At 73.9% G+C, this 57,671-nt stretch carries 41 protein-coding genes and 1 pseudogene (1 of these 42 running past the window's edge); 24 read left to right on the top strand and 18 right to left on the bottom strand.

From position 1 onward, the window contains the following. The 3 genes in view from WME76_RS08625 to WME76_RS08615 are tightly spaced (at most 7 nt apart) and all read left to right on the top strand, a layout consistent with a single transcriptional unit that may run on beyond the window. Positions 1-586, top strand: the 3' end of a protein-coding gene (locus WME76_RS08625; protein WP_437959691.1) for an FHA domain-containing protein. Its footprint begins 2,510 nt before the window's first position; 586 of the gene's 3,096 nt are visible here — the last part of the coding sequence; the start codon falls outside the window, past its left edge; the stop codon is at positions 584-586. 7 nt (positions 587-593) lie between these two features. Next, positions 594-3,410, top strand: coding sequence for a TonB-dependent receptor domain-containing protein (locus WME76_RS08620; RefSeq protein ID WP_437959690.1), 2,817 nt, complete (start codon positions 594-596; stop codon positions 3,408-3,410). Position 3,411: 1 nt separating this feature from the next. Continuing rightward, positions 3,412-4,545 (top strand): hypothetical protein, encoded by a 1,134-nt coding sequence (locus WME76_RS08615; protein ID WP_437959689.1) that lies wholly within the window; start codon positions 3,412-3,414, stop codon positions 4,543-4,545. A 54-nt stretch (positions 4,546-4,599) separates the two neighbouring features. On the opposite strand, the gene WME76_RS08610 is transcribed toward WME76_RS08615, so the two are convergent. The 4 genes from WME76_RS08610 to WME76_RS08595 form a co-directional block, all read right to left on the bottom strand. Further along, positions 4,600-5,469, bottom strand: coding sequence for a PTS sugar transporter subunit IIA (locus WME76_RS08610; protein WP_437959688.1), 870 nt, complete (start codon positions 5,467-5,469; stop codon positions 4,600-4,602). Positions 5,470-5,475: 6 nt separating this feature from the next. Continuing rightward, the gene (locus WME76_RS08605) at positions 5,476-7,671 is read right to left on the bottom strand and encodes a cation:proton antiporter domain-containing protein (RefSeq protein ID WP_437959687.1); all 2,196 of its coding nucleotides are present in this window, start codon (positions 7,669-7,671) and stop codon (positions 5,476-5,478) included. A gap of 285 nt (positions 7,672-7,956) precedes the next feature. Then, positions 7,957-9,552 carry an SDR family NAD(P)-dependent oxidoreductase gene (locus WME76_RS08600; protein WP_437959686.1) on the bottom strand — a complete coding sequence of 532 codons (1,596 nt, stop codon included), beginning with the start codon at positions 9,550-9,552 and terminating at the stop codon, positions 7,957-7,959. Between the two features lie 95 nt (positions 9,553-9,647). Further along, entirely contained in the window at positions 9,648-10,238 is a 591-nt protein-coding gene (locus tag WME76_RS08595) for a hypothetical protein (protein ID WP_437959685.1), read from the bottom strand. Positions 10,239-10,456: 218 nt separating this feature from the next. On the opposite strand from WME76_RS08595, the gene WME76_RS08590 reads away from it, so the two are divergent. Next, positions 10,457-11,659 carry a hypothetical protein gene (locus WME76_RS08590; RefSeq protein WP_437959684.1) on the top strand — a complete coding sequence of 401 codons (1,203 nt, stop codon included), beginning with the start codon at positions 10,457-10,459 and terminating at the stop codon, positions 11,657-11,659. Between the two features lie 50 nt (positions 11,660-11,709). Here the strand turns inward: WME76_RS08590 and WME76_RS08585 are convergent, their stop codons facing one another. Continuing rightward, the gene (locus WME76_RS08585; RefSeq protein ID WP_437959683.1) at positions 11,710-14,790 is read right to left on the bottom strand and encodes a DEAD/DEAH box helicase; all 3,081 of its coding nucleotides are present in this window, start codon (positions 14,788-14,790) and stop codon (positions 11,710-11,712) included. 280 nt (positions 14,791-15,070) lie between these two features. After that, positions 15,071-15,895 (bottom strand): hypothetical protein, encoded by an 825-nt coding sequence (locus WME76_RS08580; RefSeq protein WP_437959682.1) that lies wholly within the window; start codon positions 15,893-15,895, stop codon positions 15,071-15,073. A gap of 521 nt (positions 15,896-16,416) precedes the next feature. Here WME76_RS08580 and WME76_RS08575 point away from each other — a divergent pair. From WME76_RS08575 to WME76_RS08540, 8 genes are all read left to right on the top strand, one after another. Continuing rightward, positions 16,417-17,454 carry a hypothetical protein gene (locus WME76_RS08575; protein ID WP_437959681.1) on the top strand — a complete coding sequence of 346 codons (1,038 nt, stop codon included), beginning with the start codon at positions 16,417-16,419 and terminating at the stop codon, positions 17,452-17,454. A gap of 583 nt (positions 17,455-18,037) precedes the next feature. Continuing rightward, entirely contained in the window at positions 18,038-18,535 is a 498-nt protein-coding gene (locus WME76_RS08570; RefSeq protein WP_433935666.1) for a hypothetical protein, read from the top strand. A gap of 92 nt (positions 18,536-18,627) precedes the next feature. Then, entirely contained in the window at positions 18,628-19,692 is a 1,065-nt protein-coding gene (locus WME76_RS08565) for a hypothetical protein (protein WP_437959680.1), read from the top strand. 62 nt (positions 19,693-19,754) lie between these two features. Further along, positions 19,755-21,059: an RNA polymerase sigma factor gene (locus WME76_RS08560; protein WP_437959679.1), complete on the top strand. Its 1,305-nt coding sequence runs from the start codon at positions 19,755-19,757 to the stop codon at positions 21,057-21,059. A 223-nt stretch (positions 21,060-21,282) separates the two neighbouring features. Next, positions 21,283-22,008: an RNA polymerase sigma factor gene (locus WME76_RS08555; protein ID WP_437959678.1), complete on the top strand. Its 726-nt coding sequence runs from the start codon at positions 21,283-21,285 to the stop codon at positions 22,006-22,008. A gap of 205 nt (positions 22,009-22,213) precedes the next feature. Further along, a complete protein-coding gene (locus WME76_RS08550) occupies positions 22,214-23,281 on the top strand; it encodes a 3-deoxy-7-phosphoheptulonate synthase (RefSeq protein WP_437959677.1) in 1,068 nt (355 codons plus the stop codon). A gap of 111 nt (positions 23,282-23,392) precedes the next feature. Further along, positions 23,393-23,731: an antibiotic biosynthesis monooxygenase family protein gene (locus WME76_RS08545; protein WP_437962091.1), complete on the top strand. Its 339-nt coding sequence runs from the start codon at positions 23,393-23,395 to the stop codon at positions 23,729-23,731. A gap of 103 nt (positions 23,732-23,834) precedes the next feature. Continuing rightward, on the top strand, positions 23,835-25,175 hold the full coding sequence (locus WME76_RS08540) for a hemolysin family protein (RefSeq protein WP_437962090.1): 1,341 nt from the start codon (positions 23,835-23,837) through the stop codon (positions 25,173-25,175). 7 nt (positions 25,176-25,182) lie between these two features. Here WME76_RS08540 and WME76_RS08535 read toward each other — a convergent pair whose 3' ends face one another. Continuing rightward, entirely contained in the window at positions 25,183-26,592 is a 1,410-nt protein-coding gene (locus tag WME76_RS08535) for a POT family MFS transporter (protein WP_437959676.1), read from the bottom strand. Between the two features lie 469 nt (positions 26,593-27,061). Here WME76_RS08535 and WME76_RS08530 point away from each other — a divergent pair, with 469 nt between their 5' ends. The 3 genes from WME76_RS08530 (at position 27,062) to WME76_RS08520 (ending at position 31,157) form a co-directional block, all read left to right on the top strand. Continuing rightward, positions 27,062-28,228 (top strand): site-2 protease family protein, encoded by a 1,167-nt coding sequence (locus WME76_RS08530; RefSeq protein WP_437959675.1) that lies wholly within the window; start codon positions 27,062-27,064, stop codon positions 28,226-28,228. Between the two features lie 137 nt (positions 28,229-28,365). Then, positions 28,366-30,153: an MXAN_6577-like cysteine-rich protein gene (locus tag WME76_RS08525; RefSeq protein WP_437959674.1), complete on the top strand. Its 1,788-nt coding sequence runs from the start codon at positions 28,366-28,368 to the stop codon at positions 30,151-30,153. A 50-nt stretch (positions 30,154-30,203) separates the two neighbouring features. After that, entirely contained in the window at positions 30,204-31,157 is a 954-nt protein-coding gene (locus tag WME76_RS08520) for an alpha/beta fold hydrolase (RefSeq protein WP_437959673.1), read from the top strand. A 56-nt stretch (positions 31,158-31,213) separates the two neighbouring features. On the opposite strand, the gene WME76_RS08515 is transcribed toward WME76_RS08520, so the two are convergent. Next, positions 31,214-31,951 carry a YqjF family protein gene (locus WME76_RS08515; protein WP_437959672.1) on the bottom strand — a complete coding sequence of 246 codons (738 nt, stop codon included), beginning with the start codon at positions 31,949-31,951 and terminating at the stop codon, positions 31,214-31,216. A gap of 195 nt (positions 31,952-32,146) precedes the next feature. Here WME76_RS08515 and dhaK point away from each other — a divergent pair, with 195 nt between their 5' ends. The 3 genes from dhaK to ptsP are packed head-to-tail and all read left to right on the top strand — an operon-like array spanning position 32,147 to position 36,315. Beyond that, positions 32,147-33,148: a dihydroxyacetone kinase subunit DhaK gene (dhaK, locus tag WME76_RS08510; protein ID WP_437959671.1), complete on the top strand. Its 1,002-nt coding sequence runs from the start codon at positions 32,147-32,149 to the stop codon at positions 33,146-33,148. Positions 33,149-33,151: 3 nt separating this feature from the next. Further along, positions 33,152-33,814 carry a dihydroxyacetone kinase subunit DhaL gene (dhaL, locus tag WME76_RS08505; RefSeq protein ID WP_437959670.1) on the top strand — a complete coding sequence of 221 codons (663 nt, stop codon included), beginning with the start codon at positions 33,152-33,154 and terminating at the stop codon, positions 33,812-33,814. After that, positions 33,811-36,315, top strand: coding sequence for a phosphoenolpyruvate--protein phosphotransferase (gene ptsP, locus WME76_RS08500; RefSeq protein WP_437959669.1), 2,505 nt, complete (start codon positions 33,811-33,813; stop codon positions 36,313-36,315). The genes dhaL and ptsP overlap by 4 nt, the downstream gene beginning before the upstream one ends. 472 nt (positions 36,316-36,787) lie before the next feature. Here ptsP and WME76_RS08495 read toward each other — a convergent pair whose 3' ends face one another. The 3 genes from WME76_RS08495 to wecB form a co-directional block, all read right to left on the bottom strand. Then, positions 36,788-38,344 carry a pentapeptide repeat-containing protein gene (locus WME76_RS08495; protein WP_437959668.1) on the bottom strand — a complete coding sequence of 519 codons (1,557 nt, stop codon included), beginning with the start codon at positions 38,342-38,344 and terminating at the stop codon, positions 36,788-36,790. 8 nt (positions 38,345-38,352) lie between these two features. Then, positions 38,353-38,973 carry a prepilin-type N-terminal cleavage/methylation domain-containing protein gene (locus WME76_RS08490; protein ID WP_437959667.1) on the bottom strand — a complete coding sequence of 207 codons (621 nt, stop codon included), beginning with the start codon at positions 38,971-38,973 and terminating at the stop codon, positions 38,353-38,355. 239 nt (positions 38,974-39,212) lie between these two features. Further along, positions 39,213-40,331: a non-hydrolyzing UDP-N-acetylglucosamine 2-epimerase gene (gene wecB / locus WME76_RS08485; RefSeq protein ID WP_437959666.1), complete on the bottom strand. Its 1,119-nt coding sequence runs from the start codon at positions 40,329-40,331 to the stop codon at positions 39,213-39,215. A gap of 106 nt (positions 40,332-40,437) precedes the next feature. On the opposite strand from wecB, the gene WME76_RS08480 reads away from it, so the two are divergent. Further along, positions 40,438-41,598, top strand: a complete 1,161-nt coding sequence (locus WME76_RS08480; RefSeq protein WP_437959665.1) for a glycosyltransferase family 4 protein — start codon at positions 40,438-40,440, stop codon at positions 41,596-41,598. A gap of 63 nt (positions 41,599-41,661) precedes the next feature. Here the strand turns inward: WME76_RS08480 and WME76_RS08475 are convergent, their stop codons facing one another. The 4 genes from WME76_RS08475 to WME76_RS08460 form a co-directional block, all read right to left on the bottom strand. After that, the gene (locus tag WME76_RS08475) at positions 41,662-42,897 is read right to left on the bottom strand and encodes a glycosyltransferase family 4 protein (protein WP_437959664.1); all 1,236 of its coding nucleotides are present in this window, start codon (positions 42,895-42,897) and stop codon (positions 41,662-41,664) included. Positions 42,898-42,968: 71 nt separating this feature from the next. Beyond that, positions 42,969-45,800 carry a cation-translocating P-type ATPase gene (locus WME76_RS08470; RefSeq protein WP_437959663.1) on the bottom strand — a complete coding sequence of 944 codons (2,832 nt, stop codon included), beginning with the start codon at positions 45,798-45,800 and terminating at the stop codon, positions 42,969-42,971. Positions 45,801-46,005: 205 nt separating this feature from the next. Next, a complete protein-coding gene (locus WME76_RS08465; RefSeq protein WP_437959662.1) occupies positions 46,006-46,734 on the bottom strand; it encodes a class I SAM-dependent methyltransferase in 729 nt (242 codons plus the stop codon). Next, a complete protein-coding gene (locus WME76_RS08460) occupies positions 46,734-47,561 on the bottom strand; it encodes a class I SAM-dependent methyltransferase (protein ID WP_437959661.1) in 828 nt (275 codons plus the stop codon). Before WME76_RS08460 ends, WME76_RS08465 begins: the two co-directional genes overlap by 1 nt. 59 nt (positions 47,562-47,620) lie before the next feature. Here WME76_RS08460 and WME76_RS08455 point away from each other — a divergent pair, with 59 nt between their 5' ends. Both WME76_RS08455 and WME76_RS08450 read left to right on the top strand, forming a co-directional pair. Beyond that, positions 47,621-49,219: an oligosaccharide flippase family protein gene (locus WME76_RS08455; RefSeq protein WP_437959660.1), complete on the top strand. Its 1,599-nt coding sequence runs from the start codon at positions 47,621-47,623 to the stop codon at positions 49,217-49,219. 246 nt (positions 49,220-49,465) lie between these two features. Next, complete coding sequence (locus WME76_RS08450; RefSeq protein WP_437959659.1) at positions 49,466-50,398, top strand: DUF4123 domain-containing protein; 933 nt, start codon at positions 49,466-49,468, stop codon at positions 50,396-50,398. Between the two features lie 65 nt (positions 50,399-50,463). Here WME76_RS08450 and WME76_RS08445 read toward each other — a convergent pair whose 3' ends face one another. From WME76_RS08445 to xseA, 3 genes are read right to left on the bottom strand one after another with little or no spacing between them, the layout of a single operon-like run. Further along, on the bottom strand, positions 50,464-52,650 hold the full coding sequence (locus WME76_RS08445) for an amylo-alpha-1,6-glucosidase (RefSeq protein ID WP_437959658.1): 2,187 nt from the start codon (positions 52,648-52,650) through the stop codon (positions 50,464-50,466). Beyond that, the gene (locus WME76_RS08440) at positions 52,647-53,633 is read right to left on the bottom strand and encodes a shikimate dehydrogenase family protein (protein ID WP_437959657.1); all 987 of its coding nucleotides are present in this window, start codon (positions 53,631-53,633) and stop codon (positions 52,647-52,649) included. The genes WME76_RS08445 and WME76_RS08440 overlap by 4 nt, the downstream gene beginning before the upstream one ends. Continuing rightward, positions 53,620-55,380: an exodeoxyribonuclease VII large subunit gene (xseA, locus tag WME76_RS08435; protein WP_437959656.1), complete on the bottom strand. Its 1,761-nt coding sequence runs from the start codon at positions 55,378-55,380 to the stop codon at positions 53,620-53,622. The genes WME76_RS08440 and xseA overlap by 14 nt, the downstream gene beginning before the upstream one ends. A 204-nt stretch (positions 55,381-55,584) precedes the next feature. Between xseA and WME76_RS08430 the strand changes: the two are divergent. The 3 genes and pseudogenes from WME76_RS08430 to WME76_RS08420 form a co-directional block, all read left to right on the top strand. Then, a pseudogene (locus tag WME76_RS08430) lies at positions 55,585-55,800 on the top strand (biotin carboxylase N-terminal domain-containing protein); the annotation flags it as partial. A gap of 1 nt (position 55,801) precedes the next feature. Continuing rightward, positions 55,802-56,068: a hypothetical protein gene (locus WME76_RS08425; RefSeq protein ID WP_437962089.1), complete on the top strand. Its 267-nt coding sequence runs from the start codon at positions 55,802-55,804 to the stop codon at positions 56,066-56,068. A 284-nt stretch (positions 56,069-56,352) separates the two neighbouring features. Continuing rightward, the gene (locus WME76_RS08420) at positions 56,353-57,528 is read left to right on the top strand and encodes an IMP dehydrogenase (RefSeq protein WP_437959655.1); all 1,176 of its coding nucleotides are present in this window, start codon (positions 56,353-56,355) and stop codon (positions 57,526-57,528) included. The last annotated feature ends 143 nt before the right edge of the window (positions 57,529-57,671 follow it).

Below are 57,671 nucleotides of genomic sequence, written 5' to 3'. Positions count from 1 at the left end.
CTCCAAGTACCTGCTGCTCGCCGTCTTCTGCGTCATCCAGTGCACGATCCTGCTCGCGATCGTGTTCTTCGCGCTCGGCTTCCACGGCGGCGTGCAGGCGTTCGCCATGCAGCTCGCCGCGCTGACCGCGACCTCGATCAGCGCCGTCGCGACGGGGCTCCTGCTCTCCACGGTGGTCGCCTCGTCCGAGGCGGCGATGGCGCTCACGCCGATCGCGCTCATCCCGCAGGTCGTCCTCGGCGGGCTCATGGTGCCGATGACGACCGTGCCGCACCTCCGGCCGCTCATGTACATGATCCCCGCGCGCTGGGGGTTCGAGGGGGCGATCGCGCCGGAGCGGGCCGCGATCGCCGAGGACCCGGCCTGGGTCATCGATCTGCACCGCACCGACACGATCCCCGCGGAGTTCATCGAGGCGGGCAAGTTCAAGTGCGCCATCGCGCAGATGGCGGCCGACAACTACGCGGGCGCGTGGGGCTTCACCACGTACGACCAGACCTGGCTCCCCTTCGCGGTGCTCGCCGGGATGACCCTGCTCATCCTCGTCACGCTCTGCGCGTTCCTCAAGCGGCGCGATCCGGTGTGACCCCGCGATGACGCAGGAGCCCGCCCCCATCCGCGCCGGAGGCCCGCTCCCGCGCCGCTCCCGCGCGGCCGCGCTGGCGGCGCTGCTGACGGCCGCCGCGCTGCCGCCCTCCCCGGCGCGCGCGCAGCAGCAGGGCCAGCCAGGCCAGGGGGAGCCGCAGGCGCCCGCGGAGCCGCCGAGCGTGCCCCGCGGCGAGGGCGGCGCGATCGTCACGCCCCCTGCCGCCGCGGCCGCGCCCGCGGGGCGCGCGACGCCGCCGCGGGCGCTCAACTACGCGCCGCCGGAGTACCCGCCCGAGGCCGAGAAGCAGGGGCTCGAGGCGTCGGTGACCCTGCAGCTCGACATCGACCGCGACGGACGCGTGAAGCAGGCGGCCGTCGTCGAGAGCGCCGGGCGCGGGTTCGACGAGTCCGCGGTGGCCGCGGCCCAGAAGCTCGAGTTCGAGCCCGCGCGCCGCGCCGACGGCACCCCCGCCGCGGCGCGCATCCTGTACCGCTACACGTTCACGCTGAAGACCGCCGCCGCGGCGCCGCCGCCGGCCGACGGCGCGATCTCGCCGCTCGCCGACAACCTCCGCGGCACCGTGCTCGCGAGCGGCGGCGACGTGCCGCTCGCGGGCGCCACGGTCTCGGTCGCGCGCGCGCCGCAGGCCGCCGGCGGCGCGCCGCCTTCCGCCGCGGCGCCGGAGGTCACCACCGACGAGCGCGGCGGCTTCGCCTTCCTCGACCTGCCGCCGGGGCGCTACCAGGTCACCGTCGCGGCGCCCGGCTTCGAGCCGCTCTCCGTCGAGGAGGACATCGCCGCCGGCGAGCAGCTCGAGGTGAAGTACCGGCTCCTGCCCCGCGGCGACGGCCTCGAGGTCACCGTCCGCGGCGATCGCCCGCCGCGCGAGGTCACGAAGCGCACGCTCGAGCAGCGCGAGATCAACCGTATCCCCGGCACGAACGGCGACGCGCTGCGCTCGCTCCAGAACCTGCCGGGCGTGGCGCGCCCGCCGACGCTCGCCGGCCTGCTGATCGTGCGCGGCTCCGGCCCGCAGGACACGCAGACCTTCGTCGACGGCACGCAGGTGCCGCTCATCTACCACTTCGGCGGCCTCTCCTCGGTGGTGCCGACCGAGATGCTGGAGAAGATCGACTTCTACCCCGGCAACTTCAGCGCCAAGTACGGCCGCGTGCAGGGCGGCATCGTCGACGTCTCCCTGCGCTCGCCGAACGAGGACGGCAAGCTCCACGGCCTCGCGCAGGTGGACCTCATCGACGCGCGCGTCCTGCTCGAGGGGCCGGTGCCGTTCCTCGAGAACACCCGCTTCATGGTGGGAGGCCGGCGGAGCTACATCGGCGACTCCTTCGGCCCGGTGCTCGAGGCCGCGGGCGCCGGGGTGACCCAGGCGCCCGTCTACTACGACTACCAGGTCCTCCTCGAGACAGAGCCGACGCCGTCGTCGCGCCTCCGCCTCACGTTCTTCGGCTCGGACGACGCCCTCGAGCTGCTCCTCGCCGATCCGCAGCCGAGCGAGCCGGCGCTCTCCGGCGACGTCGGTCTACACACCGCGTTTCAGCGGCTGCAGCTCCGCTACGACCACGAGCTCACCGACAAGGACCGGCTCGACGGCGTGCTCGCGATCGCGCGCGACGACGCCGACTTCGGGATCGGGCCGATCTACTTCCAGATCGATCTCAAGACGCTCTCCGGCCGCCTCGAGTACGCGCGGCGCATGTCGAAGGGCGTGGTCTTCAACGCGGGTGTCGACGTCTTCGCCGGCCTGTACGGGGTGAACTTCCGCGGCCCCGCGCCGAACCGCCCCGGCGAGCCGCCGAACCAGCCGTTCTCGACGCGCGCGCTCCAGGAGTTCTCGCGCGAGGGCGAGTTCTTCTACCCCGCGGCCTACGCCGAGCTCGAGCTCGCCCCGAGCCCCCGGGCGAAGATCGTCCCTGGCGTGCGCCTCGACTACCAGGACCTGAACCAGCAGGCGACCGTGAGCCCGCGCGTCAACGGGCGCGTCGACGTGGTCCAGGGGTTCCCGCGGACGACGGTGAAGGGCGGCGTCGGCGTGTTCCACCAGCCGCCGCAGTTCCAGGAGGTGATCCCGCCGCTCGGCAACCCGGGCCTGAAGGCGACGCGGGCGCTGCACTACGCGGCCGGCGTCGAGCAGGACGTGACCCGGAACATCGAGGCGTCGGCCGAGGGGTTCTACAAGCAGCTCGACGAGCTCGTCGTCGGCGTGAACCAGCCCGGAACAGCGCAGCTCGACTACCAGAACATCGGGTCCGGTCGGGTCATCGGGGGCGAGTTCCTCCTCAAGTACAAGCCCGACGACCGCTTCTTCGGCTGGGCCGCGTACACGCTGTCCCGCAGCACGCGGGTGCCCGGGCCCGGCGAGGCGGAGCGGCTCGTCTCGTTCGACCAGACCCACATCCTGACGGTGCTCGGCAGCTACCGCCTCGGCGACGGCTGGGAGTTCGGCGCCCGCTTCCGCCTCGTCTCCGGCAACCTGGTCACGCCCAACGTCTGCAACGTGAACGAGCTGAGCTGCGATCCGTACCGCACCAACGCGCTCTTCTACGCGCCCACGGGGACGTATACGGCGATCCCGTTCTCCACCCCGTTCAGCGAGCGGCTGCCGGCGTTCCATCAGCTCGACGTGCGGCTCGACAAGACGTGGAAGTTCAGGACCTGGAAGCTGTCGGCCTACCTCGACGTGCAGAACGTCTACAACAACGCGAACAGCGAAGCGATCCAGTACAACTACAATTATACGGCCCGCCAGTACGTCACGGGGCTGCCCATCTTGCCGAGCTTCGGGATGCGAGGAGAGTTCTGAGATGCGATCGACGCGATCGACGGGCGGCGCGGCGCGGCACGCCGGCGCGGGTCGCGGGCGGAGGTGGCGCCGCGCGTTGCTCGGGACGCTCGCGCTGAGCGCGGTCGCCGCGCCGGCGATCTCCGCCGGGTGCGTCGCGGGGTTCGACCCGCCGAGCCTCGTGGACGGGCTCCGCGTCTTCGCGGTGGTCGCCGACAAGCCGTACGCCAATCCCGGCGACGAGGTCACCTTCCGGATCCACGTCCAGGACGGGCTCGGCGGCCCCGAGGACGGGTCGCGGCCGGTGACGGTCACCTGGTTCGGCGGGTGCGAGAACCCGATCGGGGACGACTACTACGGCTGCTACCCCGAGTTCGCGGAGCTCGCCGACGCGTTCGAGGCGTGGCAGCAAGCGGGCGATCCGACGGCCCCGCTGCCGGCCCTCAACGGTGTGCGCCCGAGCGTCGGCGACACGTACACGATCACCGTCGGCAAGGACATCCTCGCGGGCCGCAAGCCGCCGGCCTCGGGCCCGGCCTACGGGAGCGCTTACGTCTTCTTCGTCGCCTGCACCGGGAGGCTCGGCCCGGTGGAGGACCAGGGCACCGGGCGCGCCGGGACCTTCCCCGTCGGCTGCTTCGACAGCGAGGGTCGCCGGCTCGGGCCGGACAGCTTCGTCCCCGGCTACACGCAGGTCTACGTCTTTGCCGACGAGCGCCAGAACCCGAACCCCGTGGTGAACGGGCTCGAGCTCGACGGCGCGGAGATGTCGGAAGACTTCGCGATGATCTCCACCGCGACCCCCTGCCCCATCGACGCGGAGGAGCGGCGCGAGGTCGGGTGCAACGCGAGGGATCCGATCGAGGAGTGCCGCACCGTCACGATCGAGGCGATGATCCCGGAGGACGTGGCCGACCCCGATCCCGACGCGAAGCAGAAGGCGCTGAAGGAGATCGTCTGGGTCAACTACTTCGCCGACCTGGGCGACATCGACGGCGGCATCAAGCTCGTGAGCGACGCGTCGAGGGGGTACCTCGGCGACCACGCCGTGACGTGGATCCCGCCCGCCGAGCCGGGCGTCGCCACGATCACCGCGGTCGTGCGCGACGCGCGCGGCGGGTCGTCGGTGGTGCAGCGCCTCGTCCGCGTCGAGTGACGGCGGCCCCCGGGCGCGCGGCCGCGGGGGCCGACCGCGAGAGGGCCGCCCCCGTCAGCCGCAGCCGGCCTCGATCTGCGCGAGCTGGTCGATGAGCTGCACCGGGTCGCGCGCGGCGCAGAGCGCGTCGGCGGCGTTGTGGCTGGCGAGCCTGGCCACCTGGGCGAGCAGCTCGAGGTGCGCGCGGCCGCCCTCGCCGCAGACGAGCACGACGAGCAGCCGGAGCGGGGCGCCGCCCGGCGTGGGCACGGCGAGCGGCTCCGCCAGCGTCGCGAGCACGGCCGCCTGGCAGGCGCCGGGGACGATCGCGTGCGGGACGGCGACGCCGTTGCCGAGCGCGGTGGGCGACTCGCGCTCGCGCCGCAGGATCTCCTGGGCGAGCGCGCTCGCGGACGGCGCGCCGCCCGGGGCGGCGAGCCGGGACGCCGCGACGTCGATGACGTCCTCGATGTGCGCGCACGAGAGGTGCAGCACGATGCGCTCGGGCGTGAGCAGCGCGCTGAGCCGCCGCGCGGGCGCCACGCCGAACGGCGCGCTCACCGGGAACTCGGCGTCGATGAACGCCTTGACGCGCGCGAGCTGCGGGCCGCTCAGGTTGCGGCGCGCGAGCTCGACGAAGAGCGCGTTCGCCGCGGGGACGCGGTCGAGGTAGCGGGAGACGAGCGGCCCGACCTGGTGGCCGAGCTCGAGGAGCAGCGCCGGGGGGAGCTCCAGCGCGCCCGCGATCGCCGTGAGCCGGTCGGGCGTGGGGATGGCGTCGTGCCCGTGCTCGACGCGGCTCAGGTAGGCGCTGGAGACGCCGATGCGGTGCGCGAGCGCCCGCAGGCTCAGGCCCGCCTCGACCCGGAGGAGCCGCAGCGCGGCCCCGAACTCGGCGAGGGCGCGCGCGCGGGACGCGCTGTCAGCGTCGGAGAGCGCTGGCATGGGATGTCAGGTGCGATCGGGACCGGCCGTGAGGGCAGCCGAGAGCATCGGCTGGGAGGGCGCCGGCGCCGGGGCGGGCACCGCCGCGGGCTCGTAGCAGCGCACGACGAGCAGCGAGGTCGGGCACCCCTGGATGATGTGCTCGGCGCGGATGCCGAACCGGCGCTGCGCGAGGCCCCACTCGGACCCGACGCCGACGAGGACGAGGTCGTAGCCGCGCGACGCCTCCTGCAGGGCCGCGTCCGCGGGCGACTCGTGGTGGACGACCTTGAGCGTCACCTTGGCCTTCCGCAGCGCGCCGCCCTCCTCGCCCTCGAACACCTCGTCGACCGTCTCCTGCGCGCCGAGCGCGTCGTCGGCGCGGCGCTTCGGGTTGACGACGTGGAGGATGGTGACGTCGGCGCCGACCTGCTGCGCCAGGCGGCGGGCCAGGGCGAGCGCCGCCTTGTCGTGCGCCGTGCCGTGGAACGGCACGAGCAGCTTGCGGACCGCCGAGAGCCCGCGATCGATGAGCACGCCGACGTCGGTGCGGGCGCCGCGCATGACCTCGTAGACCGTGCCGCCGAGGACCGTCTGGCTGAGCAGCGGCTTGTGCCACCCGACCAGCACGAGGTCGGCCTGCTTCACGTCGGCGACGTTGCAGATGTCGTGGCTCGGCTTGGGCGAGACGAACGACAGCGGCCGGACCTCGACGTCGAGCTCCTTGGCCCGCGAGAGGAGCGGCGAGAGCGCGGCCGTCCCCTGCCGCTCGGGCCCCTGGTCCAGGTAGAACGAGCCGCGGTCGGTGGGCGGGATGAGGCGGAGCGCGTAGAGGCGCCGCGCCTCGGGTCCGCGGCCGGCGAGCGCGCTCGCGAGCGTCACCATGCCGGGGCCGGTGCGCTCGTAGGAGACGCACATGAGCACGGTGAACACCTCGGCCGCCGTGGGCAGCGGCGTCCGGTCCGGGACGTCGGCGAGCTCCTTGGCGAGCTCCTCCGGCGGGTAGATCCAGCGCAGGAGCGGCGAGGTCATGAAGGTGGTGACCAGCGCCATGAGCACCATCATCGTGAACAGCTTGGGCGAGATGATGCCGAGATCGAGCCCGAGGTTCAGGACGATGAGCTCCATCAGCCCGCGGGTGTTCATGAGGATGCCGAGCGCGCTGGCCTCGCGCCAGCGCAGGCCGGTGATGCGGGCGGCCACGGCGCTGCCGCCGAACTTGCCCGCGCAGGCGACCACGATGATGAGGCCGCACATGATCCAGCCGTCGGCCGAGTTGAGCAGGCCGATGTGGGTGCGCAGGCCGCTGTAAGCGAAGAACAGCGGCAGCAGGAAGACCACCGCGAAGTCCTCGAGCTTCTCGGCCAGGCTCCGCGCGAAGCCGGTGCCCTTCGGCATGATCGCGCCGAGCATGAAGGCGCCGAACAGCGGGTGGATGCCGATCATCTCGGTCATCCAGCTCGACACGATGAGCAGGAGGAGCGTGACGGCGACGAGGTCCTGGGAGAGGCCCTCCTTGCTGGCTCCGCGCTCGCCGAGCCGGGCGAGAAAGGGGCGGACCAGGAACAGCATGCCGCCGATGTAGACGAGGGCGAAGACGGTGGTCCACACGGCGCCCACGAGCCCGGTGGCGCGCGCGATCGAGACGACGAAGGCGAGGACGCACCAGGCGGTCACGTCGTCGACGGCGGCGCACGTGATCGTGAGGGCGCCGACCTTCGTGCCCAGCAGGCGCTTTTCGGTGAGGATGCGCGCGAGCACCGGGAAGGCCGTGATGCTCATGGCCACGCCCATGAAGAGCGTGAACGACATGAACGGCACGGAGCTGGTGGAGAGCCGCGGGTACAGGTAGAGCGCGAGCAGGCCGCCCAGCGCGAACGGCACGACGATGCTCGTATGGCTGATGATGACCGAGGCGTGGCCGCGCCCGCGCAGCAGCTTCGGGTCGAGCTCCAGCCCGATCAGGAACATGAAGACGATGAGCCCGACCTCGCTCACCAGCTTGAGGAGCGGCAGCGACTCCTGGGCGAACAGGACCGCCGACGGCCCCGGGAGGAGCCAGCCGAGCAGCGACGGGCCGAGCAGGATGCCCGCCGTGACCTCGGCGATGACCATCGGCTGCTCCAGCTTGCGGGCGATCAGGCCCACGAGGCGCGCGCACGCGATGATCAGGAACGCCTGGATGAGGAAGCGGGTCAGCGGGTTGTGGATCAGGGTCTCCATCGGGAACGCTCCCTCCTGGTAAGTGTTAAGTGAACGCTTATCAGCGGGCTGTCTCGACTGTCAACAAGCAGGATGCACAGCGTCATAGCCGAGCTTGCCGTGGCGCACCGGGGGCGTCGCGGTCGGTGGAGGTGTGCGCATAGCCGACGGGGGCGCGCGAGCGGCGGAGGCACGTGATCGTCGCGTCATGGGCAACGCCCCCGCGACTCGAGGGACGCTCGGGACGTGCGTGGAGCGCGGGCGGCTCCCACGCGGCGCGCCGAGGGAGCCGCCGGGCGGGGGCGCTTACCAGTCGGTCGGCAGGTAGTCTTTGAGGAACTGGCCGTGCATGTGCTGGCCGGTCAGCAGCCCGGAGAAGATCGGGTCGCAGATGCGGGCCGCGCCGTCGACGATGTCGAGCGGCGGGTGGAAGCCGTGCTCCTCCAGCTTGCGGGCGGCGAGGGCCGCGGGGTCCTCGTCCGTGACCCAGCCGGTGTCGACGCTGTTCATGAAGATGCCGTCCTTCGCGTAGTCGGGCGCGGAGGTGCGCGTCATCATGTTGAGGGCGGCCTTTGCCATGTTGGTGTGAGGGTGCCTGTCCGTCTTGTAACGGCGGTAGAACTGCCCCTCCATCGCCGACACGTTGACGATGTGCTTGTCGAAGGTGCGGTGTCGCGCCATGAGCGGCTTGAGCCGGGAGTTCAGCACGAAGGGGGCGACCGCGTTGACGAGCTGGACCTCGAGCATCTCGACGGTCGGGACCTCGGCGAGCGTCAATCGCCAGCTGTTCATCGTGCGGAGATCGACCTGCTGGAGATCGGCGTCGTAGCGGCCCTTCGGGAAGAGCACGTCGTCGAGCGGCTCGTCGCCGGGGGCGGGGATCTGGGAGAGCAGCGCGGGCTCGCGGAGGCCGGCGGAGGGGTCGTCGCCCGCGATGAGGGGGAGCGCGCCGCGCGCGCGGAGCCCGTCGTACTCCTCCAGCAGCGGCCGCGCGGCCTCCGGGAGCGCATGGACGGGCGCGGCCTCGCCCTCGATGAGGTGGCCGTAGAAGCCGGGCGGGCGGCGCACGGTCTGACAGGCGTTGTTGATGATGACGTCGAGGCGATCGAGCGTGTGGAGGAGGTGGCGCGTGAAGCGCTCGACGCTCGGCGTGTGGCGGAGGTCGAGGCCATAGATGGAGAGGCGCGAGCCCCAGACGTCGAAGTCGCGCTCCGCCGAGAAGCGGCGGGAGGCGTCGTGCGGGAAGCGGGTCGTGACGATCACCCGCGCGCCGGCGCGGAGCAGCAGGATCGCCGCCTGGTAGCCGATCTTGACGCGGGCGCCGGTGACCAGCGCGACGCGGCCGTCGAGCGGCGCCGTCTGGCTGCGCTTCGCATGGTTGAAGTCGCCGCAGGCGCCGCACATCGAGTCATAGAAGAAGTGCACCTTGCGGAACTCGGCCTTGCAGACATAGCACTTGCGCGGCTTCGCGAGCTCCGGCGCGCCGCGTTCGCTCGGCGGCGCGGGCTCCCCGGCGGCGGGCGGCGCGGAAGGCGGTGAGTTCAGCGCGGGGGGCGCGGCGACGGACGTGGGGGGAGGAGCGAGCGAGGGGGCTTCCGGCGTGCGGAACACGGGCTCACGGCGGGCGGCGCGGATGCCGACGGCGTCGAGGAGCGCGGTGTCGGCGGACCGCTGCGCGCGCCTGTCGCTTTTGCGAAACGCCCTGGCGAGCTCCCGCTGCTCCGCGCGCTCGGGGCGCGAGACGCGGCCGGCGGCGAGGAGGAGCCGGCGGCGGTCCTCGGCGCTGATCGAGGCGAGCTGCGCGCGATCGTCGACCAGGGACTCGAGCACCCTCAGGCAAGTGTCGAGTTCGGCGGGGGTGAACGGCCGGCCTGCACCGGCGGCGTCGCTCTCGGAGCTCATCGAAGCGGGGGTGCTTAGCACGCGGGCGCCCGGGCGCGAACCGGCGGCCGCGCGCGGCCGCGGAGCGGGCGAGGTGGGGCCTGGAGGCGGGAGGATCAGCGCTGGTACGGGCAGGGCTTGCCGTTCTCGCCCGTCTCGGCGAGCCCGCCCGCCGCGTCGACGGTGAGCGTGGTCGGGAACGGCTGACCGCCCGGCCCCTGCGACGCCTCGGCGACCGAGAGCGAGACGGTGTCGCCGGAGCGCTTGAAGGCCCCCTTGCGGTGGACGATGCCCGACCAGACGCACGCGACCCGCGGCGGGCAGGGAGAGACGCGATCCTCCGCGGCGAAGCTGCCGTCCTTCGTGAACGAGAGCACGCGCTCGTACTTGCGGGGAGCGCACGCGGCGGATCTCCAGGTGCCGAGCAGCGCGTCGCCGCCGGGCGCCGGGGTCGTGGCCTGCGCCGGCGTCGTCGGCCCGGAAGCGGTCGGCGCCGGCGTCGTCGACCCGGAAGCGGTCGGTGCTTGCGTCGTCGGCGCCTGCGTCGTCGGCGCTTGCGTCGTCGGCGCCGACGCGGTCGGTCGCGCGGCGGGCTCCGCAGGCGGGGCGGGCGGAGTCGGCTCGGGCGCCGGCTCGCGCGGGCCGTTGCCGGTGCACGCAGCGAGCGACGTCAGCAGCGCGACGAGGGGGAGCGTGGAGGTTCGCATCACGGCCGCTCATCCCATGGCCGCTCGGTGCCCGCAACCGCGCGCCGCGGCGCCCGACGCGACACGGAGCGCGACGAAGAGGTCGAGAGCGCGAACGCGGCTCGGCCCGCTGGAGGAAAGCGCGTGAGGCGGCCGACGCGGAGCTGCAATGACGTTGACGCGCGCACGCGAGCCGATGCAATGCAGGGAATCGGTCTGACCACCACCAGGAGGCTGAAGTGCTCTCTTCGACGCGCTGTCGCTCGATCGGTATCCTCACCGCCACGTTGAGCCTCGGTTGCTCCACGACGGTACGGGACTTCAGCTCCGGCGCTGGTGGGAGCGGCGGTGACGACGGCGCGTCGTCCTCGTCGGGCATCGAAGCGAGCTCGTCGAGCACCAGCGGCGGCGATGGCGGCGATGGCGGCGATGGCGGCGGCGGTGGGGACGGAGGAGGAGACACCGCGCCCAGGGCCGCGCTGCCGGTGCCTCCTGGCCCGGATCGCTTCATGTGGCAGGGGTCGCAGACCGCGTTCCTCGACCAGGCAGGGGAGCCGTGCGAAGCGCTCGTCGCGATCGCGGTGGGCGACCGGGCGGTCTGCTACGGCGGGCCCGGCGGCGTCCTCCGGTGCGCGGGCAGGATCTACACGCACGTCTTCGGGCCGCAGTTCACGGACGTGTCCGGCGCGCCCGCCGTCGCCCAGATCCTGATATCGCCCACCTTCAACAGCGACGATGGCAACGCGATCTGCGTGAGGACGCGCGGCGGCGAGGCGCAGTGCATGGGCAACGCCAACAGCTGGGGGCAGTTCGGCGGCGGAAGCTCGGACCCGTCGGCCAGCTTCGTGCCCTGGGGAACGGGGGTGCTCGCCGCCGGGATCGCGACGGGGACGTGGGACCAGCTCTGCGCGCTCACGGTCGGCGGAGAGGCGCTCTGCTCCGGTCACGACCACGGAACGAGCCCGGTCCCGATCGGGCCCGCCAGCAGGTCGGTCGCGGTCGATACGTTCGGCATGACGCTGCTCGACGCTCCGGACCTCTTCCGCATGGAAAACGGCCGCGCCGAGTGCCGCGTCGGGCCGGACGGGTTCAGGTGCCGCGAGAGCACGGGCGGCGCGCCCGGCGAGGTGGTCGACGGCACCTATGCCGACCGCGTCGGGCGCTCCTGCTGGCTGACCGCGGCCGGAAAGGTGGAGTGCGCCGTCACCAACACGTTCGAGCCGGGCGTTCCCCCGCAGCCCCTGGCGCCGATCTTCACGCAGCGACCGGTGCTGGCGCTCGCTGGAAATTTCTACACCGACTCGATCTGCGCGGTGTACGACGACGGCTCGATCTCCTGCTTCGGGAGCAACGACCACGGGCAGCTCGGCGTCGCGGACGCGCAGCTCGCCGCCGAGAAGATCGTGCAGCCGCCGGGCTCGATCGACGTGAGCTGCAGGTGAGCGGCAGGCGGCGGCGCGCGTGAACGCCCCTCGCGGAGGGCGCCCGCGCGCTACTGCAGCAGCGCGAGGAGGTCCTCCCGCGTGAGCGACACCGCCCGGTCCGCCTCGCCCAGCGCGGCGCCGGCGATCGCGCGCTTGCGCTCCTGCAGCGCGAGGATCCCCTCCTCCACCGTGTCCTTCGCGACGAGCCGGTGCACCATCACCGGGCGGTGCTGCCCGATGCGGTGGGCGCGATCGGCCGCCTGATCCTCGACCGCCGGGTTCCACCACGGGTCGAGCAGGAAGACGTGATCCGCCGCGGTCAGGTTCAGGCCGGTGCCGCCCGCCTTGAGCGAGATGAGCATCACCGGCGGGCCGCCCGCCGACTGGAACGCCCCGACCACCCCGGCGCGATCGCGCGTCGAGCCGTCCAGCCGGTTGAACGGGATCCCCGCCGCGGTGAGGTGCGGCTCGACGAGGTCGAGCAGCGACGTCCACTGCGAGAAGACGAGCGCCTTGTGGCCGTCCGCCACGCACTCCTCCAGCGCCTCGAGCAGCCGCATCACCTTCGACGACGGCGTCGTCCGCGACGCCGGGCCCGCGTCTCCGCCGCTCGATCCCGGGATCAGCGCCGGATGGCAGGCCGCCTGGCGCAGGCGGAGCAGCGCCTCCAGCGCCGCCATGACGCTCGCCCCCTCCGCGAGCCGCGCCACCACGTCCTTGCGCGTGGCCGCGCGCACGGCCTCGTAGAGCTCGCGCTCGGCCTCCTCGAGCTCGCAGTAGAGCACCATCTCCGAGCGCGGCGGCAGCTCGGGCGCCACCTCGCGCTTCAGGCGCCGCAGCACGAAGGGGCGGATCTTCTGCCGCAGCTCCGCCGCCACGCCGGCCGCGCCCTCGGCGATCGGACGGCCGTAGCGGTCCTGGAAGGCGCTGCGCCCGCCGAGCAGGCCGCGGTTCGTGAAGTGCAGCAGGCTCCAGAGCTCGTCGAGGCGGTTCTCGACCGGCGTGCCGCTCAGCGCCACGCGCAGCTCGGCGCGGAGCGCGAACGCGGCCCGCGCCGCCTGGCTGTCGGGGTTCTTGATCGCCTGCGCCTCGTCCAGCACCACCACGTCCCACGCCTGCGCCGCGAGCAGCTCGACGTCGTTGCGGAGCACGGCGTACGTCGTCAGCGTGATGTCGGCCGCGGGGTCGAGCGCGCGCCGCGCGCCGTGGTAGATCGCGAACCGGAGGCCGGGGCGGAACCGCCGGATCTCGTCGGCCCAGTTGTGGACGACGCTGCGCGGGCACACGACGAGCGTCCGCCCGCGCACCGCGCAGAGCGTCTGCAGCGTCTTGCCGAGCCCCATGTCGTCGGCGAGCACCGCGCCGAGGCCGGCGTCGCGCAGGAACGTCAGCCAGTCGACGCCGCGGCGCTGGTACGGGCGCAGCGTCGCGGTCAGGTCGGCGGGCAGCGGCGCCTCGGGGAGCGACGCGAAGCCGTCGAGCAGCGGCATCAGCTTGTCGAAGCCGGACGGTCGCGGGTGCTCGATCTCGTCGCAGAGCGCGGCGAGCGCCGGGAGGGCCGCGGGCGGCACCTCCTTGTCGTCGCGCCGCGCCGCGAGCAGGTCGGCGACGCGCGCGCCGTACTTCTCGAGCCACGCCGCGGGCAGCGGCGCCCAGCCGCCGCCGAGGAGCGGCACGAGCGGCAGGCCGTCCTGCCACGCCCGGATCACGGCCGCGGCGTCCGCGCGCTTCCGCGGCGCGCCGCCGCCCTCGCCGCCCTCGCCGTCGTCCCGCCCCGTCGCGAGCTCGAAGTCGACGTCGAACGTGCGGTCGTCGATGACGAAGCGCGGCACGAGCTCGGCCCTGCCGAACAGCTCGCCCCGCGCCTCGGCGAAGGCGCGGGCGTCCCAGGCCTCGAGGCGCGTGGCGAAGCGGACCGCCTCGGCGCCGTCGAAATCGACCCGGCGGCCCGGGATGAGGTGCAGCTCGTCGCGCAGCCGGACGAGCAGCACGCGCTCCGCGGCCTCGTCGCGGACCGGCACCGGGCCGGACAGGTGCACGAGCCGGCCGTTCTCGATGCGCGCCTCGGGCGGGTCGCCGTACACGAGGCTGGGCACGACCGAGAGCGTGTGGTCCTTCTGGCTGAGCTCGAGCAGGATCCGCGGCCGCGACGCGCCGCCCGGGCGGGGCAAGCGCTGGCTCTGGACGGTGACCGGGACGCGCTTCGTGAGCTCCGGCAGGACCTGGGTCACGAGCTTGCCGAGATCTCCCCGCGGGAACACCCGCCGGAGCGGGAGGCGCTCGAGCTTCGGGCCGGTGAGGTCCGTCTCGCGGAGCAGGTGCAGCGTGCCGCCGCATCGGACGACGCCCGACGCGATCACCTCGTCGATGCGCGCGTCCCGCTCCACGACGAGCGCGACGCCGTCGTCGTGATCGCGGACCGTGGCGCGGGGGCCGATCGCCTCGCTGGAGACGCGGACGGGCGCGCCGTCGAGCTCCACGTCGGCGACGCCGGCCAGCGCGGCGAAGAGCTCGGGCTGGCGGTCCGAGGGGAAATACCCGTGCTGCTTGGTGCCCACGAGCCGGTCGACCGCGAGGTCCTCGTGCGTCGGGTAGAGCTCGGGCAGCTTCGGCCCGGGCCGGTCGGCGCCCATCGGGGCCCGCGCGACCCGACCCGCGAGGCTGGCGAGCGAGACCCGGAGCGGCTCCTCGGCGCCGCTCGCGTGCACGATCATGCGCTCGAGCGAGAGCACGAGGCCCTTGCGCCGGAGCCGGTACCGCAGCCGCGCTGGCTCGGTCGGCGCCGACGGCCGGGCCTGCGCGGCCGGCGAGGCTGGCGCGGTCGGCTGGCCCGGGACGGGCGGCTGGCCCGGGGCGACCGGCTGGCCTGGAGCGGGCGGCTGGGCCGACGCGGCCGGCTCGCCTGGAGCGGGCGGCTGGGCCGGCGCGGCCGGCTGGGCCGGCGCGGCCGGCTGCGAGAGCGATATGGCCGCCGCGACGGCGTGGGCGCACGGATCGACCTTGCCGCCGCAGTCGCACGTCCACTCGGCGTCCGCGGGGTAGAGGGTGACGGTGGGCGCGACGGGCTGGCCCGCCGCCTTGACGCGGATCACGACGGACTCGCCGCGGTCCTCCCGGCCGAAGGCGGCGCCCTCGCGGGCGAGCTTCACGCCCTGGGACCAGAGGCCCGGAAGACAGGCTTTTCTGATGGCTTCGAGCAGACCCTGCACTGAGACTCCAGACGCCGACGCCAGGTCCACGGCGCGCTCGCGCGCTCTCCCGGACCGGCGCCGCTTCTTGTCGATGTTCACAGGAAGACGAGAGAACGGGAAGGATATCAGGCGTCTCCTGCCGCCGCCTCGTGTTCCAGATCCCGGGAGCTCGCCCGGCGAGCGCGGGGCGCAGCTCTAGCAGGAATTCACGGGCCGCGCGGCCCGGCGCCGCGGGGCTCTACCGGCGCGTCAGGTGCTCGCGGTAACGGGTGGTGAGCTCCATCCATCGCAGCGTGAGCATCGGCTCGCGCTCGAGCCGGTCCTGCCAGCTCCGATCGACCGCCCTCCACAGGTCACGGTCCGCGATGCCGTGGCGCAGGAGCGCCCGGTCGAACGACGAGGCCACCCCGACCGACGACTCGGCGCACAGGGCCGCGTACTGCTGCAAGCTGAGCGAGGGCAGCGCGGGCGGCTTGCCGTGCAGGTCCGGCTCCGGGGACGGCACGGAGGGCACGGCGCCCGACGGCATCGGCGCGGCGCTGCCCTCGCCGGGCTCGCCGGCGGACCGCCGGAGGGTGACCCCCGACCGCGCGCTGCCGCCGTCGAGCTCCAGCAGCTCGGCGTCGCGCGGGAGCTTGATCGTGGGCAGCGGCATGGCCCGCGGCACCTGGATCGCCTCGTCGGCCTCGCCCTCCGACGGGTAGCCCTTCGCGCTCGCGGGGGGGACGATCGCGGACTGCGGCGCCCAGGTCGCCCGCCGCGGCGGCGCGGCGGGCTCGTCCCCCCACGCGCCGGCGCGCTCGCCGCTCGGCGCCGAGAACGACAGCACCGGACCGGCCTCGGTGATCTCCATCTGCAAGACCAGCTCGCCGTCCCTGCCGCGGACGACGAGGCGATCGCCCGACAGGGTCGCCTCGATCTCGTAGCGACGCCCGGACGAGAGCGAGACGGTCGCGGACGGGACCAGCGCGTCGCCCGGCGCCCCCTGCGAGACGGCTTCTTCCTGAGGACGGGGCGCCGGGTGCTGCAGCGCGGGCTCGTTACCGGATGGATCCCCACTCATCTGGATCCGAGCGTAACGCAGCAAGCGCGCCTCGCGAGCGCTTTTCACGGCCGTCAGAGGCGCTCGCGCGCATGGATACAGACCGGCTCGCCTGTCGGAACAGCACGCCGCGCATGCCCCGCGTCCAGGCGGCGAGCGAGCCGGTTGTGCTCCGTTGCGTTCATTTGTGTTCCGTTGCGCTCGCTTGCGTCCCGGCGCGCTCGGCTGCGCACCGCCGCGTTCCGCTGCATCCCCTGCGCTCCACATCACGCCGCGCAGCGCTCCCGTCGCGCTCGACAACAGAGGCATACGCCATGAGGCGAGTCGCCATTTCGAAAAATGAAACAGGGCGCCCGACGTGGCGCTGCGCGGACAAAAGCAGCCTGCCCTCACGATCGGTTAGAATTCACCAGCTCGGACCGCAATGCGCCTCGCGGCGTGATTCGTCGGCGTTTCCGGCGCGTCTTCGCCTGAAACGATCGGATCTGTAGTAAGCCGAGCGCCAGTCGGGGGCCGCGAGCTCTTCCCGAAGAGGAGATCTCATGAAGAAGACCCGTCTCGCGCTTGCGCTGCTGTTCGCCGCGAGCCTCGGAAGCTGCATCATCGATGGCACCTCGGTTTATCTGACGTGCTCGCAACAGTGCAGCACGGCGCCCGATCCCGATGCGTGCATCGCCGAGTGCGGCACGTGCAGCGGGCAGTGTGTCCACCCGGCTCCGGAGGGCTTCGACGGCCCGGCCCTGCTCTGGGTCGGAAGGACGGTGGATGAGCCGCAGTGCCCTCCATCCGCCCCTGCCACGGTGTACAAGGGGCACCAGTCCCTCGACGACCCCTTCGCGTGCAACCCGTGCCGGTGCAGCGAGCCGGCCTGCGCCCTGCCCGACGGCCTCAGGACGGCCGCGTCGGCGAGGTGCGACGGAGCGGGGCTCCCGCTGCGGGGCGCCCGGGACATCCTGAACGGCGCCTGCGTGCCGAGCGAGGCCCTGGCGAGCGACCACAAGGCGCTCGTGCTCGGCTCGCCGAGGGTCACGCCCTGCGAGCCCAGCGAGGAGCCGCCGCCCGTGCCGCTCATCGTCCCCCCGTTCCCGCGGTGGTATCGCTCCGGCAAGGCGTGCGCCGGCGTGACCCGGGAAGACACCTGCGCCACGCTGGCGAAGACGTGCGTGCCGGCCGAGGAGATGCGGGACTTCTCCCAGTGCATCATGCACCTCGGCGAGGGAGAGGTGACCTGCCCGCCGGAGTACCCGGCGCAGGTCGTGCTCTACGACGACATGAGGGACGAGCGCCGCTGCACGCCGTGCGAGTGCGGCCCCCCGACAGGCAGCGAGTGCTCTCTGACGCTCCTTTCTTACCGGGACGGGGCATGCAGCGTTCTGCTCACCGCCGGCACGGCGTCGGGCAAAGACCCGGGCTGCCTCGCCCCGACGCCCGGGGTCCGGCCCAAGAGCATGAGGGCGGTCTGGCACGTCAACGAGCCCGGGAGGTGCGAGCCGCGCGGCGGAGAGCCGACAGGAGACGTGATCTTCACGGGGCCCAGCACCTTCTGCTGCACGACACGTCCGGGCAGGAACAACGACTGAAGGCCGCCTCGCCACGCGCGCCCAGGAAGAGCCGCCCGAGGGCGCGGAATAAGGTGTTTCCTGAATCGACGTCAGGCATTACCAGAACAGCAGCGACAGAGAGCGGTCTTGCACCTAGGGCCCCATCGCACGACCGGCAGGATGACAAAAATCTCTCGGAGGAGAGAAATCAAAAAACCAAAATACAATGCGCCACGTGCCCTCTTACGCGCACACAAAAGGCTTTACCTGCGCGCCAAAGTCAGTATCTACAAGATCACGACGTGGGAGCGATGAGGCCGAGCCCACCTCCGCCGCGCGGCCGAGGTGCAGTGTCCCACGGGCGCGGGAGACGTTGAGGAGGGGGGCACATGGGGGGGTGTAGCGGCCGGAGGGCAGGCGGCGGGGTGCTTCGGATCGAGGCGTTCACTCCGCCCGGTGCGGTACAGATCCCGCCCTGACCGGGACGCCGATGGTACGCGTCGGTTGCGCCGCCATGCTCGTTGTCTCCATGGCAACGGCCTCGGCGCACGCGGATACGCCTCGGTCTGAATCACCACGGGAGACGCAGCAAGCGCGACGGGAGGCGCAGGAGGAAGATCACATGTTGCGCGGCGAGATCTCCGCTTCCCCGCTGCTCGCGGTGGGGCTCCTTCCCGCGCTCGCCGGAGGCGCGTCGTTCGCGACCACGTTCCGCTGGCCGAGCCTGTCGATCTCCGTCGAGGCGCGCATGCTCACCTCGCTGGCGGACACCTTCGCGGATGGCGTCCTCGTGCATGCGAGCCTCGCGATGCCGGCGCTCGACATCTGCGGTCACCGCGGGGTCCTGTCGGTGTGCGCGGTGTTCGACGCGGGCGAGCTGCAGATCACGAGCGACCCGGATGTCAGCATCCAGGCGCGCAAGCCCTGGGTCAGCTCGGTCGGCCTGCGGGCCGCCGGAGACTGGCCCTTCTCCGCGCACCTGTCGTTGCGCGGCTTCGCGGAGCTGCGCACGAACCATAGCCGTCCATCGCTCTGGGTGAACAACCGGGAGATATGGCAGGTCCCGCCGCTCTCCGCGGTGGTCGGCGTGGGGCTCGCGCTGCCCGTGGACGCCCTGTAGCGGAGCCACCTGGCCGCGCCTCGGGGAGATGCGGCCCTTTCGCACTCGAACCCTGGCCTGAACGAGCGCGTCATCACGCCGCGATGAGCACCATGTCCGCAACGTCAGCGAGGAACACCGGGACCGGCGGAGCGGCGCCGAGGCGGCCGAGGGCCCTCGCGCGGGCGTGCCTCGCCGCCGCGGCCGCGGCCCTGCTCTCGCCCTGGCGCGCCGCGGCCTCGCCGCCGCGGGCGGCGGTGCAGCTCGAGTACCGGCGCGCGCCGGGGGCCGAGCGCTGCCCCGGCGAGGGGCTCCTTCGCGAGGAGATGATCAGGCAGCTCGGCTACGACCCGGTGGAGCCCGCGGCGGCCCTGCAGGCCAGGACCCTCATCTTCCGCGGCCCCGGCCGGGAGATGCACGCCACCATGGATCTCCATGACGCGGACGGCGCCGTCACGTGGTCGCGCCACCTGGTCGCCTACAACGACGACTGCAGAGAGCTCGTCATGAACATGGCGCTCTCGCTGCGCGTCGCGCTCGACCCGAGCCTGCGCGTGCAGCCCGCGCCGCCGCCGCCCCCGCCGCCGGCGCGCCCCGTCGAGGTCGCGGCCGAGCTGCCCGCGCGCCCCGCGGGGCCGGAGCTCAGGGTCGGGTTCACGGGGGCCGCGGTGTTCGGGCTGCTGCAGGACACGAGCCCTGGGACGGTGCTCCACGCCGCGCTCCGCTATCCCTCCTTCTCGCTCGGCCTGGAGGGCCTCGTCCAGTGGCCCGCCGGGATGAGCGTGGACACGGGAATCGTCTCGACCTGGCTCGCGGCGGCGAGCGCTGTGCCGTGCTCGCAGGTGCGTTATCTCTTCGCCTGCGCGTTCGTGTCGCTCGGGGTCGTGACGACCGCCACCCGGGGCGTCGCGCTCGACGAGACATCGACGCTCTGGCTCGCCACGGGGCCGCGCGCCGGCGTCGAGCTGCCGCTCTCCGACTGGTTCGCCGTCCAGATCTACGGAGACATCGTGCTCCGCCTCTCGGAGCTCCGCGTCGAGAGCCCGACCGCCGTCCTCTGGGTCCCGCCGTCTGCCGGCGGGCTCGTCGGCCTCCGGGTCGACTTCGGCCTCGTCGCGGGGCTCGGGGCGCCCGCGCGGCGCGCTCTCCTGGGTTGGGGCCCATGGGCGCGGCATTGACCAGCTCCGCGGCGGCGACGTCGCCGCGATCGAGGGGGAACGAGGGGAACGAGGGGGAACAGATGGGGGCAGCGTCACGCAAGAGCACGTCCGAGGAACCTTCCCACGCCGTGATGGCGGCCATCACCGATGAGCATTTCTCGTTCATCGCCCGCTACCTCGCGCGCCTCGGGGTCCGGGCGCAGGACATCGACGATGTCGCCCAGGAGGTGCTCGCCGGCGCCTACCGCGCGCTGCCGCGCTTCGATCCGAGCCGGGGCAGCGTGCGTTCGTGGCTCATGGGCATCGCGACCCACCAGGCGTCGAACCATTTCCGGCGGGCCCACCGCCGGCGCGAGCGCCTCCGGCCGCTCGACGACCTCGAGGCGCTGCCCGACGCCACCCCCGACTCCGAGCAGCGCGCCATCGCGAGGGACCGGCGCTGCGTGCTCGACAAGCTGCTCGAGGAGGTGCCGCTCGAGCGCCGCTGCGTGTTCGTCGCCCACGAGATCGAGGAGATCGACATGGCCGAGATCGCCCAGCAGCTCTCGATCCCCCTGAGCACCGCGTGGAGCCGCCACCGGCTCGCCTGGATGGACGTCGAGGCGGCGATGCGGCGGTGGCAGGCGCGCCAGCGCGGCCGCGGTCTCGCGCTCATCCCCTTCGGCGCCGGCGCCCTGGTCCAGGAGGCGCGCGCCGATCGCGACGTCGCGGGCACGCTGCTCGCGAGGCTCTACCGCCGCGCCCGCGGCGCGCTGTCGTCACGGAGGCTCCCCTCCACGGGCGTCGTCCCCACGCGGGCCGGCGCGCTCCACGCCGCCGCCGGCGTGGCCGTCCCGCTGGCAGGCGCCGCCGTGTCCTTCGCGATCGTGCTGGGCGCGATGCGCGCCGCCGCGCCCCGCCCCCCCGCCGGACATCCCGCTGCGACCGCGCCCGTCATGGCCGCCGTCGCGCCGCCGCCGCCCGAGGCCGCGCCGCCGCCCGCTGAGGCGGCGCCGCCGCCCACGGACGCAGCCCCGCTGCCGAGCGCCGCTTCAGCGCCGGACGCTCCGCCGGGCGGCGCGGGCGCCTCGACCGCGCCTGCGGGCGCCGAGGCGCTCTCCGGACGAAGAGCCGCGCCCCGTCCCGCCGGCGTCGCGTCCCCGCCCGCCCGCGAGGTCGCGGCGCCAGCCGCCGCGTCGAGGGACCAGGAGATCGCCGCGGAGCGCGCCCTCATCGACAGCGCGATCGCCGCGTTCTCGAGCGGCCGTTACGCGGAGGCGAGCCGCCACCTCGTCGAGCACGAAAAGCGTTTCCCCGCTGGCCGCCTGAGCGCCGAACGAACCGCAGCGCTCCGCGCGCTCCGCGCCAGAGCCGCGCCCCCCAGTCCGCCCTCCCCGGCATTCTAGAGCCGCTCGCCGCCGCGTCCGGCACAGCGATCCAGATCAAAAGGCCCCTTCGAGCGCCACGAGAAGCGCCGAGTTCTCCTCTCGTTCGCCCTCTCCCTCATCCGCGTTGCCGAGCGGACAGAAGGACCTATTTCAGGGGGTGATGACGTTTCTTTGAGATGAGAGATCGGCTCCTCCTAACTAAGCGAGCATGGGACAACCGCACCGCGCCTCCGCTCCGCTGATGCCGCTGGATAGACAGCGCGCCTTCGTACGGCTCTTCCGGGGCAAGACCTACGACTCCGTCTGGAACTGGCTCAAGCGGCTCGGGGTCCCACGCCGCGACCGGCGCGACATCCTCCAGGACGTCTTCCTCGCGGGATACCAGAGCTTCCCCACCTACGATCCGCTCCGCGCGCGGCCGGAGCGGTGGCTCAACCGGATCACCGTCCACGTGGCGGCCCACTACCGCGACCGGGCGCACCACCGGCGCGAGGAGCTGTCCTCCGGTGGGCCGCCGCGCGTCGCCGATGAGCGCCCGAACGCCGAGGAGCAGATCGACGCGGAGCAGACGCGCTCGCTCATCCTGTCGCGGCTCGGCGCCCTCCAGGAGGAGGAGCAGCGGATCCTCATCGAGCACGACATCGAAGGCGTGCCGATGGCGACCGTCGCCGAGCAGCACGGGATCCCCCTGTCGACGGCCTACAAGTGGCGCACGCGCGCGATCGCCTCGCTGCGCGCGCAGCTCGAGGAGCCCCGCCCAGCCCCGAAGCGCCGGCGGCCGCCCAGCCCCGCGGCGCGCGGCGCCGGGGAGCTGGCCGCACCGCCGCCCGCGCCGCCGGAGCGACCCACCCGCGCGATCGGCGCGAGCACGAGGCCGGCTGCAGCGCCCCGCCGACCCCCCCCGGGCGGCAGGCCGCTCCGCCTGAAGCGCGGCGCGGAGCAGGCGCACGCGCCGGCGGACGCGTGAGCAGCGGCGCCGGCCGGCGGACCCAGCGCCCCGGACGCCCTCGGCAGCCCGCGAGCGCCCGCGAGACAAATCTCCAGGTCGAGCGAAACCGACGACGAACCGAGCGACGACCCGAGCGACGAACCGGGCGACGAGGGGAAAGCGCGTCCGTCCAACGTGTGGGTAGTCGGGGCATATCGCAACGCGCTATGCTGGAACCTCAACGATGTACTACTCGACCGACGACCTTCGTATTGCAGGGCTCAGGCCCTTGATCCCCCCCGCGATCCTTATCGAAGAGATCCCCGTCAGCCCCGCGGCTTCCGAGACGGTGGCGTTCGCGCGCAAGGCCGCCGAGCGCATCATCTCGGGCGACGACGACCGGCTCCTCGTGGTGGTGGGCCCCTGCTCGATCCATGACCCCAAGGCCGCCCTGGAGTACGCCGCGCGGCTCCGGGAAGAGCGCGACCGGCTGAGCGACGACCTGCTCGTGGTCATGCGCGTCTACTTCGAGAAGCCGCGCACCACGGTCGGCTGGAAGGGGCTCATCAACGACCCGGACCTCGACGGGAGCTTCTCGATCAACAAGGGGCTCCGCGTCGCCCGCGGGCTGCTCCGCGACATCGCCGAGCTCGGGCTCGCGAGCGCGACGGAGTTCCTCGACACGATCTCGCCGCAGTTCATCGCCGACCTCATCTCCTGGGGGGCGATCGGCGCGCGCACGACCGAGAGCCAGATCCACCGCGAGCTCGCCTCCGGCCTGTCGTGCCCCGTGGGCTTCAAGAACAGCACCGAGGGCGACGTCCAGATCGCCGTCGACGCCGTGCGGGCCGCGCGCGAGGCGCACCATTTCCTGTCCGTGACCAAGCAGGGGATCTCCGCGATCGTGGCGACGCGCGGCAACTCGGCGTGCCACGTGATCCTGCGCGGCTCGCAGCGCGGGCCCAACTACTCGGCCGAGCACGTCCGCGAGGCCGGCGACCGCATGACCAAGGCGGGCCTGCCGCGCCGGATGATGGTCGACTGCAGCCACGGCAACAGCCAGAAGGACCCGGCGCGCCAGCGGGCCGTGGCCGAGAACCTCGCCGACCAGCTCCGCGCCGGCTCGCGCGACATCCTCGGCGTGATGATCGAGAGCCACCTCGTGGGCGGCCGGCAGGATCTCGCGCCGGGCAAGCTCCCCACCTACGGCCAGAGCATCACCGACGCGTGCCTCGGCTGGAGCGACACGGTGCCGGTGCTCGAGCTGCTCGCCCAGGCGGTCCGGGACCGGCGGGCCAGCAAGGCGGCCTGACCCCGCCGCGGCGCGGCGGCCTGACCCCGCCGCGCCGCGCCGCCCCCACGTCGCGGCGTCGCGGCGTCGCGCCGGCCTGCGCGGCCCCCCCGGGTTGCGGCATGATGGGGCATGCGGTTCCCCTGCCCTGACCTCGAGCCCCCCTACTACGCCGTCATCTTCACCTCGCGCCGGACGCCCGGAGACGACGGCTACGGCGCGATGGGCGAGCGCATGGAGGACCTCGCCCGGGAACAGCCCGGCTACCTCGGCATCGAGAGCGTGCGCTCGGCCGACGGCCACGGGATCACGGTCTCCTACTGGCGCGACCTCGAGTCGATCCGCGCCTGGCGACAGCACGAGGAGCACCGCGCCGCGCAGGCGCGCGGGCGCGCGGACTGGTACGACGCATACGAGGTGCGCGTCTGCCGCGTCGAGCGCGCGTACGGCGCCGACCGACAGGGCGCCTGAGCCGGGCTCAGCGCGGCGCGCCGGCCCCGCTCGCCGGCGCGATGCCCCTGCCGCGCCGGCGGCCGACGCGCTATGCACCCGGAGCGCCTCGGAAGGAGCCGTCATTCTCTCGGAGATCCTCGTCATCCTGGCCCTCGTGCTCGTGAACGGCGTCTTCTCGGGCGCCGAGATCGCGGTCGTCGCGATCCGCAAGACGCGGCTCGACCAGCTCGTGCAGTCGGGGAGCCGCCGGGCGCGCGCGGTCAAGCGCCTCCGGGACAACCCGGAGCGCTTCCTCGCCACCGTGCAGATCGGCATCACCGTCGTCGGCGCGACGGCGAGCGCCTTCGGCGGGTCGACCCTGGCGAAGGACCTCGAGCCGGTGCTCCGGGCGGTGCCGTTCATCGGGGACGCGGCCGAGGAGCTCGCGCTCGCCACGGTGGTCGCGCTCGTGTCGTTCCTCTCGCTCGTCCTCGGCGAGCTCGTCCCGAAGTCGCTCGCGCTCCGCACCGCCGAGCGGTACGCGATGCTCGTCGGCCCGCCGCTGCGCGGGCTGTCGTCGCTCGCGCGCCCGCTCGTCTGGCTGCTCACGGCGAGCTCGAACGTGGTGCTGCGGATCTTCGGCGACCGCACGAACTTCGTCGAGGCGCGCATCTCGCCCGAGGAGATCCAGCAGATCGTCGACGAGGCCGCCGAGGCGGGCTCGGTCGACAGGCGCGCCGGCGAGATCGCCTCCCGCGCCCTCGATTTCGCCGGGCTCACCGCGCTCCAGGTGATGCTCCCGCGCGGCCGCGTCGTGGCGCTCCCGCGCGGGGCGACGGCCGAGGAGGTGCGGCGCACCGTGCTGGATCACGGCCACACGCGGATGCCGGTCCACGAGGGGTCGAACGACAACGTGATCGGCTACGTCACGATGCAGGAGGTGCTCGCGCTGCTCTGGGGCGACGGGCAGTTCTCGCTGGAGAGCGTCCTCCGCCCGGCGTACTTCGTCGTCGGGTCGATGCCGGCCGTCGACCTCCTCGCCGAGATGAAGCGGCGGCGGCTCCAGCTCGCCGTCGTGGTCGACGAGCAGGGCGGGATGATCGGCATCGTCACGATGGAGGACCTCGTCGAGGAGCTCGTCGGCGAGATCTTCGCCGAGAACGAGGCGCACGCGCGATCGCAGGAGACGATCCAGCGCGAGCCGGACGGGTCGGCGCTCGTGCCCGGGGACATGCCGGTCCACGAGCTGAGCCGGCAGCTCGCGATCGAGCTGCCGGACGACGTGCGGTGGTCGACGGTCGCCGGCCTCTGCATGGGGCTCGCCCGGCGCATCCCCGCGCCCGGCGACGTCCTGACGACCCCGGGCGGGGCGGAGCTCCACATCGTGGACGCGAGCCCCCGGCAGATCCGCACGGTGCGGGTCCGCGTCCCGCCGCCGGCCGAGGCCGATCTCGACGACGAGGAGCCGCGCCGCGAGGGCTGAGCGCGCGTCAGGAGGCGGGGGCGGGCGCGGCCCCGGCGTGCCTGCGCTGGAAGTAGTCGACCACCACGTAGCGCCGCGCGAGGAGCCCGAAGACGACGGCGGCGATGAAGATGAGCGCCGCGAAGAACAGGTACTGCATCGCGCCCGTGAACACGTTGAGCGCCGCGACGCCGGCGGTGATCAGGTTGCCCACGGTCACGGTGAGGTTCCAGAAGCTCATGATGGTGCTCTTCATCTCGCGCGGCGCCTGGGAATAGGCGAACTCGAGGCCCGTGGTGGACACGAGCACCTCGGCGAACGTGATGAGCAGGTAAGGCCCCGCCTGCCAGAGCACGCTGGGCGCGCTGCCCGACGTCATCGCGAGCTCGATGGCGGCGACCGCGACGAACGACAGCCCCGCGACCGCCATGCCCGCCGTCATGCGGCCGAGCGCCGAGAGCCGGAACCCGCGCCGCTCGAGGGCGGGATAGAGGATCATCGTGTTGAACGGGATGATCAGCATCACCAGGAGCGGGTTGAGCGCCATGAGCTGCGACGGGGCGAGCCGGTGGCCGAGGACCTCGAGGTCCATGCGCGTCGCCTGCACGACCCAGGTCGACCCCTTCTGATCGAACAGCGCCCAGAACACCGGGATCGGGGCGAAGATCGTCATCACCCGCAGGACGGCCTTGGCGCCCTCGATGGCACCCTCGGGGTGGTCGCCGCGCGCCGCGTCGAGGAAGTGCCCGCGCGCGGCGCCGCCACGCCCGCCGCGCCCGCCCCGGAGGGCACCCCAGAGGACGCGAAGGAACGAGTGCGGGTTCTTGCCGGTCGGGGGCACGTGCACGTACCTGTCGCGCCCCATCCAGAACACGAGCGTCGCGATCAGCATGAGAACGCCGGGGATCCCGAACGCTACCCTCGGCCCGAACCACTCGAGCGTCTTCGGGATCAGCGCGGACGCGAAGAACGATCCGAAGTTGATGATCCAGTAAAAGAGGGCGAACACGTGCTTGACGAGGTGCTTGTTCTCCTCCGAGAACTGGTCGCCGACGTGCGCGGAGACACACGGCTTGATCCCGCCCGAGCCGAGGGCGATGAGCGCGAGCCCCGCGTAGAAGCCGGCCGGGGTGCTCTCGAAGAGGGCGAGGCAGGCGTGCCCCGCGCAGTAGACGAGCGAGAGCCAGAGGATCGTCCGGTACTTCCCGAAGAAGCGGTCGGAGAGGAAGCCGCCGAGCAGCGGGAAGAAGTAGCAGGCGCTCACGAACAGGTGGTAGTTGGCCTTGGCCACGTGCTCGTGGATCAACATGTAGTTGATCATGAAGAACGTTAAGATGTTCTTCATGCCGTAGAAGCTGAAGCGCTCGCACCCCTCGTTTCCGATGATGTACTTGATCTGCGGGGGGAACTTGTCCGTGCTCGTAGCGGTTTGCGTCATGACAGGCCCTCGCTCGCGCGCCCTCGCCGTCGTAGACCGCCTCCCGCGCTCCGGCAATCTGCGGCCCCCTGCCGTCCCGAAAAGATCCGCCTGCGCGGCGAGCGCGCGTGGCAAGCCAACGCAGCGCCGGACAGGGCGGCGCGCGCGGGGGCGCGCTCACGGCGCTCCTCGCCTGCCCCGCGGCTCCGTCTCAGGCGCGCTCTCCGGATGTTCCCGCGCCAACAACCCCGCCTCGCGACCCGGTGCGAAATGCCCCGCTGCGGCGCGACGCCGCGGAAAAAAGCGCCCGTGATCCGGCCCGCGGCGCCGTGAACCGCGGTACGCGCATTGCTTTGACTGCCAAAGGATCGTCGAGCAGGCATCGAGAGATTTCATGACCAGCGACCCGGCCACACCGCCCGGCGCGCGGTCGTCGGCGTCTCCCGCTTCGTGACGCGCCGCTCGCGCGCATCCAGCAGGAGCCAGACAGATGAAGTGGTCATTCAAGGTGGCCCGGGTCGCCGGGATCGACGTCAACGTGCACGCGACGTTCGGCCTCATCGTCGCCGTCGGCGCGCTCCAGTGGAGCGGCCGCCACGGCGCCCGGGGGGCGCTGTTCGGCGCCGCGCTGATGCTGGCGCTCTTCGCCTGCGTGGCCCTGCACGAGCTCGGTCACAGCCTCGTGGCCCGGCGCTTCGGGCTCGCGGTGCGCGAGATCCTGCTCCTGCCGATCGGCGGCGTCGCCATGCTCTCGGGCCGCCCGCAGAAGCCGCTCCACGAGCTGCTCATCGCGCTCGCCGGCCCCGCCGTGAACGTCGCCCTCGCCGCGCTGCTCCTGCTCGCGGGCGCCCTCCTCGGCTTCCTCCCGGCGATGACCGAGCTCGGCGCGGCCTCGACCCCGTCGCTGCAGACGGCGCTCCTCTGGCTCCTCGGCGCCAACGTGGCGCTCGCGCTGTTCAACATGATCCCCGCCCTGCCGCTCGACGGCGGGCGCGTGCTCCGGGCGGGGCTGTCGATGGCCGTCGGCCCGGCGCGCGCGACGTCCGCGGCCGCCGCGATCGGGCAGGTGATCGCCGTCGGCCTGTTCGCGGTCGCCCTGCTGTCCGGCCACCTGGTGCTCGCCTTCATCGCGGTGATCGTGTTCCTCGGCGCGTCGCAGGAGCGGGCGGCCGAGCGCGCGAGCTCGGTCCTCGGCGGCGTCCCCGTCGGGCGCGCCTACAACCGCCGCGCGATCGCCCTGTCGCCGTGCGACCGCGTGCACGACGCGGCCGAGCACATCCTCACCACGTACCAGTCCGATTTCGCGGTCCTGCTCGAGGGGGAGCCGATCGGCGTCCTGACGCGCGCCGACGTGATCCGCGCGCTCGCCGAGGGCGCGGGCAGCGCCTACGTCGCCGGGATCATGCGGCGCGACGTCGTCCGCGTGGACGCCGATCGGTCGCTCGACGAGGTGGCGCGGCTCATGTCCGAGAAGAGCGCCCCTGTGGTCGCGGTGTACGACGATGAGAGATACCTGGGCCTCATCGGCCACGACGACGTGGCCGAGGCGCTCACGCTGCTCCAGTTCCTGCCGGCCTCGCGGCTGGGCGGCGCCGCGTCGCCCGCGGCGCCGCGGGCGCATGGGCGCGAGGCAGCCGAGGGGCCGCCGCGGCCCTGACGCACGACAGCGAGCCGCGTGAACGAGCCGTCAGAGCGGGCCCGCGAGCATTGACAGCCTGGAAGGCCATCAGCGTATCCTCCCCGATAGCTGCTCTTACTACCCCCGTCGCCGGCATCTCTGCCGAGGGAAGGCTCATGCAAAAGCTCAGATCGCGCTCCAGGCTCGCGCCGACGTACACCCTGCTCTGGCTCGCCGCGGCGGTGCTCGCCTCCGTGGCGTCGTGCTCGGACGGCGGCACGACCACCCCGCCCACGTGCGTCGCGCCGCTCGCCTCGTGCGACGACGTCTGCGTCGACACCACGTCCAGCCCGGATCACTGCGGCGCCTGCGGCGCCGCCTGCGACGATGGCGAGACGTGCGTGTCGGGCACCTGCGTGGGCTGCGACGAGGGCCAGACGGCGTGCGGCGACGGGTGCTTCGACCTCCAGAGCGACGCGGCGCACTGCGGGAGCTGTAACAGCGCCTGCGACGACGGCGAGACCTGCGAGGACGGCGCCTGCCAGGGCGGCGGCTGCGCCGCGGGGCGCACCGACTGCGACGGCGTCTGCGTCGACATCGCGTCCAGCGCGGAGCACTGCGGCCGCTGCGGCAACGCGTGCGACGAGGGCGAGGTCTGCGAGGACGGCGCCTGCCAGGAGGGCTGCTCCGACGGGCTCACCGACTGCGGCGGCGCGTGCGTGAGCACCGAGACGGACGCGGATCACTGCGGCGAATGCGGCAACGCGTGCGACGAGGACCAGACCTGCGTGGCCGGCACCTGCCAGGACGCGGAGGACTGCGGCTCGGGGCTCACCTCCTGCGGCGACGCCTGCGTCGATGTCCAGACCAGCGCCGCGCACTGCGGCGCGTGCGGCACGGCGTGCAACGACTCGCAGGTCTGCCAGGCCGGGATGTGCGCGTGCACGGTGGGCCCGGGCCAGGACCTCGGCAGCGCCGTGCCGCAGATCGTGAACGGCACGACGGCCGGCGGGTCGAGCACGTACGCCCCCTCGTGCGTGGCGACGAGCGCGAGCGAGCGCATCTACGCGTTCACCGCCGCGACCGCGGGTGTGTACTCCTTCGACAGCGCGGGGTCCGGGTACAACGTCGTCCTCGCCCTGCTCGACGCGGGGGGCTGCGCCGAGATCGCCTGCAACGCCGACCCGGGCGACGCCGTCGTCACGGCCGATCTGGCCACGGGCCAGACCGTCTACGTCGTGGTCGACGGCGCCGACGGCGAGACGGGCACCTTCGAGCTGAGCATCACGCGGCGGAGCGCCCCGAGCTGCCCGGCGGGCACGCTCGGCTCCGCGGTGCCGCAGACGATCACCGGCAGCACGGTCGGGCGGCCCGACAGCGTGAGCGCCACCGTGACGGAGGCGTGCGGCGACGCGGACAGCCCCGACGCGGGATACGCGTTCACGGCGCCGGTCACGGGCGACTACGTGTTCGACACGTTCGGGTCCGAGTTCGACACGATGCTCCACGTGCACGACGGCGTCTGCCGCGGGCCTCAGCTCGGGTGCAGCGACGACACCCTGACCGAGGACTCGGAGGTCACGGTGAGGCTCGAGGCCGGCCAGACCGTCGTGGTCGTGGTCGACGGGGCCCGAGACTCCACGCCGGGCGCGTTCACGCTCCACGTCCGGCGGGCCGTCCCGCCGCCCGTGTGCGACAACTCCGGTGTGTGCGGCGATTCCGTCGAGGGGTGCGTCGCGTGCGCGTTCGAGGGGAACTGCGCCGACGAGCTCAGGAGGTGCACCGACAGCGTGGCCTGCCTCGAGTACGTGAGCTGCATCCGCACGTGCGCAGGAGCGGAATGCGATGAGTGCAGGGCGGCAGCCCCGGAGAGCGCCGCGATCTTCGACGCGGCCCTCACCTGCGCCTTGTGCAACGAGTGCCGGAACGACTGCGCCGGGACCGACGAAGTCGCGTGCCCGTGAGCGCGCGGGCGCGTTAGAAGCGCTGCGCAGGCCGTGGTAGGACCGCCCCGATGCGGCGCATCCTCCACGGCCACTTCTGGACGATCGCTCCCTGGCTCAAGCATCAGCTTCGCGCCCCCGCGCTCCCCCCGTCCTCCCCGTTCTCGGTGCACGTCGACGAGACGCCTGCAGGGCCCGTCCGGCTGCTCGGCAGGATCCGCCACCGGGAGGGCGCGCGCGCGATCCTCGTCATCGTGCACGGGCTCGGCGGCACGGCCGACAGCTACTACGTGGTCTCGGCCGCCGCGCAGGCCGAGCGCGCCGGGCTCGCGTCCCTGCGCGTCAACCTGCGCGGCGCCGGGGGCGACGGGGCCGGCATCTACCATGCCGGCCTGTTCTCCGATCTGCACGCCGCGGTGGCCTCCCCCGAGCTCGCCCGGTACGAGCGCGTGCTCCTCGTCGGCTACTCGATCGGCGGGCACCTCGCGCTCCGCTACGCCGCCTCGGGCTCTCACGATCCGCGGCTCCGCGCCGTGGCGGCCATCTGCCCGCCGCTCGATCTCGCGCGGTCGGTCGCCGCCATCGACCAGCCGGAGCGCTGGCTGTACCGCCGGCACGTGCTGGCGGGGCTGAAGGAGATGTACAGCGCCGTCGCGTCCCGCCGCGACGTGCCGCTGCCCCTGCGCGAGGCGCTCGCGGTCCGCACGATGCGCGAGTGGGATCTCCGCATCATGACGCGCTGGTTCGGGTACCAGAGCCCGGAGGCGTACTACGCGATCGAGAGCGCGGCCCCGCGCCTGCGCGACCTCGGCGTCCCGTCGCTGCTCGTCGCCGCCGAGGCCGACCCGATGGTGCCGCTCGACACGGTGCGGCCGGCGCTCGAGGCCCACCCGCTGTCGCCGCTGCTCGACGTCCAGTGGCTCCAGCTCGGCGGGCACGTCGGCTTCCCGGGGACGCTGAGCCTCGGGTTCGGGGCCGCGCCGGGCCTGGAGTCCCAGGTCATCCACTGGCTCGAGAGGCACTGAGGCGCGCGCACGATCCGTCGACCCCCGCGGCCGCCGGCCTCGCGCAGGCAGCCGCTTCACCCCGGCCGCGCGGCGGGCTCGAGCGCGTAGACGTCGACGTCCACGCCCGGGCTGTAGAGCACGTGCGGCGCCCCCTCGGTGGCGGGCAGGCCGGCCGCGGCCACGACGCTCTCCTCGACGTGGCTCACCTCGGCGCGGTGGAGCGGGTAGGGCGCGTGGTGCACCTGCCCGATCCGGAGCTCGCCCCCGCGCGCGGCGAACAGCAGGTAGCGCTCGGCCAGGAAGTGCTCGAACGTCCCCGGCGCCGCGGGGCCGATCGGCGCGCCGACGCGGTAGCGCGCCTCGAAGCGCGCGGGCACGGGGCCGGGCCAGCGCCGCTCGCTGCGGTAATGGACCTCGCCGTCCCGCGACTCGAGGGCCATCGAGGCGTGGTGATAGGGCAGGTGCCAGCCCGCCCGGGCCACCAGGACCGCGAGGGCCTTGGCCGCATCCAGGCTGAAGAACCACACGCCCGGGTCCCGCCCCTCCCGGTGCACGTAGGTGCGGACGTTGAGCTCGTGAAAGTTCGAGATCCCCGGCACGCTCGGCGACCACCACGGGGTGACGTCGCGCATGGTGAAGGCGACGACGCCGACGTAGGCCCTGCCCTCGAACGTGTCGAGCTCGAGGCCGGGCGGCACCACGGCGCGGAGCGCGGCGGCCGGCGTCTCCCAGTGCAGGAAGAGCAGCTCTCTCCAGCGCTGGAAGCCCGCCGGGCGGCCGCGGGGGCGGAGCGTGGGAGCAAGTCGATCCACGGCCCGGAGGATAGGGCAGCGCGGAGAAAAGATCCCCCCTCGCGGCAGGCGACGCCATGGGGATATCCTGCCCACGGCAGCGCGGTCACGGACGATAGCGGTCGGCAACGGACGGCAACAGACGGCAACAGACGGCAACAGACGGCAACAGACGGCAACAGACGGCGACGGACGCCGACGGAGCGGAGGGCAGGATTGAAGAAGCTCATCAACGCGCCGGAAGATCTCGTCGGCGAGGCGGTCGAGGGCATGGCGCTCGCGCACGCCGATCTGCTCCGGGTGAACACCGCGCCGCTCTTCGTCACGCGCGCGGCGCCGAAGGAGAAGGGCAAGGTCGCCCTCGTCTCGGGCGGCGGCAGCGGGCACGAGCCGCTGCACGCCGGGTTCGTCGGGCGCGGAATGCTCGACGCCGCCTGTCCGGGGGCCGTGTTCACGAGCCCGACGCCGGACCAGATCGCCGAGGCGACGCGGGCGGTCGACGCCGGCGCCGGCGTGCTCCACATCATCAAGAACTACACCGGCGACGTGATGAATTTCGAGATGGCCGCCGAGCTCGCGCGCGAGGCGGGCACCTCGGTCGAGGGCGTGCTCGTGAACGACGACGTGGCGGTCGAGGACAGCCTCTACACGGCCGGACGGCGCGGCGTGGGGACGACCGTGCTCGCCGAGAAGATCTGCGGCGGCGCCGCGGAAGCCGGGCGGCCGCTCGACGAGGTCGCGGCGCTGTGCCGGCGGGTGAACGCGCGCGGCCGCAGCATGGGGATCGCGCTCTCCGCGTGCACCGTGCCGCACGCCGGCAAGCCGTCGTTCGAGCTCGGCCCGGCCGAGATGGAGGTCGGCATCGGCATCCACGGCGAGCCCGGCCGTCGGCGCGCCCCGCTGGAGCCCGCGGACCGGCTGGCCGAGCTCCTGATGCAGCCGATCCTCGAGGACCTGCCGTTCAAGCCGGGCGACGACGTGCTCCTGTTCGTCAACGGCATGGGCGGGACGCCGCTCATCGAGCTCTACGTCGTCTACCGCAGGGCGCACGCGATCGCGCGCGAGCGCGGCCTCAACGTCGCGCGCAGCCTCGTCGGACCGTACATCACGTCGCTCGACATGGCCGGCGTGTCCGCGACCCTGCTCAAGCTCGACGGCGAGATGATCCGCTGGTGGGACGCGCCGGTGCACACCCCGGCCCTCCGCTGGGGGGCCTGAGCCATGCAGACCCTGAGCGGCGACCACATCGCGGCGTGGATCGAGCGCGCGGCCGACGCGCTGGAGCGCGAGAAGACGTACCTGACCGAGCTCGACGCGGCGATCGGCGACAGCGACCACGGGGTCAACATGGCGCGCGGCTTCACGGCGGTGCGCGCCCGGCTCGACACGCTCGATCGCGGCGACATCGGCGCGCTGCTGAAGGGCGTCGGGACGATCTTGCTGTCGACCGTCGGCGGGGCGAGCGGGCCGCTCTACGGCACGATGTTCCGCGACGCGGGGCAGAAGGTGGCCGGCGCCGCGGCGCTCGACCTCGCGGCCCTGACGGGCTCCCTCGAGGCGGGCCTCGAGGGCGTGCGGCGCCGCGGCAAGGCGTCGCCCGGCGAGAAGACGATGGTCGACGCGCTCGTCCCCGCCGTCGACGCGCTCAAGGCGGCCCTGGGCGCGCCGCAGCCCGACGGCGCGGGCGACGGCGGCGCGCCGCTCGCGGCGGCGCTCGCCCGCGCCGCGGAGGCGGCGAAGGCCGGGGCGGAGGCGACCGTGCCGCTGATCGCCCGCAAGGGCCGGGCGAGCTACCTCGGTGAGCGCAGCGCCGGGCACCAGGACCCCGGCGCCACGTCGTGCTGGCTGTTGCTGCGGAGCCTGGCCGCAACGGCAGGCGCATGAGCGGGGCGGCGGGCCGCGTCGGGCTCGTCCTGGTGTCGCACAGCCGTGCGCTCGCCGAGGCCACCGAGACGCTGGCCCGCCAGATGACCGGCGAGTCCGTCGCCATCGCGTGCGCTGCGGGCGCCGGCGAGGGGGGCGTCGAGCTCGGCACCGACGCGACCGCGATCGCCGCGGCGCTCGAGCGCGTCTGCGGGCCCGCCGGCGCCGTCGTGCTGATGGACCTCGGCAGCGCGATCCTGAGCGCCGAGACGGCGCTCGAGCTCGTCGATCCGGAGCTCGGCGCGCGCACCCGCCTGACCGGCGGGCCGATCGTGGAAGGCGCGGTCGCCGCCGCGGTGCGGGCGGCGGCGGGCGGCACGGTCGATCAGGTCGCCGCGGACGCGCGGCAGGCGCTCGCCGCGAAGATCGCGCAGCTCGGCGAGGGCGAGCCCCCTGCCGCGGTGGCGACGAGCGCGGCGAGCGCGTCGGCGACGGGCGCGGCGCCAGCCACAGCGGGCGCGGCGGCGGCCGTCGCGGCCGCCGCCGCGACGGCCGCGATGGCCGAGGTAGCGACCGCCGATCCGAGCGGCCTGCACGCCCGCCCGGCGGCGCACCTCATCGCGCGCGCGGCCGCCTTCGACGCCCGGATCACCCTGGAGAACGTGTCCAACGGCCGCGGCCCGGTCCCGACGGCGAGCCTGATCGCGCTCGCCTCGCTCGGGGCGCGCCGCGGCGACGTGCTGCGCGTGCGCGCGACCGGGCGGCAGGCGGCCGAGGCCGTCGAGGCGCTCGTGGCGCTCCTCCAGCGCGAGGCGGAGGCCGCCGCGCCCGCGGCGATCGCCGTGTCGGGCTTCGCCATCCCTGTCGCGCCGGGCGTCGCGCTCGGCCCGCTGGTCCGGCTGGCGCGATCGCTCCCGGACGTCCCCGAGACCACGGTCGACGACATCGCGGCCGAGGTCGAGCGGCTGCGGCGAGCGCTCGAGCTCGCGGCGCAGGACCTCGGCAACGCGCTGCGCGGCAGCGACATCCTCGACGCCCACCAGGCGCTGCTCTGCGATCCGGCGCTCGTCGACGAGGCCCTCGCGCGCATCGAGCGGGAGCGCTGCAACGCCGCGTGGGCCTTCTGTCAGGCGGTCGACGCCGCCGCCGCGATCTACCGGCAGCTCGAGGACCCGTACCTGCGGGCGCGCGAGGCGGACGTCCACGACGTGGGCCACGCCGTGGTGCGCGCCCTGCTCGGCGGCGCCGCGGGCACGGTGCCCGACGGGCCGCCGGCGGTCGTCCTCGTCGACGATCTCACGCCGTCGGAGGCCGCGCGGCTCGACGCGGCGCGCGTGCTCGGCGTCATCGACCGGCGGGGCGGCCCGACCTCGCACGCGGCCATCCTGCTGCGCGCCGCCGGCATCCCCGCGGTGGCCGGGGCCGCGGCGCTCGTGCCGGAGGCGGGCGGCGCGCGCGCCGGCCTCGACGGCGCGACCGGCGAGGTGTGGATCGACCCCGATCCCGAGACCGCGCTCGCGGTCGAGCGGCGGCGGGCGGTCCTGCGCGCGTCGCGGCGGCCGGCGGCCGCGCGCGACGGCCGCCTGCGCCTCGCGTGCGGCCGCGCGGTCGAGCTCTGGGCGAACGTGGCCGGGCCGTCGGACGCGCGCGCCGCGCGCGACGCCGGCGCCCTCGGTATCGGGCTGCTGCGCACCGAGATGCCGTTCCTGGGCCGGCTCGACGAGCCCGGCGAGGCCGAGCAGGCGGCGCTGCTCGCCGAGACGTTCGCTGTGTTCGCCGGCGCGCCGATCGTGGTCCGCACGCTCGACGCGGGCGGCGACAAGGCGCTGCCGTACCTCGCCCTCGAGGCCGAGACGAACCCCAGCCTCGGCGTGCGCGGCGTCCGCCTGTCCCTCGCGCGGCCGGCGCTGCTCGAGGCGCAGCTCCGCGCGATCCTCGTCGCGGGGCGCGGCCACGACGTGCGCGTCCTCATCCCGATGGTCTCGACCGCCGCCGAGGTGAGCGCGGTGCGCGCTGCGCTCGAGCGCGCGCACCGCGCGCTCGCGGCCGCCGGGAGGCCGCACCGCTGGCCCGTGGCCACCGGCATCATGGTCGAGGTGCCGTCGGCGGCGCTGATGGCCGAGCGCCTCGCGCGGCAGGCCGACTTCTTCAGCATCGGCACGAACGACCTCACGCAGCACACGCTCGCGGCCGAGCGCGGCCACGCGCGGCTGCACGCGCTCGCGGATCCGGCGCACCCGGCCGTGCTGCGGCTCGTGCGCGCGGTGGTGGAGGCGGGGCACGCCGCGGGGCGGCCGGTCTCTGTGTGCGGCGAGGCCGCGGGCGATCCCGACGTCGCGCCGCTCCTGGTCGGCCTCGGGGTCACGCAGCTCAGCATGTGCGCCTCGGCGTTCGACGCGGTGGAGGACGCGCTCGCCGGGGCCACGTTCGCGGAGCTCGCGGCCGCCGCCGAGGAGGCGCTCACGGTCGACGAGGCGTCCGCGGCCCGCGCGACCCGCGCGGCGGCGCGGCGGCCGGGCTGAGGGCCGGGCTACCAGGGCTGCCGGCTGCCTCCCGCAGACCGTTTCCGGTGCCACCGGGGCTGGCCGGCTGCCTCCCGCAGACCGTTTCCGGTGCCACCGGGGCTGGCCGGCTGCCTCCCGCAGACCGTTTCCGGTGCCACCGGGGCTGGCCGGCTGCCTCCCGCAGACCGTTTCCGGTGCCACCGGGGCTGGCCGGCTGCCTCCCGCAGACCGTTTCCGGTGCCACCGGGGCTGGCCGGCTGCCTCCCGCAGACCGTTTCCGGTGCCACCGGGGCTGGCCGGCTGCCTCCCGCAGACCGTTTCCGGTGCCACCGGGGCTGGCCGGCTGCCTCCCGCAGACCGTTTCCGGTGCCGCCAGGGCTGCCGGCTGCGCCCCGGCAGACCGTTTCCGGTTCCGCGAGGCTGCCCGGCTCTCTGCCCTTCACGGGTTGCGCGCGCCCTCTCCGCGCTGCAGCCGCGGACACGCCGTTCTCTACAGCGCGTCTGCCGGCGGCACGCCGTCGTGCGTGGCGCGCGCCGTGGCGTCCTGCGCCGGCTGCGGCGCGCGGACCGGGTGTCCGAGCACGCACGCGCCGTCGCCGGGCAGCTCCGTCGCCTCGTCGCACGCGGCCAGCTCCCAGCCGCGCGCCTGGTCGGCGTCCGACCCGGAGAGGTCGGCGCCCCGGAGGTCCGCGTCGCTCAGATCGGCGCCCTCGAAGGTCGACTCCATCAGCGCCGCGCCCGACAGGTTCGCCCCGCCGAGGCGCGCGTTCCGGAAGCTCGTCTGGGTGAAGTCGGCGCTGGAGAGGTCGAGCCCGGACAGGTCCACGCCATCGAACCGGCGGTGGCCGCTCCGCGCGAGCAGGCGCGCTGCGGCGGACCGGCTCTCGGCGTCGCCCGACGAGAGCGTGGCGCGCAGCCGGAAGACCGCGAGGCGGGACGGGTCGATCCCGTGGACGAGCGTCGCGGTGAGCGCGGCGAGCACGAGGCGCGCCCCGAGGGCGCGGGCGGCTCCGCGCTCGGCCCCGAACGGCGGCAGCGCGAAGGTCAGGAGCGCCGCGCCGAGGGCGCCGCCGGCGTGCGCGGCCCAGAGGAGCCCGGGCTGCGGCACCTTCGCCAGCGCGACGGCGGCCGCAAGGACGAGGAGCAGCGCGCCGCCGGCGCTGGCGAGGCGCAGCTCGACCGGCCGCGCGAGCAGGGGCGCCTCCTGCGGCTGGCGCGGGGCGCCGGCCGCGGCCGGGCCGCGGCGCCCCGGCGGCGGCTCGGCCGGATCGGCGGCACGGCGCGGCGCCACCGCGGCAGCGCCGTGGCGGCGCGACTCGGGCGGCGCGGACATCCGCTGCGGCTCGGGCGGCGCGGACATCCGCTGCGACTCGGGCGCTGCGCGCATCCGCTGCGACTCGGGCGGCGCGGACATCCGCTGCGACTCAGGCGCCGCCCCCAGCCGCTGCGACTCAGGCGCCGCCCCCAGCCGCTGCGACTCAGGCGCCGCCCCCAGCCGCTGCGACTCGGGCGCCGCGCCGAGGCGGCGGCTCCTCGCCGCGCTCTCCGGGACCGCCTCGGCGCTGGCGAGCGCCTCGCGCAGCGGCGACGGGAACTCCCCGACGTCGTCGAACGACGCGCCCGCGCCCGCGAGCGCCAGGATCGCCTCCTCATCCAGGCCCGAGCGCGCGCACGCCGACGCGTCGACGCGCGCGTTCGCGAGCGAGCTCGCCGACGAGAACGCGCGCGGCAGCTTCGCGCCGCGCAGGTCGGCGGCCGTGAGCAGCGCCCCGCCCAGCAGCGCCCCCGAGAGGTCGGCCCAGCGCAGGTCCGCGCCGGTGAGGTCGGCGTTCACGAGCGACGCGGCGTCGAGCCGCGCCCCCGCGAGGTTCGCGCCGCCGAGCTTGGCCCCGTCGAGCCGCGCCCCCGCGAGGTTCGCGCCCTGCAGGTCGGCGCACGGCAGGTGCGCCGCCGCGAGATCCGCGCCCGGGAGCTCGATCGCGGCGCCGTCACCGCCGCGCCGCGACGAGAGGGCGCCGAACAGCTTGTGGAGCGCGGCGTGATCCATGGCGCCCCCTACTCGTCCGGGTCGATGGAGCCGATCGCGCTCGCGAACACCACCTGCCCGTCCTTGAGATAGCCGTCCAGCGCGAACCACGCGTGCGTCCCGTCCCTGTCGAGGTCGCCGCGCGCGTAGGCCGCCCACCTGCGGTCCGGCGGCACGTCCGCCGGCCAGTGGGAGGCGGATACCGGCATCGGCGAGCCGCCGAGCCGATATCGATACTGATACGACTGAGGGTGGGTGACCTCGAATCCGAGGCACTTCCACCCCACGGTCGGACTCCCCGTGTTGTAGTCCATGCCCGGCCTGGGATCGGGCTGGTACTTTATCCCTTGCACCCGATAGAACGCGTTGGGCACGGTGACCGCGTCGCTGCACAGCGGGTGGGCCGCCGCGCTACCCGTGTTCGCCTGGAGCCGGTCGGCGGACGCGACGACGGCCCTCGAGATGGCGCCGACCGTCTGCTTGGCCTCGGCCGACGTGGCGAGCACCATGTACTTCGACACACCGTGGGTGGCCAGGGCGGCCAGGATCGTCACGAGCCCGCCCGCGAGCATCACCTCGACGAGCGTGAACCCCCGTCTCCCCCGCCGCCGAGATGCCGAGTCGACTTCAGGTAGGAAATTCCTTGCCACGGTACATGTATAACTGGACTGTTCGTCGATGAACAGACGGAAACCCGATCTCGCGGCGGCAGAGACGCTGTTTGGTCGGGTGCTGTGGGGAGCGCGGTTGTCCGGGCGGGGCGCCTCCCACGTGGGCGGCGCGAGAGGCGGTGTGGCGCGGTGGTGAGCGCGCGTGGCGCGCTCGGCGTGATGGTGAGCGCGCGTGGCGCGCTCGGTGTGATGATGAGCGCGCGCGGCGCGCTCGGGGCTCAGGCGCGCGGGCCGGACGTCTTGGGCGGCGGGTCTCCCGCGAGGAAGGCCTCCAGCGCGTCGGCGATGCGCTCGCCGGTCTTGCCGTCCCACCCTTCGGGCACGGAGCCCCGCTTGCCGCGGCCGTCGAGGATGGCGTCGACCTCGCGGGCGATGAGCGCCGCGTCGAGCCCGACAACGGTGTTGGTGCCCTGGGTCACGGTGATGGGCCGCTCGGTGCCCTGACGCATCGTGAGGCACGGGATCCCGAGCGCGGTCGTCTCTTCCTGGATGCCGCCGGAGTCGGTGGCGACGAGCAGCGCATTGCCCATCACGGTGACGAAGTCGTCGTATCCGAGCGGCTCCATGATCCGGAGCCCCTTCGTCTCGCGCAGGCGCCCCGACAGGCCGAACGACTCTGCGCGCGCGACAGTGCGCGGGTGGACGGGGAACACCGTCGGCAGGCGCTGCGCGATCGCGGTGAGCGCGTCGAGCGTCTCGGCGAGCCGCTCGGCGCTGTCGACGTTGGCCGGGCGGTGGAGCGTCGCGATCGCGTACTTCTTCGGCTCGAGCCCGAAGCGCGACAGCGCGTCGGTCTGCCGCTTCAGGGCGTAATGGACCGAGTCGATCATCACGTTGCCGACGAACCGGACGCGCTCGGGCGGGATGCCCTCGGCGAGCAGGTTCGGGTGGGCGTCGTGCGAGGGCGTGAGCAGGAGATCGGAGAGCTGGTCGGTGAGGACGCGGTTGATCTCCTCGGGCATCGTCCAGTCGCGCGAGCGCAGCCCGGCCTCCACGTGGACGACGGGGATACCGAGCTTGGACGCCGCGAGCGCGCCGGCGAGCGTGCTCGTCACGTCCCCGACGACAACGACCACCTTGGGCCGGTGCTCGATCAGGTCCGCCTCGACGCCGACGAGGACGGCCGCCGTCTGCTGGGCGTGCGAGCCGCCGCCCGCCTTGAGCGTGTGATCGGGCGTGGGCAGGCCGAGGTCGCGGAAGAAGACGTCGCTCATCGTCGGGTCGAAGTGCTGGCCCGTGTGCAGGAGCCGCATCGGCAGGCCGCGCGCCTTGAGGGCGCGGCAGATGGGGGCGAGCTTCATGAAGTTCGGGCGCGTCGCGGCGACGAGGTAGATCATCTCGACCCGCGAGCATGCCGTGGTCCGCGCCGCGCTACCAGCGCGTTGTGTCGAGGTCGCTGGCGCGGCGCTTTACGCGGGCAGTGCCGTCCTGTACACGCGCCCCGTGCGTCTGACCGTGCTCCTCCACGGCGATCCGAAGGCCACGCAGCAGGCCCGCCTCGGCGCCGCGCTCGCCGCCCGGGGCCACCGGGTCATCCTCTGCGACGCGCCCGGGATCGCGGCCTCGATCCGCGGCGAGTACGGGCAGCGCTGCGAGGAGCTGAGGCTCCTCTCCTCCCTGGTCCCACACGCGCTCCGGCGCCTCTGGGCGCGGCGGCGCGTGCGCGAGCTCGGCGTCGACGTGGTGCACCTGAACTTCCTGCGCCCGTGGCACGACCTCTGGTCGAGGATGCAGGGCGGCCCGCCGATCGTCGCCACCGCGTGGGGCTCCGACATCAACCCCGAGGTGTTCCGGCGATCGCCGTGGACGGTCCGCCGGGTCAACCACGTGCTGTCGCGCGCCTCGGCCGTCACGGCGGACAGCGTGCCCCTGCTGGCGAGGGCGCGGGCGCGCATGGGCGAGCGCGCCCTCGCCGTCCCCTGCGAGATCGTGCTCTGGGGCGTGGATCTCGCGACGTTCGCGCGGCAGACGGCGCTCGAGGGGGCGGCGCGCTTCCGGCGGGAGCTCGGGATCGAGCCCGGCAAGCGCGTCCTCCTGAGCCCGCGGCAGACGAAGCCGCACTACCACGTCGATCGCATCCTCCGCGCCTTCGCCGCGAGCCGCTGGGCCAGGGAGGGCGTCTTCGTGATCAAGCTGTACGGCCGGCACGACGAGCCCGCGTACGTGCGGAAGCTCAGGTCGATGGTGCGCGAGCTCGGCGTCGGCGCGAGCGTGAGGTTCGCGGAGCCGTGCCCGTACAGCGAGCTCCCTGGCCTCTACGCGATGGCCGACGCCGCGGTCTCGCTGCTCGAGGTCGACGGCGTGCCGTCCACGTTCTGCGAGCTCGCGGCGCTCGAGGTGCCCATCGTCGCGAGCGACCTGCCGGCCTACGAGGGCGTGCTCGATCGCGAACGCGCGCTCCTGGTGCCGCCCGCCGATCACGCGGCGCTCGTCGCGGCGCTCGACCGGCTGATCGACGAGCCCGACCTCGGGCCGCGCCTCGCGGAGCGCGGGCGCGCGTGGGCCGTGGAGCGCGCCGACTGGCAGCGGTGCGTCGACCAGTTCGAGGCGCTCTACCGCGCCGCGATCGTCGCCTCCGCCGCCACCTCGGGCCGGCGCGCGTAGCGGCCAGCTCGCGCTGCGGTCAGCGCGCGGTGCGGCCAGCTCGCGCGGCGGTCAGCGCCGCGGCTACGCTGCGCCGCGCTCGCCGGCGAGGCGCTCGAACAGCGCGACGATCTCGGCGACCTGCGCCTGCCGCGTGAGCTTCGCGATCTCGTCCTCGCGCCGGGCGGGCAGGTCCCCGCGGCGGAAGCGATCATAGGCGCGCTCGAGCGACAGCGCCCCCAGCTCGACGTCGTCCGCGGGCACCGCCTCCCCTGCCCCCGTCCGCGACAGCACGAGCGCCGCGTCGGTCCCGGGCACCACGAAGGCGATCACCGGCGGGCCGGCGGCGATGTACTCGTAGAGCTTGCCGGGCGTCGAGAGCGGGTCGAGCGCGCACAGCACGAGCGCGTCCGCGTCGCGGTAGCGGGCCACGATCTGGTCGTGCGGCACCGGCTTCTCGACCCGGAGGTGCGGCCGGAGGTGCGGGTACTTCCTGGCCTCCCGCTCGGCCCACGCGCCCGCGGCGCTCACGATGGAGAGCTCGAAGCCGGGCAAGGCGCGCCGCGAGAGGAGCAAATCGGCCGCGCGGAACACCGATGCGAGGTTGTAGTCGCCGTACATGTTGCCCGCGAACAGGAGGCGGAAGCGGCCGCCCGGATCCGGCCGGGGCGCGTACGGCGCGGCGAAGTCCTCCGCATCGAAGCCGTTCCGCACGAGGTGCACCTTGCCCTCCGGCAGGCCGCGCCGCTCGACGAGCAGCGAGCGGAACGGGTCCGCCGTGACCAGCACCGCGTCGGCGCCCGCGAAGATGCGCTCCTCGATCCGCCGGTCCACGCGCTGGCGCATCCGGGCGATCGGGCCCTCACCGCGGTAGAGCGGCAGGAAATTGTTGTCGGTCCACGGGTCCCTGAAATCGGCCACCCAGGGGACGCCGAGCGCGCGCCGCGCGTGGTCCCCGAGGAGGTGGGCCGTGAAGGGCGCCGACGTGCTGAACACGAGATCGAACCGCTCCTCGCGGAGGATCGCGGAGAGCCGCCGCCGGGCGAACGGGAGCCAGCCGAGGTAGGCGTCGACCGGCAGGGCGCCGAAGAGCGTCCCGAAGCCGACCGCGGCGCGCGTGCGCTCGACGCGGACCCCCTCGGGGACCTTGGAGAGGAGCGACCGATCGACCGCGGTCCTGCCGCGCTGGCCGGACGCGAGCACGACCGGCTCCCAGCCGAGGGAGGGCGCGATCCGGCTGAGGTGCAGGGCGCGCTGCACGCCGGCGCCGCCGTGCGGCGGATAGAAGTAGCTGATCAGGAGGAAGCGGCGCTGCGGCATGCGGGGGCCGCGCGCGTGATACCACACGGCCCCGCCCCGGTGGCGCTCCTATCGAGGAGCCCCGCCCCGGCTCAGTGCCCCGCCGTCGCGCCCGCCACGCGCTGCACGCCGGCGTCCGCCGGCTGCCCCTCCGCCGCCGTGCGCCGCGCCTTCCGGAGGCGCCACCACCGCTCGACGCTCATCACCGGCAGGATCGTCAGCGCCACCAGCGTCGAGTTGATCCACGCCCCGAGCGAGAGCGGCGCCGAGCCGAACAGCGTGTGCATGAACGGCGCATAGACGAAGCAGAGCTGCAGGGCGAGGAGCGCGCCGATCCCCACGTAGATCCAGGGGTTCGAGAAGAGCCCGATCTTCAGCATCGAGTCGCGCAACGACCGGCAATTGAGCACGTAGAAGATCTGGAACAGCACGACCGTCGTGACCGCCGCGGTCTGGGCCTCGCGGTAGGCGACCTCCGAGACGACGCCGCCGCGCACCTCCGTGAAGTACTCGTACAGGAAGAGCCCGATCGCCCCCGCCGTCATGAGCACCGCGACGATCGCCGTGCGCACGAGCACGAACCGGCTCAGGATCGGCTCGCTCGGGTCCCGCGGCGGGCGGCCCATCACGTCCTTCTCCATCGCCTCGAACGCGAGCGGCAGGGAGAGCGCCACCGTGGCCACCAGGTTGACCCAGAGGATCTGGACGGCCGTGATCGGCATCAGCGGCGCGCCCCCGAGGATGGGGAAGGTCATCACCGCCACGAGCAGGATCAGCGCCTCGCCCAGGTTCGTCGGCAGCACGAACGCGAGCGCCTTGACCAGGTTGTCGTAGACGCGCCGCCCCTCCTCGACCGCCGCGCGGATGCTCGCGAAGTTGTCGTCGGTCAGCACCACGTCGGCGGACTCCTTCGACACCGCCGTCCCCGTGATCCCCATGGCCACGCCGATGTTCGCCTGCTTCAGCGCCGGCGCGTCGTTCACGCCGTCGCCCGTCATCGCGACGACCTTCCCGTCGGCCTGGAGCGCCCTGACCAGGCGGAGCTTGTGCTCCGGCGCCACGCGCGCGAACACGTTCGTGGACGCCGCCGCCGCGCGCAGCTCCTCGTCCGAGAGCCGCGCGATCTCCGTGCCGTTCATCGCCCGCCCGCCCTCGCGCACGAGCCCGAGCTGCTCGCCGATCGCCCGCGCGGTCGCCAGGTGGTCGCCCGTGATCATCTTCACGGTGATCCCGGCGTCATGGCACGCCTTGATCGCGTCGATCGCCTCCGGCCGCGGCGGGTCGATCATCCCCTCGAGGCCGAGGAGCTCGAACCCCTCCGCGAGGTGCGCCTCGTCGAGCGACGCCGCGTCGCGGCCCTGCGTCCGCGACGCCACGGCGAGCAGGCGCATGCCCTGCGCCGCCATCCGCTCCACCTCCGCGATCACCTGGGCGCGCTCCGCGTCGCCGATCGCGGCGCGCCCGAGCACCACCTCGGGCGCCCCCTTCATGAAGATCACCCGCTCGCCGCCGGGCGCCTCGTGGAGCGTCGCCATGAGCTGCAGCTCCGACGAGAACGGGACGGCGTCGATGCGCGGGTACTCCCGCCGCGTCGCCTCGACGTCCACGCCGAGCTTCTGCGCCGCGACGACGAGCGCGCCCTCGGTGGGGTCGCCCTCGATGCCGCACGCGTCGCCGTCGCGCTTCATGCGCGCGTCATTGCAGAGCAGCCCCGCGCGGAGCAGCGCGCGCACCGGCTCGGGCGCCTCGCCCACCGGCGCGCCGTCGCGGCGGAGCTCGCCCACGGGCGCGTAGCCGACGCCGGTGACCTCGAGCGTCTCCCCGGCGCCGCCCTGCGCGAAGGCCCCGGCCGGCGGCGTCCCCGCGGGCGTCCACAGCGCGCGGACCGTCATCTCGTTGCGCGTCAGCGTGCCGGTCTTGTCGGAGCAGATGACGCCGGTGCTGCCCAGCGTCTCGACCGCGGGCAGCTTCCGGATCACCGCGCGACGCCGCGCCATGCGCTGCACGCCGATGGCGAGCGAGATGGTGATGATCGCCGGCAGCCCCTCCGGGATCGCGGCGACCGCGAGCGAGATCCCCGCGAGCATCGCGTCGACCGGCGGGTAGCCCCGGAGCAGCGCGACCCCGACGATGACCAGCGCGACCGCCACGATCGCGATGGTCAGCACGCGGCCCACCTTGGCCATCGAGCGGGTGAGCGGCGTCTCGATCTCGGTCGCCTCGTGGAGCATCGACGAGATGCGCCCGAGCTCGGTCGCGCCGCCGGTGGCGAAGACCACGGCCGTGGCCGTGCCGCTGGTCACGAGCGTCCCGCCGAACGCGAGGTCCTTGCGGTCGCCGACGCCGGCGTCCTCCGGGACGGCGTCGACGTGCTTGTCGGAGGGCACCGACTCGCCCGTGAGCGCCGACTCATCCACGCGGAGGTTCTTCACCGAGATCAACCGCGCGTCCGCGGGGACCTTGTCGCCCGCCTCGAGCACCACCACGTCGCCGGGGACCACGTCGGCCGCCGGGATCACGCTCCGCTGCCCGCCGCGCACGACCGTGGCCGACTGGGGCACCATGCCGGCGAGCGCCTCGATCGCCTTGCCCGCGCGGAGCTCCTGCACGAACCCGATCGCCGTGTTGAGCACCACGACGGCCAGCACCACCGACCCGTCGATGGCCTCGCCCATGATCATCGCGAGGGCCGCCGACGCGAGCAGCACGTAGATGAGCGGGTCGTTGATCTGGCGGAAGAGCAGCTTGAACGCGCTGTCACCCTTCGCGCGCTGGATCACGTTGGGCCCGACGTCCTTGAGCCTCCGGGCGGCCTCGTCGGCCGTGAGGCCTGTCTCGGCGCTCTCGATCCTGGAGAGCGCCTCCTTGATTGGCAGGTTGTGCCAGGCGGTCCCGGACGTTGAAGGGAGGACGGGTTGCGACATGCAGTGTTCTCCTGCGGAGAGCGGCGCTGTGCGCGTTGCGCTCACCAGCGGTGGCAGCTTCTCACCACGAACTCGGCATGTGCTTGGCACGTGTCATGCCAGTACTGAACCAGGATGTTCACCACTCGAGGTGATGCCAGCGCCGGGGTCGCGCTGGACCTTTTCACCCCGGTGGGGTGTTTTGCCCCACCCCTCGAGCCGGGGCTCAACCGCGCAGGTAGGCGAACGTCCCGTCGATGTTGAACAGCCGGATCGCCTGCACGACCTCGGTCACCGTCACGCCGACGCGCGGCAGGAGCCGCTCCGCGACGCCGCGGCTCAGGAGGTCCTTGCGGAAGTAGCGGAGCTCGCGCGGCGCGACGTACCCCTCGAGCTCCGCGAACGTGAGGCGCTGGTACTCGGGGGTGCCGGGGACGTGGCGCCGCGAGATCACGTCATAGAAGAAGAAGACGCCGCCGGGCTTGAGCTGGGCGAGCGCCTTCTCCATGAGGCGCCGCTTGAGCTCCGCGTTGGTCACCGACGACAGCACGGCGAGCATCATCACCATGTCGAACGGCCCGCCGACGTCGGCCTTCAGGAAGTCGCCTGCCATGAAGCGGATGCCGGCGAAGCGCGATCGCGCGACGGCGGTGCGCTGGGCGATGAGATCGATGCCGGTGAGGCGCGAGGGGTCCGCGCCGAGCTCGACCAGCCACGCCAGGTTGGAGCCCGCCCCGCAGCCCACGTCGAGCACCGACATCTCGCGCAGCGCCTCGGGCGTGCGCACGCCGCACGCGACGAGCGCCTCGCGCATGCGGCGCTGCCGCTGGCGCGCGACGAGGTACGGATACCCGTTGAGCAGGCTCGCCCAGGGGTTCGCCGGCAGGAAGCGCTCGGTGTAGTACCGGTTGATCGCCTCGAGATCCTGCTCGAAGCCCCCCTCGTCCTCGGCCATCAACCAGCCTCCCCTCGGCGCCGGTAGAGCGCGATGATCCAGTAGGGCTGCGCTCGCGCGCCCGAGGCCAGCCGCCACGCCACGGTCGCCCCGTCGAGCGCGAGGCGACCGACGTGCTGCGCGAGCCGGACCCGCGGCGCAGCGAGGTCGGCCTCGCCGCAGCCGGGGCAGGAGACGCGCACGCCCCGCGGGAGGAACCAGCACCCGAGCGCGCGCTGGCGCAGCCGCTCGATCCGCTCGCTCGTGGCCTGCTCCGGAGGGCCGCCGAGCTCGGTCGCGATCCGCTCGAAGCGGGGGAAGAGTCGGTCGAGCGACGCGGCGTCGAACGACTGCAGGTGGCCGTAGATGTTGAACTCCAGCCCGCAGCGCGGGCACCGCGCGAACCTGCGGCGGAGGTTCTCCCGGAAGGGCACCGAGATGAAGAGGTACCGCGCGGCGATCCGGTCGAGCTCGCGGGCCGCGCCGGCGAGCACCGGATCGGGCAGGTGCTCGAGCATCTCGCTCGAGAAGGCGAGGTCCACGGCCCCGTCCGGCAGCGGCAAGGCGTCCGCGCTCGCCTGCAGGGTGCGAACGCGGAGCCGCGCGAGGGCCACGGGGCTGCGGTCGATGGCCAGAACGTCGTAGCGCTCGGCGAGGCGATGCGTGAGGTAGCCGTCGCCGCAGCCCACGTCGGCCACCGTGCGCACCCCCGGCGGCATCATGCGCAGGAGCAGGTCGCCCTTCGCGACGATCGCCGGATCGGCCGCCGTCTCGGTGTGCTGCCAGAGCCGATCGTAGAAGATCTCGCTGTCTTTCGCCTGCTCCGCGCCGCTCATCGCGGGTCGCATGCCACGACGACCGGCTCGCAGGAAGGGCTTCTGCCTGGTTCCTGTGGTACCGAGCCGCCATGCGAGGCGAGCAGCCGCCCCCCCCCGACGCGAGCGCCCCGCCGCGGACACCGGAGACCACGCCGGCGGCGCCCACCGGCGGCGCGGAGGACGGCGCGTCGCTGGCCGACCGGATCGGGATGATCGTCGGAGGGCAGCTCGTCAGCACCCTGATCAACCTCGTGCAGGGCGTCGTCGTGGTGAGGCTGCTCGGCAAGTCGGAGTACGGCGTGCTCGCGTTCGTGACCGTGCTGTTCACGACGGGGCGCGATCTCGCGCAGCTCTACGTCCCGGAGTCGCTCCTCTACTTCACGCCCAAGGTGACCCGCCCCGAGCTCAAGGGGCTCGTGCGGCAGAGCATGCTCCTCCTGCTCGGCCTCGGGACGCTCACGGCGCTCGTCTTCGCCGCGTTCGCCTTCCTCCCCGGCGTCTTCCTCGGCGGCCGGGAGGGGATCACGGCACCCCTGCTGCTCATCGGCCTGACGAGCGTCGTCGGCTTTCCTGCGAGCGTCTTCGGCCCGCTCTTCATCGCCACGAACAACCACCGCAAGTCGGCGGGCGTCGCGCTGCTGGTCACCGTGGCGGGCGCCGCGGGCGCGCTCGTCCCCGCCGCGCTCGGGTGCTCCATCGCGTGGATCCTGGCCGCCCAGTGCGCGGCGCAGGGCCTGAGGCTCTGGCTGTCGTACCGGCTCTACGCGCGGCTGTTCCGCGACGTCCCCGTCGCGCCGTTCCCGGGCGGCGCCAGGGCGCAGCTCGCGTACGCGCTCCCGCTCTCGGTGACCCGCTTCGCCGGCCTCTTCAACCAGAAGCTCGACAAGTTCGTCGTCGGCCTCTTCTTCAGCGCGGGCCTGTTCGCCGAGTTCGCGGTCGGGTCGCAGGAGCTGCCGCTCGTCAGCGTCCTCGCTTACTCCGTCACGTCGACGATGCTCCCCGACCTCGTCGCGCGCGTCGAGGGCGGGCGGACCCGCGAGGAGGGCGCGAGGGCGGCGATCGACCTCTGGCACTCGGGCATCCGCAAGACGACGCTGATCATGCTCCCGGTCGCGGCGTTCCTCCTGCTCTTCGCCGAGCCGCTCATGCGCACGATCTACGGCGACGAGTACGCGGGCGCGGCCGTCCCGTTCCGCATCTACTCCGCGCTCATGCCGCTGCGCGTGACGGCGTATGGCATCATGCTGATGGCGTTCGGCCAGACCGCGATCATCCTGCGGATCCAGGTGCTGGCCATGGTGTTCAACACCGCGGCGAGCCTGGCCCTCCTGCCCACGATCGGCATGATCGGCGCGCCGCTCTCGGCCGTCCTGACGCAGGCGATCATGATCGTCCTGATGGTGGCCCGCATCGCGCGCTTCTCGGGCGTCGGCCTGCGCGGCGTCTTCCCGTGGGGTCATTACGGGCGCGTCGCGGCCAGCGCCCTCGTCGCCGCGGCGCCGCTCAGCGGGCTGCTGGCCTCGAGCGCGATCGACGAGCGCCCCGGGGTCTGCCTCATGCTCAGCGCACCGCTCTACGCGGCGCTCTACCTCGTGGCCGCGCGGGTCACCGGCGTGCTCGCCCCCGAGGACCGGGCGTTCGTCGCGCGCTGGCTCCGCCTCGAGCCGTTGAGAAGCCGCCATGGTTGAGCCGCTTGATCGGCCCGCGCCCGGCCGCTCGAACCACAGCCGCCCACCGTCGCTGTCTCGGGCGGCAGGACATCGGACCCCTGCGCGAATTCCGCGCAAGCTGCTTGAAAGGGCGGGCAAGCTGGAAAGATTGGCAGTCTCCTGGATGCCTCTCTCATGGTTCCCGCCTTCGTGTGGATTTCGCGCCGATCGATGCTCTAGGCTTACTCGCCGGCCTCATCGGCGCCTTGTGCGATGGAGACGACCATGAGCGAAGACCAGGAAGTAGGATTCCTCCTCCAGGTCATCTCGGGCCCCCTGGCCGGACAGACCGCGCGCATTCCAGGCGATCGTCCGCTGCTCGTCGGCCGCGCGCCTGAATCGGATCTCTCGATCGCGGGCGACGGCGAGCTCTCTGCCCTGCATTTCTCGGTGGAGCAGATCGACGGCAGCTACCTGCTCCGCGATCTCGGGAGCCGCAACGGGACGCAGGTCAACCGCGAGCGCGCGCGCGAGGTCTCGCTGCGGGACGGCGACGAGATCCGCGCGGGGGCGACCCTGTTCGCGGTGGTGCGCCGCGAGGCGAACGGCGCGAACGGACGATGCACGCCGACCCGGCCCGCGCCCCCGTCGCGCAGGACGCGGCGGGCCGCGCCCGCCGCGACGGGCGCGCCGTACGCCGCGTCGGCGCGGGCGCGGCTCCGGCAGGAGCGCTCGCCGCTCTTCGCGGTGCTCGACGCCGCGCGCGATCCGCGCATCCGGCTGCTCCTCGTCGAGGCGGGCGAGCAGACCGCGTCGCTCTACGCCGGCTTCCAGGGCGAGCTCCTCGCGGACGTCGGTCCCACGCTGGTGCACCTCCCGCGCGAGTCCACCCTGCTCGACGCGCTGATCGACAGCGGCTGGGGCGACGGCTGGGGCGTCTTCCTGACGAGCAACCGCCCGTTCGGCGACGTGCGGAAGCACCTCCGCCGGTTCCTCCTGGTCGAGAGCGGGACGGGCAAGCAGCAGTATTTCCGGTTCTACGACCCGCGCGTGCTCCGCGGCTTCCTGCCCACGTGCGGTCCGCGGAAGATCGAGGCGCTGTTCGAGGAGATCGAGGCCTTCGCGATGGAGGCCGAGGATCCGGGCAAGCTCCTGCGCTTCACCGCGCAGGGCAGCAAGGCGCTCCGCGAGGAGTCGGCGCTGGAGCGGGCGGGCTGAGGTCGGGCCCGGCGGCCGAGGCGCCGCGCCAGGCGCGCCAGGCGCGCGGCGCGGGACCCGGCAGCTCAGCGCGACGGCGCGCCGGCCCCGCCCGGGTCCGGCGGGGGCAGGTCCCAGGCGATCACGCGCAGGAGCTCCGCCACGCTGAACGCCTGGGCGAAGCAGCCGCCGGGGTGGTGCGGCGGCTCCCCGGACGCGACCTCGGGCACCTGGTTGAGCGCGATCTCGTTCGAGGCTGCGGAGGCCACGAGCCGGTGGAGCAGCGGGATCACGTGCTCGCCGAGCGTGGAGTAGCGCTTCGCGGCGCGCGCGTAGAACCCGAGCAGGAACGGCCACACCGTGCCCTGGTGGTAGGCGCTGTCGCGCGCGTCCGGGCCCCCCTGGTACCGGGGCACGTAGGCGGGATCGGCGGGCGAGAGCGATCGCACGCCGGCGGGGGTGACGAGCTCCAGGCGCGCCCGCTCGAGCAGCGCCGAGGCCTGCTCCGGCGTGAAGCACGCGGGATCCACGGCGACGGCGATCACCGCGTTGGCGCGGACGGTCGCGTCGCGGAACGCGCCTTCCCCCGTCGCGTGCTCCGAGATCACGTCGTAGGGATAACGGGTCTCCTCGCACCAGAAGCGGGCCGCGAAGGCCCGGCGCGCCGCGGCGGCGGCCGCCTCCGCGCGCCCGGCGAGGCGCGCGTCGCCGGCGGCGCGCGCGAGGCGCGCGAGCGTCTCCGAGCCCTTCGCCCACAGCGCCGTGAGCTCGACCGGACAGCCGGCGCGCGGGGTGACCGCGCGGCCCCCGACGCGCGCGTCCATCCACGTGAGCCCGTCGATCGCGCCCTCGCCGCTGCGGCCCGCGGCGAAGAGGCCGTCGGCCGTGATGTGGATCCCGTTCCTGGTCCCGCGCAGGGCGGCCTCGAACGCGTCGCGCAGCGCGCCGAGGAGCTCGCCCGCGACGAACGGGTGCGCGTCGCCGACGGCGTCGGCGAGCAGCCGGGCCGCCTCGAACAGCCACAGCGTCGCGTCCGCCGTGTGGAACTCGGCGGGCTCGCCCGCGTCGGGGAGCCGGTTCGGCACGAGGCCGTCCTGCATCGCGTCGATCATCGCGCGGAGGACGCGGATGGCCCCCTCGGTCTTGCGCGGCACGAGGTAGAGGCCGGGGAGCGAGATGAGCGCGTCGCGGCCCCACACCTCGAACCACGGATAGCCCGCGATCACGCCGGGCCGCGCGGCCGCGTCCGCGCGGAACGTCTCGGCCGCGATGGTGAGCCGCCGCTCCAGCAGCGGCCGCCGGGGCCCTGGGTCCTCGGCGCGGATCGCCGCGCTCGCCGCCGCGAGCAGGTCCTCCGGCTCGTCCTCGGGCAGCGCGCCCACCGCCACGAGCAGGTGGACGGGCTCGGCGCCGATCACCGTCTCGAAGTGGCCGGGCGTCCAGAGGTCCTCGAGGAAGTCGAGGCCCCGATCCTGCTCGCCGAGGTACTCGAACCGGCGCCACCAGTCCTGCGAGCCCACGAACGTCCCCTGGTAGCGGAAGCAGATCCGCGGCAGCGCGCGGTTCGGCTGCACCCGGACCTCGCCGATCGCGGGGCGGTCCCGGCCCGCGCCGGGCTCTCCGCGCGCCGCGCCGGCGCGCAGCTCGACCTTCTGGGAGATGCCGCCGTTCTCGCGGAGGAGCTGGTGCATGTGGCGCGCCGCGAGGAGCGGGCGCAGCGTCAGCATCACCTGGTCCGCGCCGCTCCAGGTGTAGCGCAGGACGGCCGCGTTCTCGCCGCGCACGAGGCCGAGCGTCACCTCGAGCTCGCCGCCCGGCAGGGCGTACGCCCAGCGCGGGAGCGGGTCCTGATCGAAGCGCTCCAGGTAGAACGAGCTCGCCTCCGGGTCGATGCCCGGGAACTGGTGCTTGGCGAGATCCCATCGCGGCCACGACGCCCGGCGGTCGGTCGGCGAGCTCTGGGGCCGGAGGGGGCGGACGCTGGCGTCGACGTGCGAGAGCATGACGTGCCGGCGCCGCGGAGGGTCCAGCGCCGCGACGAGCAGGCCGTGGTAGCGGCGCGTGTGCATGCACGCGATCGTCGAGCTCGCGTAGGCGCCCGCCCCGTTCGTGTGCAGCCACTCCTTGCGCGCGATGGCGAGCTGGCCGCGCACCTCGACGTGCGGCCACGGCGAGGCGTGCTCCAGCGCCGCGCCCTGGACGCGCGAGGCCGCTGGCGGGGACGAGATCGGGTCGTGAGCCGGAGCGCTCCTCCGGGATCCGTCAGAGCTCATCGACCGCCGGTGGCCTTCCTGAGCGAGTCCTCGGCGGCGGCGCGCATCACGTCGACCGGGGCCGGCAGGCCGGTCCAGAGCGTGAACGACTGCGCCGCCTGGCCGACCAGCATCCCGAGCCCGTCGGACGCGCGGAGCCCCCGCTCGCGCGCGATCCGGAGGAAGGGGGTCACCGGCGGGTTGTAGACGACGTCGTAGAGGCACGCGTCCGGCGAGAGCGAGTCCCACGGGATGATGCTCGTGACCTCCTCGCCCGGCGGCCCGCCGAGCATGCCGGCGCTCGTGGCCTGGATGATCAGGTCGGCCGCGACGGCGAACTCGCTCCAGTTGAGCCGCAGCGCCACCGAGGACTTGCTGCTGATCGACCTGTCGGTCGGGATGGGCCAGGGCGCGGTGAGCGCGCCGAGCTCGGACGCGCGCTGCCCCGCCGGCGACTCCAGCATCGCCTCGGTGCTGGTCCACGACCGGGTGGTCACGCTGATGAGGTGGTATCCGAGCATCTTGCAGGCGGCGATCGCCGCGAACGCCGCGCCGCCGGCCCCGATGATGACCGCGCGCTGCCGCGGGCTCGAGAGCGCGCCGGGCCGCCCGGCCGGATCGTCCCCGCCGGGCGGGGCGGATCGGAGGAGCTGCGCGAGCTCGTCGCGGAGCGCGAGCACGTCGGTGTTGTGCGCGGTAACGCGCCGCGACTCGGTCGCGCAGAGGACGTTGGCGACGCCGACCTCGGCCGCGCTCGAGTCGACGTCGTCGACCATCGACATGATCGCGCGCTTGTGCGGGATCGTGACGTTCGCGCCCGCGATGAGGCCGCTCCGGATGTCGCTGACGAAGCGCGCGAGCTCCGCGCCGGTGGGCACGTCGAACGCGCTGTAGATGTGGGGCAGCTGGTGCGCCCGAAACGCGGCCGAGTGCATCGCCGGCGAGACCGAGTGGCCCACCGGGTGCCCGACCAGACCGAACATTCGCCGCTCAGGGTTCGACATGACGCCTTTCTTCCGGGCCGGCCTCTGCTCCGCCTTGCCCCGCCGAGACCTGCCCGGAGGCGCCCGCGCGACCGAAGGTCGGGGCGCGCTCCTCGGCCACGAAGCCGAGCCCGAGCTGCTCGCACGCGGGCGCGCCGGGCTGCGACCTGCTGCGCCTCGGCGCGCGGCCCGCCCCGGAGGCGCGCGGCCCGCCTTTCTGGCGCGCGGGCGCGGCGGCAGCCGCAGGCGCGGCGGCGCCGGCCGCAGGCGCGGCGGCGGCGGCCGCAGGCGCGGCGCCGCCGGCCGCGGGCGCGCCGGGCTCGACGAGCGGCTCGTCCGGCCCCGCGCTGGCCACGACGCGCGCGAGCAGCGCGCCGTGGTGCACGCGGACCGCGATCGGATCGCCCGGCGCCACCTCGCGGTGATCGCGGACCGCGCGGCCCGACGCGTCCGTCGCGATGGCGTAGCCGCGCGCGAGCACGCGCAGCGGCGACATCGCCTCGAGCCGCGCGACGTCCCTCGCGAAGCCCTCGCGCAGGAGGGCGACGTGGCGGTGAGCGGCCGCGGCGAGGCGCACCGACAGCGGCCGGAGCGCCCCGCGGGCGCCTGCGATCACCGCGCGCGGGTGGCGCGCGGCGAGCCGCCGCTCGAGGCGCTGCAGCCCGGCGCGATCCTCGACGAGGATCCGCTCCATGCGCCGCCGGAGCCGCGCCACCGCGTCGTCGATCCGCTGCTGCGGCTCCGCCAGGATCTGCGCCGGCGAGCCGAGCCGGGCGCGCTGCCGGTCGACGTCGGCGCGCGCGGCCCTGAGCCGGTGGGCCATCGCGCGGCGCATGCGCGCCTCGAGGTGCTCCAGCGCCGCGCGGCGCGCCGCCGCGTCCGCGACGAGCATCTCCGCGGCCTGCGAGGGCGTGGCGGCGCGCGCGTCGGCGGCGAGGTCGGTCAGCGCGACGTCGATCTCGTGCCCGACCGCGCTCACGATCGGCACGCGCGCGGCCGCGACCTTCCGGACGACGATCTCCTCGTTGAACGCGCTGAGGTCGTCGGCCGAGCCGCCCCCGCGCCCCACGATGATCACCTCGATGCCCGGGAACTCCTCGAGCAGCCCGATCGCGCGCACGATCCGCTGCCCCGCCCCCGCGCCCTGCACCGGCGTGCGCGCGAGGATCAGCCGGGCGCCGCCGCGGCGGAACGCGACGGTCACGATGTCGTGGATCGCCGCGCCGTCGCCGCTCGTGACGACGCCGATGATCTGCGGATCGACCGGCAGCCTGCGCTTGCGCTCCGGCGCGAAGAGCCCCTCGGCGGCGAGCTTCTCCTTGAGGCGGAAGAGCGCCTCGAGCAGCGCGCCGCGCCCGGCGAGGCGCGCGTCGTCCGCGCAGAACTGGAGCCGGCCGCGCGGCACGTAGACGGTGGCGCGGCCCGTGAGCACCACGCGCGCGCCGTCGGCGAGCAGCTTGCGCGCGCGCGGCGCCGCGGTCCGGTACATCACGCAGTCGATCGCCGCCTCCTCGCTCTCGTCCTTGAGCGTGAAGTACGCGTGGCCGCTGCCCACGACGCGCAGGCCCGAGATCTCGCCCTCGACGCGCACGTCCGCGGTCGACCCCTCGAGGATCCGCTTGAGCCGACGATCCAGCTCCGCGACCGAGACCACCTCCGGCTCGGCGCCCTTCTGGCGGCGCGAGGGCGGCGGGCTCGCGAGCTCGCGCGGCTCGGCGGCGGGGATGGCCGCGAACGAGAGCTCGGGCGGTAGTTCGCGGCGCTGCACAGGGCAGACCTACCCTTTTGCTCGGCCTGGGGAAAGACTCTCCGGCCTGATCCCGTATCAGGGAAGCCCGCGGTCCGGCCCGCTTCGAGGCTCGGCGCGAGGCCGCTCCGCGACGGCTCCACGCGCGCAGGCGCTTTCGGGTGATAAGGCCGGCTCCTGATCCGCAAGGTCCTCATCGCCAACCGCGGCGAGATCGCCTTCCGAATGCTCCGGTCGTTGCATGAGGCCGGCATCCAGGGCGTCGCCGTCTACATCGACGTGGACCGCGGCAGCCTCCATGTCCGCCTCGCGGACGAGTCGTACCCCATCGGCCCCGCACCTGCGGGCGAGAGCTACCTCCGCATCGATCGCATCCTCGACGTCGCCCGGCGCTCCGGGGCCGAGGACATCCACCCCGAGGACGCGTTCCTCTCGGAAAACAGTGAGTTCGCGGAAGCGTGCGAGCGGGCTGGCATCACCTTCATCGCCCCGCCCGCGAGCGCTCGAGAAGGCGATCCTCCGGCCGCGCCAGGTCGACATCCAGGTGCTCGGCGATCGCGAGGGCAACCTCGTGCACCTCTTGGAGCGCGACGGCTCGATCCAGCGGCGCCGGCCCTGTCCAGCGCCCTCGCACCGGGCGCCCCGCGGTCGCTCGCCCCCGGGTCATCCGCCACAGGGCCTTCCGGTGAAACACGGCGCCTTCAGGTGAGCCCTTCGGGTACCCCCGCGGTCGCTCCTCGCGGCCTCGGGGCGCCCCTTGCCCCGCCCTCCGGAGGGCGCACGGCCGTGCTCTGACGCGCCGGAGCGATACCAGGCGCGAGCGACCGCGCGGCGCCATGCCGCAGCACGCGGCGACGCGCGGCGCATTCCGAGGAGCCCGAAGAGAAAACCGACAGCGCGCCACCTACGCAGCGCGTCGCCCAAAGTCTCCTCTCGCTCTGGTCTCGCTCGATGCTATCCTACCCCGAACTTTTCGGCTGGGGTGGAGGTGCGATGGGACGCGAGGCGAAGGGCCAGAAGGACCCTCTTGAGGCCGTCGCCACGCTCCCACCGATCGAGGCCCGCGCGCACGAGCCTCCGCCCGCGACGGGGTGGCCGGCCGCGCAGCGCGCCGACGAGCCGGTGAGCGATGCAGTCGCCGGATCCTCCACGGATTCCCTGCCTTCCCCGTCGGCGCGGTGGTTCGACGCCACCCCGCCCGACGCGGCGCCGGCGGGGGTCGCGCGCTCGCGGCGGCTCTGGTCGATCCCGCTCCTCGTGGTCGCGCTCGTGCTGGTCGCGACCGCGCGCAGCGTGATGGTCCGCGCGCTCTTGCCGCTCGCCCTCGTCGCGGCGGCGGTGGCGCTCCTCGCGCGGGGGCGGCGGCGCCTCTTGCCCCCCGCGCAGGCGAGCCGGCGCGGGCTGAGCCTCGACGGCGACCAGCTCGTCCTCCAGGGCAAGGGCGGCGCCGCGCAGCACGTGCTGCTCGCGACGCGCGAGCGGTTCGGCGTGACGCTCCTCGCTACCCCGCGCCGCGATCGCGTCGTCGCCCTGCTCAGCTCCGGCGCCGGGATGTCCTCGATCGGCGCCAGCTTCGACGGCCCGTCGCGCCGCACCTTCGCCGCGCTGCTCGACCGCGCGTCCGTCGTGGGCTCCGACGACGTCGGGCTCGACGCGATCGGCCCGGACGGCGAGCCGATCTCGCTCGGCCCCGCGGCGCTCGCCGCGCTCCTCGACGAGCTCACGGCGCGCTCGCCCGGGTGCCTCGATCGCTTCCTCGCGACCGACGCGCGCGGCGCGACGCTCAGCCTCGACAGCCTGGAGCTCCGCGCCGGCGGCCGCATCTTCGATCTGACCGCGCCGCTCGAGTGGCGCGCGTTCGTGTTCCAGGAGGCGCTCGGCCAGGCGCTCGCGGTCTACCAGGGCACCTGGGTGCGGCAGGGGACGAACGAGATCGTCCTGGTCTGCCTGCTCCCTGCGATGACGCCGGCGCTCGACGCGCCGAGCGCGTCGCTCGGCCCGCTGGATCGCGGCGCGCTCCGCGACCTCCGGCTGATGCAGGGCTCGCCGGAAAGCCCGCCGCCCGCGGATCAGCGCGTGGCCATCGATCGCCTGCTGATGGTCCCGATCCGATCCGCGCTGGACAAGGCGCCTCGCCCTGCCGCGCAGGCGCCGCGCGCGCGCGCATGAAGCACGACGGCGCGCGCGCCAGGGTTGTCCTGACGGAACGACCCGGGCGAGCTCCGACGTCGGGCTTCGCTTGACGCGCGCGTTCGGGCGCGGGTAAACCGCGCACAGTACTCGGTCGATTCAAGTCACCACGTCCCACACGA

This window comes from Sorangium sp. So ce119 (genome assembly GCF_051524405.1).
In the GTDB taxonomy this organism is placed as follows: Bacteria; Myxococcota_A; Polyangia; order Polyangiales; family Polyangiaceae; genus Sorangium; species Sorangium cellulosum_G.
This window is presented reverse-complemented; position numbering and strand designations above follow the sequence as displayed.

Coding starts and splice junctions, on each gene's coding strand:
- WME76_RS08620 (WP_437959690.1), top strand. CDS start 594: ATGACGCAGGAGCCCGCCCCCATCCGCGCCGGAGGCCCGCTCCCGCGC.
- WME76_RS08615 (WP_437959689.1), top strand. CDS start 3,412: ATGCGATCGACGCGATCGACGGGCGGCGCGGCGCGGCACGCCGGCGCG.
- WME76_RS08610 (WP_437959688.1), bottom strand. CDS start 5,469: ATGCCAGCGCTCTCCGACGCTGACAGCGCGTCCCGCGCGCGCGCCCTC.
- WME76_RS08605 (WP_437959687.1), bottom strand. CDS start 7,671: ATGGAGACCCTGATCCACAACCCGCTGACCCGCTTCCTCATCCAGGCG.
- WME76_RS08600 (WP_437959686.1), bottom strand. CDS start 9,552: ATGAGCTCCGAGAGCGACGCCGCCGGTGCAGGCCGGCCGTTCACCCCC.
- WME76_RS08595 (WP_437959685.1), bottom strand. CDS start 10,238: ATGCGAACCTCCACGCTCCCCCTCGTCGCGCTGCTGACGTCGCTCGCT.
- WME76_RS08580 (WP_437959682.1), bottom strand. CDS start 15,895: ATGAGTGGGGATCCATCCGGTAACGAGCCCGCGCTGCAGCACCCGGCG.
- WME76_RS08575 (WP_437959681.1), top strand. CDS start 16,417: ATGAAGAAGACCCGTCTCGCGCTTGCGCTGCTGTTCGCCGCGAGCCTC.
- WME76_RS08570 (WP_433935666.1), top strand. CDS start 18,038: ATGTTGCGCGGCGAGATCTCCGCTTCCCCGCTGCTCGCGGTGGGGCTC.
- WME76_RS08565 (WP_437959680.1), top strand. CDS start 18,628: ATGTCCGCAACGTCAGCGAGGAACACCGGGACCGGCGGAGCGGCGCCG.
- WME76_RS08560 (WP_437959679.1), top strand. CDS start 19,755: ATGGGGGCAGCGTCACGCAAGAGCACGTCCGAGGAACCTTCCCACGCC.
- WME76_RS08555 (WP_437959678.1), top strand. CDS start 21,283: ATGCCGCTGGATAGACAGCGCGCCTTCGTACGGCTCTTCCGGGGCAAG.
- WME76_RS08550 (WP_437959677.1), top strand. CDS start 22,214: ATGTACTACTCGACCGACGACCTTCGTATTGCAGGGCTCAGGCCCTTG.
- WME76_RS08545 (WP_437962091.1), top strand. CDS start 23,393: ATGCGGTTCCCCTGCCCTGACCTCGAGCCCCCCTACTACGCCGTCATC.
- WME76_RS08535 (WP_437959676.1), bottom strand. CDS start 26,592: ATGACGCAAACCGCTACGAGCACGGACAAGTTCCCCCCGCAGATCAAG.
- WME76_RS08530 (WP_437959675.1), top strand. CDS start 27,062: ATGAAGTGGTCATTCAAGGTGGCCCGGGTCGCCGGGATCGACGTCAAC.
- WME76_RS08525 (WP_437959674.1), top strand. CDS start 28,366: ATGCAAAAGCTCAGATCGCGCTCCAGGCTCGCGCCGACGTACACCCTG.
- WME76_RS08520 (WP_437959673.1), top strand. CDS start 30,204: ATGCGGCGCATCCTCCACGGCCACTTCTGGACGATCGCTCCCTGGCTC.
- dhaL (WP_437959670.1), top strand. CDS start 33,152: ATGCAGACCCTGAGCGGCGACCACATCGCGGCGTGGATCGAGCGCGCG.
- ptsP (WP_437959669.1), top strand. CDS start 33,811: ATGAGCGGGGCGGCGGGCCGCGTCGGGCTCGTCCTGGTGTCGCACAGC.
- WME76_RS08495 (WP_437959668.1), bottom strand. CDS start 38,344: ATGGATCACGCCGCGCTCCACAAGCTGTTCGGCGCCCTCTCGTCGCGG.
- wecB (WP_437959666.1), bottom strand. CDS start 40,331: ATGATCTACCTCGTCGCCGCGACGCGCCCGAACTTCATGAAGCTCGCC.
- WME76_RS08475 (WP_437959664.1), bottom strand. CDS start 42,897: ATGCCGCAGCGCCGCTTCCTCCTGATCAGCTACTTCTATCCGCCGCAC.
- WME76_RS08470 (WP_437959663.1), bottom strand. CDS start 45,800: ATGTCGCAACCCGTCCTCCCTTCAACGTCCGGGACCGCCTGGCACAAC.
- WME76_RS08465 (WP_437959662.1), bottom strand. CDS start 46,734: ATGGCCGAGGACGAGGGGGGCTTCGAGCAGGATCTCGAGGCGATCAAC.
- WME76_RS08460 (WP_437959661.1), bottom strand. CDS start 47,561: ATGCGACCCGCGATGAGCGGCGCGGAGCAGGCGAAAGACAGCGAGATC.
- WME76_RS08455 (WP_437959660.1), top strand. CDS start 47,621: ATGCGAGGCGAGCAGCCGCCCCCCCCCGACGCGAGCGCCCCGCCGCGG.
- WME76_RS08450 (WP_437959659.1), top strand. CDS start 49,466: ATGAGCGAAGACCAGGAAGTAGGATTCCTCCTCCAGGTCATCTCGGGC.
- WME76_RS08445 (WP_437959658.1), bottom strand. CDS start 52,650: ATGAGCTCTGACGGATCCCGGAGGAGCGCTCCGGCTCACGACCCGATC.
- WME76_RS08440 (WP_437959657.1), bottom strand. CDS start 53,633: ATGTCGAACCCTGAGCGGCGAATGTTCGGTCTGGTCGGGCACCCGGTG.
- WME76_RS08420 (WP_437959655.1), top strand. CDS start 56,353: ATGGGACGCGAGGCGAAGGGCCAGAAGGACCCTCTTGAGGCCGTCGCC.